Raw genomic sequence first — 55645 nt, forward strand, 5'->3', positions numbered from 1 at the left:
TGCCGCGCCTGGGGGATGAGGTCAAGTCGACACGCTTTTCGTCGACTTGACCTCATCCCCCAGGTGTGGCTGCCTCCCGTGTGACTCGTGACGGGGACCCCACCGCCAACGCAACCACCTACGCAACGCGCAGCCGCCCAATGCAACAGGCGTGCCATCAACCCGCGACCGGCGCGGACCCCCAGATCAGATTGTCAGGGGGTCTGGGGGACGGAGTCCCCCAGGGGAAGCACGCAACCGGAACCCGCCATCGCAACCGGACCACCTACGCAACCGGAGCGCACAGCAAAAGGGGCGCCTCCGCCCACAGAGACGCCCCACAACCAAGCCTCAAAACCTACGGAGCAACCCTCTCGAGCTGCCACCCATCCCGCCCCAACCGGAACCGCATCCGATCATGCATCCGATCCCGCCGCCCCTGCCAGAACTCAACCTCTTCAGGCCGAATCCGCCACCCACCCCAATGAGGCGGAACAGGAATCTTCTCGGTATCAGCAAACTGCCGCTCAATCTTGTGCAGAGCAGAATCCAAAGTGGACCGCCCAGTCACAACTCGAGACTGAGGCGAAGCCCAAGCCCCGATCTGCGACCCCCGAGGCCGGGAGTTCCAGTACTCGGCAGTCTCAACGGGCCCGACCTTCTCCACAGTCCCGCGAACATGAGCCTGACGCTGCATCGCAAACCACGGGAAGGTGGCCGAGGCATACCGAGTAGCCATCAAATCGTGCGACTTGTTAGAGGTGTAGTTGGTGTAGAACACCACCCCACGGGCGTCGAGGCCCTTTGCCAGCACCGTCCGCGAAGAGGGACGGCCTTTCGTGTCCGTCGTGGCCAGCACCATCGCGTTCGGTTCCGGAAGGCCGGCACCGGAGGCCTGGTCGAGCCACAACTGGAGCTGTTCGTGCCAGGTGGCGGCAAGCTCCGACTCGCTCAGCGAGCCCTGCTCGTACGACACGCGCATCGCCGGTAGTGCGATGTTCGTGGTCTCCGTCATCGGCGAACCTCCAAGCGGCGGCAGAACTCGTGGTCCCTGGACCCGCGACCATACGCACGGCGAACGGATCCCGAAACCGCCTGCGCGGTGATGACCACCACCTGAACGGTGACTGTCCGTACAAAGAACAGTTCTGGATCGAGAACGGGATCGAGTCAGATGGCATCGAGCACACGTGTGACCGTGACCACGTCATCACCCAGTGCGGTGGCCAGGGTTCCGCCCGCTGCCAAGGGAACGACGTTCCACCACTCCCCGCCATCGGCAGCCCTCGGCACCGCGTCCAGCACCAGCTCCGTGCCGATGACCCGCTTCCCGGCCAGTCCCGCCGGAGACGAGTCGACCGGAGGCGAGCCGACGACCAGCTGTTGATGCAACAACGGCTTGCCGCAACGGGTTGCACGTACCGAGGTGGACAGTGCGCCGGCCGCCTCGCCGGTGCGGCCGAGGACCAGCACCTCTCGGGTCCGCAACTCAGCGTGACTGTCCAATTCGGCCTCCACCACTGCCGTGTGGTGCGCGCGGCCCGTCACAACGGTCGGTTCTGGCAGGTAACGGACGGAACCTTCGACCAGGAACCGGACCACGGAGGACGATTCCGCGCCGGACGAGCCGGGCAACAGCAGGGTCGCCGCAACACCTCGCAGCTCAAGTGAGGCTCCAGGACCGACTTCGACGGTCAGGCACAACGAATCGCCGCCCAGCGGCGCGGTGACCGAGCTGACGAGGCGCACCAGCGCCACCGGGCCCACCCGCCGGTGCGGCACGAGGGTCAGCGGCGACTGGGAGCGCAGGACCCGCACGACGCTGTTGCCGTGCGAGTCCAACGAGACGACCAAGCGCGCTGCAGCTTTCACAGCTGGGCCAGCACCCACTTGGCGACCTCGGGCGCGTCCGGCGTCTCGACCAGCGACTGGGCGATGACCGGCAGCTCACCGCGCATCCGGTGCGCGTCGGAGATCATCACGTCCATGTCGGCGCCGACGAACGGCGCCAGGTCGGTCTTGTTGATCACCAGCAGGTCCGCGGTCGTGACGCCGGGGCCGCCCTTGCGCGGCACCTTGTCGCCGCCGGCCACGTCGACGACGAAGATCTGCCGGTCGACCAGGCCGCGGGAGAACACCGCGGTCAGGTTGTCGCCGCCGCTCTCGATGATCACCAGGTCCAGGCCGGAGAACCGGTGCTCCAGCCTCTCCACCGCGTCGAGGTTCGCGGTGATGTCGTCGCGGATCGCGGTGTGCGGGCAGCACCCGGTCTGCACGGCCTCGATGCGCGACGGGTCCAGCACGCCCGCGCGACGCAGGAAGTCGGCGTCCTCGGTCGTGTAGATGTCGTTGGTGACCACCGCGAGCTCCAGCTGCGCGCCCAGGGCCCGGCAGAGAGCGGCCGTCAGCGCGGTCTTGCCGCTGCCGACCGGGCCGCCGATGCCGATGCGCGGCGCGGCCCCGTGGTGGTGATCATGCGGGTCGGGCCCGTGGTTAGCTCCCAAAGAGACGCACCCCTTCACGTCGAACATGTGCCTCGGCCAGCAAATCCAAGGCAGGTGAACCCAGCGCGGGCAGTTCCTTACAAGCCCGCGCAGCAACTTCCTCGACACCGAGAGAAGCCACGATCGCGTTGACCCCGAACGGGTCGAGTCCGAGCAACCTGACCGCCGCCGACGCCGGTCCGCTCACGGCAAGATATGCGCAGGTCAGCGCGGCTTCGTACGGCTCACCGATCAGCACCCCGATCACCAATGGCTGGTGCGGGTTTCGAGATAGCGCATCGAGCCGCGCGGACGGCCACGCCCGGCGCGCCGCTCGCAACATGCCGCGTCCCTGCGCCCGCGAGGCTTCCCGTTGCGCGGGTGACGGCGTGCGGGCGTCAAGTTCAAGATCCAGCACCGCAAGGTCCTCGCCGCGCGCCGCCGCGGCCGCGAAACCTGCCGCCAGCAACCCGGCGGTGGCCAGACGACCGTGCAGGAACGACTCCAGCGACGGCTCGTCGGTGACCAACTTGCGCGCGGCGGCCTCCTCCAGGCCGCCGGAGTGCACGTGGCCGCCGCCGGGGAACCGGGAGTCGGCGAGGATCAGCGCGGTCAGCATCAGAACAGGAAATATCGTTGGGCCATCGGTAGTTCGGCGACCGGCGCGGGCTCCACCAGTGCGCCGTCGACGTGCACGGCGAAGCTGTCCGGATCGACCCGCACGTCCGGCATCGCGTCGTTGAGCACCATGTCCGCCTTGGTGACCGACCGCGTGTTGGTCACCGGCAGCACCCGCCGCGCGTACCGATCGGCGATCCCGGCCTCGATGGCTTGGGGCGCAACGAAGAAGACCGAAGAGGCCGCACCGGCCGTGGCACCGAACATCGGCCGCGCCCACACCGGCTGCGGCGTCGGGATCGAGGCGTTCGCGTCACCCATCGCACCCCACGCGATGAACCCGCCCTTCAGCACCACCGAAGGCCGGACGCCGAAGAACTTGGGCTCCCACAACACCAGATCGGCGAGCTTGCCGACCTCGACCGAACCGACCTCGCCATCGATCCCGTGCGCGATCGCCGGGTTGATCGTGTACTTCGCGACGTACCGCCGCGCCCGCAGATTTGAGTCCATCGACCGACGGGACTGCATGACGTGCGCGGTCTGCCAGGTCCGGATGATCACTTCGCCGACCCGGCCCATCGCCTGGGAATCAGAGCTGATCATCGAGATCGCGCCCAGGTCGTGCAGGAGGTCCTCGGCCGCGATCGTGGTCGGCCGGATGCGCGACTCCGCGAACGCCAGGTCCTCCGGCACGGACGGGTTGAGGTGGTGGCACACCATCAGCATGTCGAGGTGTTCCTCGAGCGTGTTGACGGTGTGCGGGCGCGTCGGGTTCGTCGACGACGGCAGCACGTTCGGCAGCGAGACGACCCGGATGATGTCCGGCGCGTGCCCGCCGCCGGCGCCCTCCGAGTGGTAGGCGTTGATCGACCTGCCGCCGATGGCGTCCACAGTGGACTCCAGGAAGCCGGCCTCGTTCAACGTGTCCGTGTGGATCGCGACCTGCACGCCGGACTCGTCCGCCACCCGCAGGCAGGCGTCGATCGCGGCGGGTGTGGTGCCCCAGTCCTCGTGCAGCTTGAAGCCACCGGCGCCACCGGTCAGCTGCTCGTGCAGACCTTCGACGGAGACCGTGTTCCCCTTGCCCAGCAACAGGACGTTGATCGGCATGTGGTCCATCGACGTCAGCATGCGGTCGAGGTACCAGGCGCCGGGCGTGACGGTGGTGGCCTTCGTGCCCTCCGCCGGACCGGTGCCACCGCCGACCAGCGTGGTCAGCCCGGACACCAGCGCCTCGTCCACGATCTGCGGGCAGATGAAGTGCACGTGGCAGTCGATGCCGCCGGCGGTCAGGATCTTTCCGTTGCCGGACAGGATCTCCGTGGACGGGCCGATGACGAGCGAGGGGTGGACGCCGTCCATCGTGTCCGGGTTGCCGGCCTTGCCGATCGCGACGATCCGCCCGTCCCGCACGCCGACGTCGGCCTTGACGACACCCCAGTGGTCGAGGATCACCGCACCCGTGATGACCAGGTCCGGCGCACCTTCGGCACGGGTCGCGACGCCCTGTCCCATCGACTCGCGGATGACCTTGCCGCCACCGAAGATCACCTCGTCACCGGAACCGGTGCCGCGGGCGAGATCCTCGGTGACCTCGATGAACAGGTCGGTGTCAGCGAGCCGGATGCGGTCGCCCACGGTCGGCCCGAGCAGCTCGGCGTAACGCTCGCGGTCGATCATCGCTGCAACCCCCGGACGATCCTCAACCCTGCCAGCGGAACCAGCGTGACCTCGCGCTCGACCCCCGGCTCGAACCGCACCGCGGTGCCCGCCGGGATGTCGAGCCGGTAGCCGAACGCCTGGGTGCGGTCGAACTCCAGGCCCGTGTTGACCGACGCGAAGTGGAAGTGCGACCCGACCTGAACAGGCCGGTCAGCGACGTTGACCACGGTCATCGTGACGCGCGGCCGGCCGGGGTTCAGCTCGACGGGTTCTGATCCGACGATCACCTCACCCGGCGCGGGACCGGCGGACGGCGCGATCGGGTGGTGCACCGTGACGAGCTTGGTGCCGTCCGGGAACGTCCCCTCGACCTGCACCGAGTCGATCATCTCCGGCACCCCGCGCATGACCTGCTCCGGCGCCAGCACCGTGCGCCCGCTCTCCATCAGCTCGCTGACCGTGCGGCCGTCCCGCGCGCCCTCCAGCACGTGGTCGGTGATCAACGCGACGGCCTCGGGGTAGTTGAGCAACACCCCGCGTTCGAGCCGGCGGCGAGCCACGTCGGCAGCGACGTGCACGAGGAGCTTGTCGCGTTCATGCGGCGTCAGATGCACCCGGTTGTTCTAACACGCGAAAGCTCCCTATCGCGGAGTGGAAACACGGCCGAAACACGGTCGCGTGTCCACCGACCGGTTGACAGCCGGGGTCGGTCGCGCGGTCGTCCCTCCAGGCACCCCCGAAACCGCAGGATTTACCCCATGAACGCGATTCGGGTGAGGGGCCTGAAGAAGGCCTACAAGGACCACCAGGCGGTGGACGGGGTGGACCTCGACGTCGCACGGGGCGAGGTGTTCGCCGTGCTCGGGCCGAACGGCGCGGGCAAGACCACGACCGTCGAGATCCTGGAAGCACACCGCAGCCGCGACAGCGGCGAGGTGAGCGTGCTCGGCGTCGACCCGGCCAAGGCCGACCGGGTGTGGCGCGCACGGCTCGGCATCGTGCTGCAGAGCGCGAGCGACGCCGCGAACCTCACGGTCACCGAGTCGGTGCGGCACTACGCCAAGTACTACGGCGACCCGCGCGACCCGGACGAGGTGATCGAACTCGTCGGGCTGAAGGAGAAGGCCAAGGCCCGCGCCGGCACGTTGTCCGGTGGCCAGCGACGCAGGCTGGACGTGGCGCTCGGCATCATCGGCCGCCCCGAGCTGCTGTTCCTGGACGAACCGACCACGGGCTTCGACCCGGAGGCGCGCCGGCAGTTCTGGAGCCTGATCAAGGACCTGGCCGCCGAGGGCACCACGATCCTGCTGACCACGCACTACCTGGACGAGGCCGAGGCGCTCGCCGACCGCGTGGCCGTGCTCGCGGGCGGCCGGATCGTCGCCGAGGGCACGCCGCAGACGCTGGGCGGCCGTGCGCACGCCGACGCGACCGTGCGCTGGCTGTCCACCCGCGGCTACCAGGAAATCCGCACTTCCGAACCCACCAAGGCGATCGCCGAGCTGTCCAGGCACGGCGAACTGGCCGAACTCACCGTCACCCGCCCGTCGCTGGAAGACGTCTACCTGGAGCTGATCGCATGACCACCGCCGTACTGCCCGGAACGCTCGAGCTGGGTCTCGCGAGGGGTGCGACCGAGCTGCGGGAGTTCTTCCGGCAGAAGGAAAACCTCATCTTCACGGTGTCGCTGCCCGCGATCCTGATGCTCCTGCTCGGCACGGTCTACGTGACGGAAGCCGCGCACGGGCAGATGTTCGCGGCCAGCATGATCGGTGCCGGCATCATTTCGACGTCGTTCGTCGGACTCGGCATGAGCGTGGTGGCCGACCGCGAGGACGGCACATTGAAGCGCCTGCACGGCATGCCGATGCCGTTCACGTCCTACTTCATCGGCAAGATCGTCCTGGTCTTCGTGTCGAGCCTCTTCGAGGCGGTGCTGCTGCTCGCGGTGGCGATGATCCGGTTCGACGTCGAGCTGCCGACGTCCGCGGCGAAGTGGCTGACGTTCGGCTGGGTGTTCGTGCTCGGCGTGATCTCCTGCTCGCTGATCGGTGTCGCGGTCAGCTCGATCGCCTCGTCCACCCGCAGCGCGGCCGGAGTGCTGAACCTGCCGTACATCGTGCTGCAGTTCCTGTCGGGTGTGTTCATCATGCAGACGGCGCTGCCGGACTCGCTGCGCACCGTGGGGTCGATCTTCCCGCTGAAGTGGGTGTGTCAGGGTTTCCGGTCGGTGTTCGCGCTGGACGACGGCTACGCGGTCATGGAGGCGGCGGGATCATGGGAGCTGGGCAGGATCGCGCTGGTGCTGGGGGCGTGGACGATCGTCGGTCTGCTGCTCGTGAGCAGGACCTTCAGGTGGAGCAACGCCAGCCGCTGACGACCTGGTACGTCCTCTTCGCCCTGACCCAGACCACCGCGTTCGTGATCATCCTGCTGGACCGCAACCCCCTCGCCGACCGCCTGTCGGCGGCGGGGCTGCTGGTCCTGAACGCGCTGTGGTTCCTGGCGTACGGCAGGAAGCTGTGCGAGCTGGGCCGCGACGACTGGCGCGGCTTCATCTACGCGGCGGGGTCGCTGGCCACCTTCGCACCGGCGGTGTGGTTCAGCGGCAACGCCACGTTCGCGTTGTTCGGCCTGGTACCGCAGCTCTACATGGTGCTGCCGACGTTCTGGGCGTTCTTCCCGATGGTGGTCTTCGTGTTCACCCCGCAGATCCTGACCTGGGTCGCGGGCGCCGAATCCGCGCTGCCCTGGCCGGCGGCGCTGCTGATCATCGGCTTCTCCCAGGCGTTCGGGTGGTCGGTGAACCGGATCGCACGGCAGAACGAGCAGCGCGGCGAACTGCTGCAACGCATCGAGGCGCTGACGATCGAGGCCGAACGGGCCAGGTGGTCGGCGGACATCCACGACACGCTGGCGCAGGGCTTCACATCGATCATCACGTTGCTGCAGGGCGCGCAGCCGAACGTGGAGCTGGCGCTGCAGACCGCGCGGGAGAACCTCCGCGAGGCACGGGCCCTGGTCGCCTCCAACGCACCGTCTCCTTTGGACGGTTCCTCACTGGAGGACGCGTTGCGGCGACTGGTCTCCGGGGTGGCGATGCCGTCGTCGTTCCGGGTGATCGGAGATCCGGTCGGGCTGCCGACCTCCACCGAGGTGGTGCTGCTGCGAGCCGCGCAGGAGGCGCTCAACAACGTGGCCCGGCACTCCGAGGCCTCGCGGGTCGACGTGGTGCTCCGGTTCGACTCCGAGGACGTCTCGCTGGAGGTGCGCGACGACGGGCGTGGGTTCGGTGAGACTCCGGAGGGCTTCGGCCTGCGGGGCATGCGCGCACGGCTGGAACAAGTGGGTGGGACGCTTTCCCTGTTCTCCGACGAGGGGGCGTCAGTGCTGGTGGAGGTGCCGCTGTGATCAGGATTCTGCTGGTGGACGACCATCCCGTGGTCCGTCAGGGCCTGCGCGGCATGCTCGTGGCCGATGATCTCGAGGTCGTCGGTGACGCGGGGTCCGGGCAGGAGGCCATCTCGCAGGCTGCCTTGTTGAAGCCCGACGTCGTGCTGATGGACCTGCGGATGCCCGAGATGGACGGCGTCGCGGCGACCGCGAAGATCGTCGGGACCGGGCCGCGCGTGCTCGTGCTCACGACCTACGAGACCGATTCGGACATTCTTCGCGCGGTCGAGGCCGGGGCGTCCGGGTACCTGCTGAAGGACTCGACGACCGAGGACCTGATCGCGGCCATCCGGGCGGCATCGCGCGGGGAGACCGTGCTGGCTCCGTCGATGGTCGCGAAGGTGGTCGGGCAGGTTCGCACGCCGCCGTTGTCCGCGCGGGAGGCCGAGGTGTTGCGGCTGGTGGCGAAGGGGATGTCCAACGTCGAGATCGGACGGACGCTGTTCATCTCGGAGGCGACCGTGAAAACTCACCTCCTGAGGGTGTTCAACAAGCTGGGCGTGTCCGATCGCACTGCAGCTGTCACTACGGCGATGGATCGAGGCATGTTGCAGTGACCCGCGACACCCGGCTGACACCGTCCGGCTACCTGCCTGCAACACTGTGAGCTCCGGCAACGGCGCCGGTCAGGTCCACTTCAAGTCCGATCGCCCCGGAGGCGTGACCACATGACCCAGACCGCCGATCCGACCTCGTTGGTGCTTCCCGCCGAGCTCAAGCCGTCCGACGGCCGCTTCGGCTGCGGACCGTCCAAGGTGCGCCCCGAGGCCGTTGCGGCCCTCGCGTCCGAGGGTGCGGCACTGCTCGGCACGTCGCACCGGCAGAAGCCCGTCAAGAACCTCGTCGGCCGCGTCCGTTCCGGACTGCGCGAGCTCTTCCAGCTGCCGGACGGCTACGAGGTCGTGCTCGGCAACGGCGGCACGACGGCGTTCTGGGACGCGGCCAGCTTCGGGCTCGTGCGCGAGACCGCGCAGCACTTCACCAACGGTGAGTTCTCCGCCAAGTTCGCCAAGGTCACCCAGACCGCGCCGTTCCTCAAGGACTCGCTGGTCACCAAGGCCGAGCCGGGCACCACGCCCGAGCTCTTCTACGCCGAGGGCGCCGACCTGGTCGGCTGGGCGCAGAACGAGACCTCGACCGGCGTGGCGATGCCCGTCACCAGGATCGAGGGCTCCGGCGACGCGCTCATCGCGATCGACGCGACGTCCGCCGCCGGTGGTCTGCCGGTCAAGGCCGAGGACTTCGACGTCTACTACTTCGCGCCGCAGAAGTCGTTCGCGAGTGACGGCGGCCTGTGGCTCGCGCTGATGTCGCCCAAGGCGCTGGAGCGCGTCGAGGAGCTCAAGGACCGCTGGGTGCCGGAGTTCCTGTCGCTGCCGACCGCGCTCGACAACTCCACCAAGGACCAGACGTACAACACGCCGTCGGTCGCCACGCTCTTCCTGCTGGCGCACCAGATCGACTGGATCAACGGCAACGGCGGTCTCGACTGGTCGGTCGCGCGCACCAAGGACTCGAGCGACCGCCTGTACGGCTGGGCCGAGAAGACCGCGTACACCACGCCGTACGTGGTGACGGCCGAAGACCGTTCGCAGGTCGTCGGCACGATCAACTTCACCGACGACGTGGACGCGGCGACCGTGGCGAAGGTGTTGCGCGCCAACGGCATCGTGGACGTCGAGCCGTACCGCAAGCTCGGCAAGAACCAGCTGCGGGTCGCGATGTTCCCGGCCATCGAGCCGAACGACGTCACGATCCTCACGCAGGCCATCGACTGGGTCGTCGGCCAGCTCTGACGTAAAGACAACGGAAACGGGGGTGCGCCTAGGAACCGGCGCACCCCCTCTCTCCGAAAAGCTCCTCAGGCGAGTGCCTCCGTCGGCGACTGCCGTGCCGCGCGCACCGCCGGGTAGAGGCCGGAGATCGCCCCGATCAGCATCGCCACCCCCACACCTCCCAGCAGTGCCGGCCACGGCAGCGCCGCCGGCCACTTCTGACTGATCGAGTACCCCGCGGTGACCGCCACTCCGACGATCACCCCGACCAGCCCGCCGAGGCCGGACAGCAGCACCGACTCGGTGAGGAACTGCCACCTGATCTGCCGCCGGGTCGCCCCGAGCGCCCGCCGCAGACCGATTTCCCGCCGGCGTTCCAGCACCGAGATCACCATGGTGTTCGCGACGCCGACACCGCCCACCAGCAACGCGACTCCGCCCAATCCCAGGAACAACGCGTTGTAGGAACTTTCCGCGAGCTTCTGCGCCTCCAGTGCGTCCGACGGCCTGGAGACCTTCACCTCGTTGGCCTGCTTGGGGTTCAGCGTCGGGCCGAGCAGCTTGCGGACGTTGTCCACCTGCTCCTTGTCGGACCGCACGTAGACGGTGCTCGGGTGGCCGTCGAAGCCGAACGCCTCCTTCGCCGCCTCCCAGCCGACGAGCGCGGCGCGGTCGACCTCCGGTGAGAGCTGCAGCGGCGCGAGGATTCCGACGACGGTGAACCACTGGCCGTCGATCCACAGCTGCACGCCGGTCCGCTCGACGCCCAGACGGGAGGCCGCGGTCGCGCCGAGCACGACGGTCTTCTCGCCGGGCTGCAACCACCGGCCCTTGTCCACCTTGCCGTCGAGGACCTTCAGCAGTTCCTGCTCGGCCGCGGAGACCTTGAGCCCCAGCGTGTCGCTGGCCGGCACCATGTCCGACTTGCGCACGTTCGCCGAGATGTTGCCGGTGGCGCTCGCCGCGGTCACCGCGCCGATCCGGCGGGCCATCGGCACCGAGGTGTCGGGCAGTTTGGCGTCCTGGCCGAAGAAGTTCTCGCCCGGTCCCGCGGTCAGGAGGTTCGTGCCGAGCGTGGCGAGCTTGTCCCGCAACGCCTGCGCGCTCGACGCCGGGATGGCGATCACCGCGACCAGCGCCGCGACACCGATCGCGATGCCGAGTGCGGACAGCACCGCGCGCAACGGCCGGGTGCGCATGCCGAAGAAACCCAGGCGCAACAGGTCCATCAGACGATCACCCCGTCGCGCACCTCGACGCGGCGCGGTGCCCGTGCCGCGACGTCGCGGTCGTGCGTGATCAGCACGACCGTGGTGCCGTCGGCGTTCAGGCCCTCCAGCAGCTCCAGCACGCCGGCGCCGGTGCGGGTGTCCAGGTTTCCGGTCGGCTCGTCGGCCAGCAGGATTCCCGGCGTGTTCACCACCGCGCGGGCGATGGCGACGCGCTGCCGTTCGCCACCGGACAGCTCGTGCGGCTTGTGCAGCGCCCGGTTGATCAGCCCGACTCTGTCCAAAGCGGACATCGCCAGCGCGCGGCGCTTGTGCCGGGGCACGCCCGCGTACACCAGTCCCGCGGCGACGTTCTCGATCGCCGACAGTCCGTCGGTGAGGAAGAACTGCTGGAACACGAATCCGATCGTGCGTGCCCGCAACGCGGACAAAGCGTTGTCGGACAAGGAGGACACGTCATGCCCGTCGATCTCGACCGTACCGGTGGTGGGCTTGTCGAGCGTGCCCATGAGGTGCAGCAGCGTCGACTTGCCGGAGCCGGACGGCCCGACGATCGCGAGCATCTCGCCGCCCCCGACGGACAGCGACACGTCCCGCAACGCCTGCACCCCACCGGGATAGGTCCGGCTCGCGTGGTCGATGGTGATCACTCGGTCGTCACCACCTTCATGCCCTCGCGCAGGCCCTCACCGCTGACCTCGACCTGGCCCTTGGCGAACAGGCCGACGGTGACCTTGATGATCTTGCGGTCCTCGGTCTCCACGCCGTAGCCGCCCTCGGCCAGCGCGAGCAGCGCGCCGATCGGCACCGCGAGCACGCCCTGCTTCTTGCCCACGGTGAAGACCGCCGAGACCGTGGCCGAGTCGACGCCTTCCGCCGCGGCCGGGTCGTCGACGGCGATCGTCAGCCGGATCTTCGGCTTGTTGTCCATGCCGCCGCTGCCGTCGGTCTTGGTGAACGACGTGATCGTGCCCGTGGTGGGCTTGCCGCCGGGGATGGAGAGCTCGACCTTCTCGCCCACCTTCGCGAGGCGCTGCTTGTTGGTGTCGACCTCCACGGTGACCGCGCGCTCGGTGCCGGTGACCTTCATCAGGTCACCACCCGAGGGCGCGCCCAGCTGGACGTTCAGCGACGCCACCCGCACCGCGCCTGCCTGCACGACGACGTCGCCCATGCCGAGCTTGCCGTTCTGCTCCAGGCCGTTGGCCTTCTGCCACTTCTTCAGCGCCGACGCGGTGTAGGAGGTGAACTTCTCGTCGGGGGCACCGAAGTCCTTGAACCCCAGTGCGGCGAGATTTTCCTCGACAACTTTGACGTCGGGCCCGTTCGACATACCCGCTTCCAGGTCGCGGTAGAGCGGCACCGCGCCGTAGAACAACGGCACAGGCTTCGCGTCGGACCAGTACACGGGTTTGCCCTGCTCGATGACTGCACCCTGATTCGGCAGCCCGGTGATGGTGCCACTTTTTCTACCTGCCAACGCCCGCTCCGCACCGTAGCCGAGCTGGCCGGACACCGACTGCTGGTCCGCGAGATTCGCCTTCTTGACCTGCGCCGTCTTCACCGGGTCGGACTTCGGCGTCTCCGCGTTGGCCTGGTTCGACGCGATGCGCGTGAGCACCACGACCGAACCCGTGCCGAGCACCACGGCGGTGACGATGGCGGTGATCAGGATCTTCCTACTTACCTTCGGCACTGCTCGACACCTCCATCTGGAAGCCGCAGTCCTTCATGTCCTTCTCGACCTTCTCGTCACCGAGCTCGACCGTCATGCCCTCGCCATCGCCGCCGCTGCCGTCGAAGGTCGGGTCGGGCCAGTTGTGTCCCTTGTCCCGCATGCACTTCGCCTGCTGGCGCATCTTGTCCTGCTCTTCTGGCGACGGCGGCTTGAACTCGCCACCGTTGGGCAGGTGCTGCTTGCACGCGTTGTGGGCGGCGTCCATCTTCTCGGTGTCGCCATCGGCGGGCATGGCCTCCATGCGGACGCCGCCTCCGTCGCCCTCCGGGTCCGGCATGTCGATGCCGTTCTCCCGCATGCACTGGGCGAACTTGACCATGTCGCCAGTGCTGTCCTTGTTGCCGTCCGACTTCTGTTCCTTGGCGCCGCAGGCGGTGAGTGCCATGAGCACTGCCAGCAGCACTGCGATGGTGGGTTTCACGAGGCCATGTCTACGTAGGACGTCATTCGACGGCGTTAAGCGAAAGCCTTTATCCGGCGCTTATGCCCGGTTCGCGGAAAATAGGTGTCATGCGTGTGCTGGTGGTCGAGGACGAGAAGCTGCTCGCGGACACGATCGCCGAGGGGCTGCGCCGGTACTCGATGGCGGTCGACGTCTGCTACGACGGTGAAGCGGCGTTGGAACGGATCGGTGTGCACGCGTACGACGTCGTGGTGCTCGACCGCGATCTACCGCTGGTGCACGGCGACGACGTGTGCAAGGCGGTGCACGCGGGCGGTGGCGAGGCACGCGTGCTGATGCTGACGGCAGCGGCCCAAGTGGACGACCGGGTGGCGGGCCTCGGGCTCGGTGCCGACGACTACCTGACCAAGCCGTTCGCGTTCGCCGAGCTGGTGGCGCGGGTGCAGGCCCTGGGCCGCCGGGCGCGGCCCGCGTTGCCACCGGTGCTCGAACGCGCGGGTGTCACGCTGGACCTGCCCCGGCACCAGGCGTCGCGGAACGGCAGGTTCCTGCCGCTCTCGCCCAAGGAGTTCGCCGTGCTGGAGGTGCTGATGCGAGCGGAAGGCAACGTGGTGAGCCCGGAGGAGCTGTTGGAGAAGGCCTGGGACGAGCACGCCGACCCGTTCACCAACGCCGTGCGGGTGGCGGTGATGACACTGCGCCGCAAGCTGGGCACACCACAGGTCATCGAGACCGTGCCCGGCGCCGGCTACCGGTTCGGCTCGTGAAGCTGCGGACCAGGCTGACGGCCTGGTACGCCGGGGTGTTCCTGATCGCGGGCATCGCCCTCGTCGGGCTCAACTACCTGCTGCTCGCCGAGTGGTTCGGCCCGCTCGACGGCGTTGCCGTGGCGCGGGCGGTCCCGGATCTCCCGTACGAGACGGCGGAGATGCTGACGGTCACGGACTTCCCCGCCGGGACCGAGGCGGTCTCGGCCCAGCAGGTCCAGGCGGACGTCCTGGGCAGGTTGCTCTGGCAGTCGGTCATCGCGCTGCTGATCGCGGCGGTGCTCGCCGTGTGGCTCGGCTGGGTGGTGGCCGGCCGGGTGCTCGCGCCGTTGCACGAGATCACCACGACCGCGCACCGGCTCGAGGCGGAGCGGCTGGACCAGCGGATCGAGCTGGAGGGACCGCCGGACGAGCTGAAGGAGCTCGCGGACACGTTCGACGGGATGCTCGACCGGCTCGCGACGACGTTCGACAGTCAGAAGCGGTTCGTCGCGAACGCCTCGCACGAACTGCGCACGCCGCTCGCGGTGCAGCGGACGTTGATCGAGGTGGCGCTGGCCGATCCGGACGTCACCACCGACATGCGCAAACTCGGAGCGCACCTGCTCGACACGAACGAGCGAAGCGAGAAGCTGATCGACGGGCTGCTGCTGCTCGCGCGCAGTGATCGCGGGCTGACCGCGCGGGAGCTCGTGTGGCTGGACGAGGTGATCGAGGACGAGGTGGAGTCGTGCGCCACACTGGCCGCGGAGAAGGAGGTCACCTTCACCGTGTCCGTGCGGAAGTACCTGGTCGAGGGCGATCCGGTGTTGCTGGCGCAGCTCGTCGGCAACCTGCTGCGCAACGCCGTGCTCTACAACAAACCTGGCGGGACCGTGACAGTCCGGCTTGATCGGGAACTGGTCGTGTCGAACACCGGCCCGACGGTGCCGGCGGAGGCCGTGCCGGGGCTCTTCGAACCGTTCCGGCGGCTGCGCGACCGCACCGGAACCGCTGGATCTGGCCTCGGTCTGTCACTCGTGCAGTCCGTGACGAAGGCTCATCAGGGGGTGGTGAAGGCTCGTCCGAACGGGGGAGGAGGCCTGGTGGTCCAGGTGAACCTTCCGGAAACGGGAGTGCGACAGCCCTCGTGAACTGGCAAGATCACGTAGAGATATCGGCGAGTCTCCCACTTTTCGGAGGCTCGTTGTCCTAACGTTCTTCGCTGGCGAGGTGCAATTTCCGGGAGGCCATGATGCGTGCGCTGCGAGTCATCGGGCTCGACGAGGACGGCAAGTCCGTCATCCTCGAGGACCCCGAGAACCGCGGCGAGCGCTTCACGCTCCCCGCGGACGAGCGACTGCGCGCGGCACTGCGCGGTGACCTGGCGCGGCTCGGTCAGATGCAGATCGAGTCGGGCGAGGCCCTGATGCGGCCGCGTGAGATCCAGGCCCGCATCCGCGCCGGTGAGTCGATCGACCAGGTCGCGGCTGCCGCGGGCATGCCGACGCACCGCATCGAGCGCTTCGCCTACCCCGTGCTCCTGGAGCGGTCGCGCACGGCCGATCTGGCCCAGCGCGCACACCCGGTCCGTGAGGACGGCCCGGACGTGCAGACGCTCGGCGAGGTCGTCGCGCATTCGTTCGGCCAGCGCGGCCACGACCTGCACGAGTCCTCGTGGGACGCGTGGCGTGGTGACGACGGCCGTTGGATCGTGCAGCTGCACTGGAAGACCGGGCGCTCGGACAACCGCGCGCACTGGGCGTTCCACCCCGGTGCGCAGGGCGGCACGGTGACGGCGCTGGACGACGTCGCCGTCGACCTGATGGACCCGAACCCGAACCGGACGCTCCGCACGGTGCGCCCGGTGACGCAGCTGGCGCGGCAGGCGCTGGAGGCGACCCCGGTCGCCGCAACTCCCGCACCCGCTCCCGCACCTGTCGTGGAGGAGCCGGCACCCGTGCCGGTGCAGGCACCCGCTCCGGCTCCGGTCGTGGCGGAGAAGCCGGTTCAGGAGAAGCTGCCTGAGCCGGAGCCCACGCCTGCCCCTCCGCCTGCACCGCCGGTGCAGGAGCCGGAGCCCGCTGCGGAGAAGCCGGTGCGCAAGGACCCTCCTCCCAAGCGGGGGAAGAAGAACCACCCCATCGTCCCGTCGTGGGAAGACGTTTTACTCGGCGTGCGGTCGAACCGCTGATTGAGGCGCCGACGCCGTGGGACGTCGTGTCGCGCTGGCTGCCGGAGTGGGTGCACTCCTCGGGCTGGCCTGGTGGGGAGTGTTCGAGCTCATCTCCTCGGGCGCTGTCTGCACGTTCGAAGACTGGGGCTGCCTCGGGACCCTCGTGATGACCGTGCCGGTCTTCGCGGTGGTCGGGGCGGTTCTGGGTTGGTTCGCTCTACGTTCTCTGAAGGTGTCGCGGGCAGGGCTGGTGGCCGTGCCCGCGACCCTCATGGCGGTGCTGGCGATGGTGTTTCTCGCCCTGGGCCTGCCCTATCTCGCGTTCGCGGTGTTCGCGGCGCTGTACGCGTTGATCGCCGTGCTCACCAAGTGAAGGTGCTGTGGAGGGTTGGTGCAGATCAGCCTGATCGCTTCGAAGATCAGGTAGCTCTTGGCGCATGTTGTCGCGCACGGTTGTGGGGGCATGCGCTGGAGCCCTCGTCGGCGCTGGATTCGCGCTGACCCTCGACGGACTCAGGCAGTACTGCTATCTCAGACCAGGCCGCACCGGATGCGGTGACTCGAGCCTGCTGCTTCTCCCGCCGATCTTCGCGTTGTGGATGCTCGTCGCCGGCGCGCTGATCTACGCCGGGTTCCGGGCAGCGCGCGTTGATCGCGGGTGGTCGGCGACCGGGATCGGCAGCGGGCTGTGGGTCGTGCTGATCGTGGCGGTTGTCTGGTTCAAGACCCTCTTCCTCGACATGTACCAGGAGGACGGCCACCGCTTCCTGATGACGGCCTCGGTGATCGTTCCGTGCATCGCCTATGCGATCGCCGCGTTGTGCACCGGCCGGTCGCGTAGTTCTGCGCATGGCGAGGCGGCTCGGAAGTCGCCATGATCGACCGCATGAGGGCGGCGACTGCGGCGTTGGTGGGGGCGTTGTGCGGGGCCGGGTGGTTCGCGTCGCTCGAACCCAGCGCCGGGCTCCTGTGCCGCGATACCGGGCTGGAGTGCGTCGTCGGGCTGATCCTGCTGCTCGTGCCGGTGCTGGTGATCGTCTGGGGCGTCGTGGGGTGGGGCCTGCTGCGGCTCGCGCGGTTCTCACCCGCCTGGCCGACCGCCGTCGTGGGGACGGCGGGGGCGGTGGTGTTGCTGCTGATCAGCTCGTTCGGCCCGAGGTTCGCGCAGCTCCAGTTGCCGCAGGACGGCGGGATCTTCGTGGTCGCGATCGCGGCAGCCGGTGGCTATGCCTTGGCTGCTGTGGTGACCGGTGGTTACGGTGTGCCGCGTGACCGAACAGAGCACAGCGGGCAAGACGGGTAGGACGGGACGCCGGCTGCTGCTGCGCGTCGTTCTGTCGATGGCCGTCGGGGCCGGGCTGGTGCTCGGGTGGACCTGGGCGTACGAGTCCGGCTTCCTCAAGACGTGGCTCGACAACACCTCGATGTCGCAGTTCCTGCTGCTCGTGCTGATCGGGCTGCCGCTCGCGCTGGTGTCGTCACTGGTGCTGGCCGGCCCGGTGCTGTGGATCTTCGGGGTGCGGCCGGTGTGGCCGATCATCCTGCTCGGGCCGGTGCTGCTGGGCGTCGGGCTGTACTTCAAGGTGCACGAGCCCGTGCTCGGGTGGTTCACGAACCGGCACCACGCCGAGGCCTTGCTCGCGGCCGTCGCCTACGGGCTCGTGGGGCTGTTCACCTTCAAGAGGTGATCGGTACCTCGTCGAGCAGGTGCAGGTCCCAGCCCTCGCGTTCGCACCAGTCCTCGGCCTCCTCGCGGGAGACGAACATGGCGTGCCGCGGGTGCTGACCGGGCAGGTGGTCCCAGCCGTCCGGGGCCAGCACGTAGACCGCTCCGTCGCGTGAGGCGATGAGCCGTCCGTGTGGAAACGCCATCGTCTGCTCGGTTCGCAGAAACCGCGTCATGGTGGTCATCGTGCCCTTGACCTCGACCTAAGTCGAGCCAGCAGGCTCCGGTAGCGAGAAAAACCGGATGCTGACCGTCGGTCGTCCTCCGTACCGTCGAGACGACCTGGAGGGGGCTCATCGCGTGAGCGATCAACGAAACTCGACATTCCGGACCTTGCGAAGGTTGTGGCCGTACGTGCGGCCGCACCGCGCACGGATGGCTGTCGTGCTGTCGGCGACGATGATCGCGATGCTGTGCGGCCTCGGCATTCCGCTGCTCACCCAGCGCATCGTCGACGGGCCGATCCAGAACCGCGAGACCGCCGTGCTGCCGTGGCTGATCCTGGGCGTGCTGGCGCTCGGCCTCGGCGAGGCCGCCCTGTTCTACGTGCGGCGCAAGATCGTCGCGCGGCCCGCCGCCGAGGTCGAGGCACGCATGCGGGCCGACCTGTACCAGCACCTGCAGCGGCTGCCGATGTCGTTCCACGACCGGTGGCAGTCCGGTCAGCTGCTGTCCCGCGCGACCAACGACCTCACGACCGTGCGGCGGTTCGTGGCCTTCGCGGCGGTCTTCCTGATGGTGAACAGCGTGGTCGTGCTGATCGGGCTGGGCATCATCGCCGCGCTGTCGCCGTGGCTGCTGATCGTGTCGCTGTGCGGTGCCCTGCCGCTGATCGTCATCTCGTACTTCTTCGAGGCGAAGTTCAAGGTCGTGGCGCGCCAAGCGCAGGACCAGGCGGGCGATCTGACCACGATCGTCGAGGAGTCGGTGCTCGGCATCCGGGTGCTCAAGGCGTTCGGGCGCGGGCCCGAGCTGACGAAGCGGTTCCTGGCTCAGGCGCGTGATCTGCGGGCCACCGAGCTGAACAAGATCTCGATCCTGGCCTCGCTCTGGTCGGTGCTGATCGTGCTTCCAGAGCTCGCGATCGCGGGCATGCTCGGGGTCGGCGCGATCGGCATCGTGAACGGCTCGATGACCGTCGGCACGCTGGTCGCGGCCATCGCGGTCAGCGCGTACCTGCGGTGGCCGATCGACTCGATCGGCTGGCTGCTGGCGGAGACGAACCAGTCCGCGTCCGCGCTGGAGCGGTACTGGGAGGTCATCGACTCCAGCGTGACGATCACCAGCCCCGCCTCGCCCGTGCCGCTGCCGGCCCCGCTGCGCGGGCACGTTCGTTTCGAGGGCGCGCGGTTCGCGTTCGAGGACGGTCGCGAGGTGCTCTCCGGCGTCGATCTCGACCTGCGGCCCGGCGAGACCGTGGCGCTGGTCGGCGCGACCGGCTCCGGCAAGACGACGCTGACCGCGCTGGTGCCGCGGCTGGCCGACGTGACCGGCGGCCGGATCACGATCGACGGCGTCGACGTGCGTGATCTGTCGCTGGAAGACCTGCGGCGAGTGGTCGGCACGGCGTTCGAGGAACCCGTGCTGTTCTCCGCGTCGGTCACCGAGAACGTGGCGCTGGGCGTGCCGGACGTCGACGAGGCGCGGGTGCGCGAGGCGTTGAAGGTGGCCAAGGCCGAGGAGTTCGCGGACGCCCTGCCGTGGGGTCTCGCGACCCGCATCGGCGAGCAGGGCCTGTCGCTGTCCGGTGGTCAGCGGCAACGGCTGGCGCTGGCGCGCGCGGTCGTCGGCAGGCCCGCGGTGCTGGTGCTGGACGACCCGCTGTCCGCGCTGGACGTGCACACCGAGGCGGAGGTGGAAGCCGCGCTGCGCCGGGTGTTGCGCGACGTCACGGCGTTGGTCGTGGCGCACCGTCCGTCGACGGTGCAGCTCGCCGACCGGGTCGCGATGCTGGTCGACGGCAAGATCGCCGCGATCGGCTCGCACCGGAAGTTGCTGGAGAACAACGAGGAATACCGACGTCTTCTGTCCAACATGGACGAAGAGAGGCTGGAAGAGGAGGTGGCGTCGTGAGTGAGGTGAACACAGTTCCCGTTGAGCGGGAAGAGGAATGGCGCGGCGTCGCCGCCGAGGAGATCGAGGAGCTCTCGGTGTCGACGGGCCTGCGCCTGCAGGCCCGGTCGCGCAAGCTGCTGGGTTCGTTGCTGCGCCCGCACATCGGCCGTGCGTCGCTCGCCGGCGCCGCGGTGATCGGCGGCAACCTCGCGAACCTCGCGGGCCCGTTGCTGATCGCCGCCGCGATCGACCAGGGCATCCCGGCCGCGATGGACGGCGGCGCGTCGATCCTGGTCTGGTGCGTGCTCGGCTACGCGGGCTGCGCGGTGCTGACGACGTTCCTGCGCTGGGCGTTCCTGCGCGTCTCCGGCCGGGTCGGCCAGGACCTGCTGCTCGACCTGCGCGGCCGGATCTTCCGGCACTCGCAGCGCCTGTCCGTCGGCTTCCACGAGTCCTACACCTCCGGCAAGGTCATCGCCCGCCTGACGAGCGACGTCGACGCGTTGCAGGACCTGCTGGAGGAGGGCCTCGACAGCCTGTTCAACGCCGCCCTGTCGGTGGCGGGCATCGCGGTCGTCCTGATCTGGCTCGACGCACCGCTGGCCATGGTCGTGGTCGCCGGCTTCCTGCCCGCCTACTTCATCTGGCGCTGGTTCCGCCGCCGCTCGATGGAGGCCTACCGGGGCACGCGCGGCGCCATCGCCAAGATCATCGTCCAGTTCGTCGAGTCCATGAACGGCATCCGCGCGGTGCAGGCGTTCCGCCGCCAGCCCCGCAACGAGCAGATCATGAAGGGCTTCAACGCCCAGTTCCGCGACGCGAACACCGACGCGCTGGGCGTCATGGCCACCTTCACCGCGACGATCCGCGTGATCGGCAACATCTCGCTGGCCGTCGTCCTCGCCTGGGGCGCCTTCCGGGTCGCCGGAGGTCAGGTGGAACTGGGCGTGCTGGCGGCGTTCACGCTGTACCTGCGCCGCTTCTACGACCCGTTCGACGAGCTGGCGATGTTCGCGAACTCCTACTCCTCCGCCACCGCCGCGCTGGAGAAGATCTCCGGTGTCCTGGAGGAGAAGCCGTCGGTGCCGGAACCCGCGTCACCGGTGGCGCTGCCGCACGCCCGCGGCGCCGTGCGCTTCGCCGACGTGTCGTTCCAGTACCCCGGAACGCCGCGCATGGTGCTGCCGCGCTTCTCGCTGGACGTCCCGGCGGGCCAGACCGTGGCCCTGGTCGGCGCGACCGGTGCCGGCAAGACCACCCTGGCCAAGCTCGTCGCCCGGTTCTACGACACGACCTCGGGCGCGGTGCAGCTGGACGGCACCGACCTGCGGTCGATCGCGGACACGGACCTGCGGCGCGCGGTGGTGATGGTGACCCAGGAGAACTTCCTGTTCTCCGGTTCGGTCGCGGACAACATCGCCCTGGGCCGCCCGTCCGCGTCGCGCGCCGAGATCGAGGCCGCGGCCGCCGAGGTGGGCGCACACGAGTTCATCGCGGCCCTGCCGGACGGCTACGACACGGACGTCCGCAAGCGCGGCGGCCGGCTTTCCGCAGGTCAGCGACAGATGGTGGCGTTCGCGCGGGCGTTCTTGGCCGACCCGGCGGTGCTGGTGCTCGACGAGGCGACCTCGTCGCTCGACGTGCCCACGGAACGGGCGGTCCAGGCGGCGTTGGAGACCGTCCTGGCCGACCGGACGGCGTTCATCATCGCCCACCGGCTGTCCACAGTCCTCATCGCAGACCGCGTCCTGGTGCTGGATGGTGGCATTGTGGTGGAAGACGGCTCCCCCGAGGAGCTGATCGGTGAGCGGGGCCGGTTCGCGGCCCTGCACACGGCCTGGCGCGACTCGCTCGCCTAGGTCTGGGTCGCGTTCGCGCCATTGGGGATCTGGCGCGAACGCGACCTCACGACTCCCCGCTGTTCTGAGTGCACGCGGGGAGCTTTCGTGCGCTCTGACCGCACGCGGGGGCCCCGCGTGCGGTCAGGCTCGCGCAATGGGGGCGCTGAGGGGCTGGGGCGTCCGATAGGTTCACCGCGAACAGACCGTAGGAGGGTTCGTGGAGTTGCGAGTCCGGGACGGCCGCGCCGTGCTCGCCGGGGAGGACGAGTCCGGCGAGCGTGAGGTCGACCCGCACAGCCTGCCCCTCGGCGCCGACCTGGCCGAGGCGTTGCACGAGTGGGCGAAGGTGGCCGACGCCGTCGTGCGCACCGAGACCCCCTCGGACGGCGTGGCGAGCGCGCTGGTCAGACGGCGTGGCAAGCAGCTCGCGGGCAGAATCGCGGCGGTCATGAACGCCTCGGTCAGCTACACCGACCCGGTGAGCGGCGAACTGGTCAGCGTCGACGCCCCGGAGGCACCGGCGAAGCCCGATCAGCCGGCACCGGTGGTGGTCGATGAGGAGCCGGAGCCGACCCCGTGGGGTACCGGCCTCACGGTCAGCTTCATCACCGCGGCGATCGTGACGGTGACGGTCGTGTCGCTCTCGCTGGGCCTAGGTGAGACCAGCCACTGGCTCGCGCTCATCGCGAACGTCCTGGTGGTCGGCGGTCTCGCGCCGAGCGTGTGGCTCGGCCGCAAGGTGCCGGTCTGGCGCTGGGTCTCCTACGGCGTGGTCACCGGTGTGCTCGTGGCCTGGTTCGTGCTGATCCTCACGTTGCTCTAGGGGCCTAGAGCAACGCGTAGAACGCCACCGCACCCGCGGTGGCGACGTTGAGCGAGTCCACGCCGGTGGACATCGGGATCCGCACCGCCACGTCGGCCGCCTCGATCGCCTCGTCGGTGAGCCCCGGACCTTCCGAGCCGAGCAGCACCGCCACGCGCCGGCCGCGCAGACCGGCGTCCGCGAGATGCTGGGCGGACGCGCGCGGCGTCAGAGCGGCAACTGTGAACCCCTTGTGCCGCAACATGTTCAGCGCCGCGGGCCACTGATCCGTGGTAGCGAACGGCACGCGCAGGACGTGCCCCATCGAGACCCGCACACTGCGTCGATACAGCGGATCGCTGCAGCCGGGCCCCAGCACGACCCCGTCCACGCCCAGCGCGGCGGCGTTGCGGAAGATCGAGCCCAGGTTCTCGTGGTCGCCCACGCCTTCCAGCACGGCGAGCCGCCGTGCGCTCGAGGCCAGCTCCTCCAGGTCCCGCACGGGAGCGCGGTCGGCGGCGGCCAGTACACCCCGGTTCAAGTGGAATCCGACAACCGACGCCATAACCTCAGCTGACGTCACGTAAGCGGGAACGTCCAGGTCAGAAAGGTCCAGCGCCTCGATCCGCCGCCGCACCCCGAGCAGCCCGCGCACCGGGTACGGCGAAGCCAGCAGACGTTCCACCACGACGACGCCCTCGGCGATCACGAGACCGCGGCCTCCCGGCCGGTCAGGCCTGCGGTCGGCCGTCGACAGGTCCCGGAAGTCGTCCAGCCGCTCATCGGCCGGATCGTTGATCTCGATCACGCTTGCCACGCCGGAAGTTTCGCACCCGGCGCGAGGTGGAACAGGCGGGGTAGTCCGGAGGGCGGAAACCACACACGCCCGAGCAGCGGATGATCGCTGGTTGTTACCTCGACGTGACAGAGAGCACCGTTTTGGGCGATGTATAGGAGGTTTCCGCTGTGTCACGTTTGGCGTTCCGCCTGGCCCGCGCCCACCGGCGCCGAGCGAAGGGGTAGCGGCATGGGAAGCGACGTGTCCAGCCGCACGTTCACCAGAGATGATCGCCAGCGGTATCGCGAGAAGATGCAGCGCAGCCTGGACGCCTTGGCGACAATGCTGGCAGAAGACACATTTTCCTTTCCCCGCAGGCAGATGGGGCTCGAGATCGAGTTGAACCTCGTCGACGACGCCATGCGGCCGGCGATGGCGAACTCGGAAGTGCTGGAGAAGATCGACGATCCCTCCTACACCCTCGAGCTGGGCCAGCAGAACCTGGAGATCAACGTCCCGCCCCGCGAGCTGGCGGGAGGCGAGATGCTTGGCCTGGAAGAAGAACTGCGCGCGTCGCTCGACAGCGCGGACTCGAAGGCCAACGACGTCGGCGCCAACCTGGCCATGATCGGATTGCTGCCCACGCTGCGGGAACGGCACTTCGACAAGAAGTGGCTCTCCGACAACCCGCGGTACGTGCTGCTGAACGACACCATCTTCGCCGCGCGCGGCGAGGAGATGGTGCTGAACATGGAAGGCCCGGCGATGCCGGGCAAGGGCACGGAGAAGCTGTTCAGCTACGCGGAGTCGATCCTGCCCGAGGCCGCGTGCACGTCGGTGCAGCTGCACCTGCAGGTCGAGCCGATGCACTTCGCCTCGCACTGGAACGCGGCCCAGTGCCTGGCCGGTGTTCAGGTGGCGATCGCCGCGAACTCGGCTTTCCTGCTGGGCAAAGCGCTCTGGCACGAGACCCGCATCCCGCTCTTCCAGCAGGCCACCGACACCCGTCCGGACGAGCTGAAGAACCAGGGCGTGCGTCCGCGCGTGTGGTTCGGTGAACGGTGGATCACGTCGATCTTCGACCTGTTCGAGGAGAACGTGCGCTACTTCCCCAGCCTGCTGCCGGAAACCGACGACGAGGACCCGATCGAGACCCTCGAAGCCGGTGGCGCGCCTCGTCTTTCCGAGCTGCGGCTGCACAACGGCACGATCTGGCGCTGGAACCGCCCGGTCTACGACGTCGTCGACGGCGTACCGCACCTGCGCGTGGAGAACCGCGTCCTGCCCGCGGGCCCCACGGTGCTCGACACCATGGCCAACGCCGCCTTCTTCTACGGCACTCAGCGCGCCCTCACCGCCCAGGAACGTCCACTGTGGACGCAGATGTCATTCCAGGCGGCCGAGGAGAACCTGTACGCCGGCGCCCGGCACGGCATGAACGCCCAGCTGTACTGGCCCGGCATCGGCTGGATCCCGCCGGACGAGCTGGTGCTGCGCCGGCTCCTGCCGATGGCACACGAAGGCCTGCGCGACTGCGGGGTCTCCGACGAGGCCCGTGAGCGCTACCTGGGCGTGATCGAGCAGCGCTGCCTCGCGCGGCGCACCGGGTCGTCGTGGCAGCGGGAAACCGTTGCGCTGCTGGAGGATCGCGGGCTGTCGCGGGACGGGGCGTTGTCCGGGATGCTCAAGCGGTACATGGAACTCATGCACGCGGGCGAACCCGTGCACACGTGGCACGTGGGCTGACTTCTCAGCCTGCCAGCGAGGCCAGGAACTCCTGCCACACCACTCTGGGCAGGTCGGCGTCGTCGATCGCGGCGCCGGCCTCGTCCACGAACACCGCGACCGCGAGTTGCGGGGTGTAGCCGACAGTCCACGGGAACGCGCCGGGAACGCAGGCCGCCCCGTTGCAACCGGGCTTCTCCTTGAGCACAGCGGTCATCCGGTCCGCGACGGCCTGATCGAACGCCGGCTTGCCGGTGTCGACCGCCTTGAACAGCAACGCACCGTCCGCACTGGTCACGGTGGCGACGAAATGCGGATCACGCCGGACACCTCCAGCGGCCACGGTCGCGTACGCGGCGGTCACGTCCAACGGTGACATCTGCGCCCGGCCCAGGCCCACCTCGGCGAGCGGCCGGGCGATCTCCGGTCCCAGGTCCCGAGGCTCGTCGCCCGCCAGATTGTTGAGCCGGCTGAGCGCCAGGTACACCTGCACTCCACCCGACGCCGGATCGATCGCGGTCACCGACGCGCCGAGATCTCTCCGCTTCGGGGAGACCAACCGGCCGACGACGGCGGCGGCCGTGGTCTGCGCCTTCGCGTCGATCGTCGTGCGGACCACGGCACCGCTGCGCTGAAGCCGGTCGAACGGCAACCCCGCTTGGTCGAGCTCCGAGAGCACCCTGCGCACGACGTACGAGGTCCAGCCGGAGTGGCCGTCGTGACTGCTCCACAGCTCGGAGCCGTCCGCGTACTGCAGAACGACTTCCTTCAGCGGCGTGGGCGCCGGTGGCGGAGGATCAGGCCTCAGCCACACCACAGCACCAACGAGCGCCGCGACCAGGACCAGCGCGCCGAAGGTCGGCAGAAAACGTTTCACAGCTCCCCCAGAACACTCCCCAGGGGATTGAATCTAGCGGCGTCGTCCAGCCTTCAAAGGAGCGACGTCCGCGCCGTCGTGCGAGATCCGGCACTCGTCCGGCGTCACGGCCTCGACCGCGAGCGTCAGCTCGCCCTTCACGCCCGTGTAGATCGACTCACCGCGTGACGCCAGCGAGGCGTGCACGCGGTTCGAGTCGGTGAAGTCGCGCTCGTCCTTCACGCGCTTCTTGCCGGTCTCCTCCGGCCGGGTGGCGCTGCGCAGGTTCACCTCGAGCCAGGCAGCGACCTCGGCAGGTGAGGCGAGCACCTCTTCAGGGGTGCGTTCAAGCCGCGCTTGGCGAGGAGAGGCGTGGTCGAGCGATGTGTGCTCCACATAGGCGTGCCAGTGGGTGTTGCGCATCGACCAGGTCTGTTCGACCGGCCAGTCCTCCTCGGTGCTCATGCCCCATATCTTCCACCCTTTACAGGAGGAAACGTGAGGAGGTCGCGAACGTTGATCTCGTGATCCACCCGCACGGCCGATGCGAGCCGCCGATCGTGTGTGACCAGCAACAACGTTCCCTCGTAAATCTCCAACGCCTGTTCCAGTTGTTCGATAGCCGGCAAATCGAGATGGTTCGTCGGTTCGTCCAGCACGAGGCACGTGGTGCCACGAGCTTGCAACAAGGCCAAGCCCGCGCGGGTGCGTTCGCCCGGCGACAGCTCCCGCGCCGGCCGCAGCACTGCGTCCGCGCCGACCCGGAACTTCGCGAGCAACGTGCGCACCTCGACGTCCGGCAACCCGGTCGCGTCGGCCACGATCCGCAACGCCGAGGCGGTCGACGCGAACTCGGTCCTGAGCTGGTCGACCTCGCCGACCACGACGCCGGGCCCGATCGAGCGATCTCCCGAGTCGAGCGGGATGCGGCCGAGCAGTGCGCCCAGCAACGTGGACTTGCCTGAGCCGTTCGGGCCGGTGATCCGCCACCGCTCCCCCGCGCCGATCGTGAGGTCGATCGGCCCGAGCGTCACGTCGCCGCGGCTGACCACGGCCTGGCGCAACGTGAAAGCCACCGAGCTGCCCCGTCCTGCCGACGGCAGGGTGAGCCGGAGCTCCCACGCCTCGCGCGGCTCCTCGACCTCGTCCATCCGCTCCAGCTGACGTTCCACAACGGACGCTTTCGCGGTCAGGTTCTCCGCGCCGCGTTTGCGGGCCGCCCTGGCGTTGCGATCAGGCTCGTCGTTGAGCGCCTTGGCACTCGTCGCGCGGCGCACGCCCTTGCGCGACCACTCCTTCACCTGCCTGCTGCGCTGCACCAACGAGTCGCGCCTGGCCTCGTACGCCTCGTACTCCTCCTGGGCGCGCCTGCCCGCGTTCGCCTTCTCCTCGACGTAGGCCTCCCATCCGCCACCGAACACGGTGATCTTGTGGGTGAACTCGTCGAGCTCGGCGATCGCGGTCGTCGTGCGCGCCAGGAACTCCCGGTCGTGGCTCACCAGCACGATCGCGCCCGGATACCCGCTGACGTGGGTCTCCAGCAGATCGAGCCCGGCGGCGTCGAGGTCGTTCGTCGGCTCGTCGAGCAACAGCACGTCCGCCCGCGTCAACAGCACCGCCGCGAGCCTGAGCCGTGCCTGCTGCCCGCCCGACAGCGCGTCGGGCGCCCGCCCGTCGAGCAGATCAGCTTCGAGGCCAAGGCGTTCGCAGACGGCGTCGGCACGTTCGGCGAAGTCACCGGCACCGATCGCGGTCCAGTGGTCGAGCGCGTCCGGATAGTCCGCGCCACCGCCCTCACCAAGCGCCTCGGCCGCGCGTTGCAGCCAGTCGTCGGCCTTCGCGACTCCGGTTCTGCGGGCGAGGTGCTCCCTGAGCGACTCTCCAGCAACGTGGAGGGTCTCCTGCGTCAGGTGCGCGACCGTTCCGGTGCTTGAGACAGATCCGGTTTCGGGTCGCAGCTCACCGGCGAGCAGGCGCAGCAAGGTGGACTTGCCGACACCGTTGGGGGCGCTCAGACCTACGCGGTCACCAGGCGAAACATCGAAATCAACCTCCGAGATCACGGTCCTCGGACCGAACGACAGCGAAATGTTCCTGGCTGTCAGCACGGACACGCTTCCGACGCTACGTGCCCCCGCAACTGGTTAACCCGACCTTGTTGCGAGTAAGTTGCAACTACCAAGAGATTGCAAATGGGGAGATGTCATGGCCCAGTACGTGCTTCCGGATCTCGACTACGACTACGGCGATCTCGAGCCGGCGATCATCGGCGAGATCAACGAGCTGCACCACGGCAAGCACCACGCGGCGTACGTCAAGGGCGCGAACGACACGCTGGAGCAGATCGACGAAGCCCGTGACAAGGAGAACTTCGGCGGGATCGTCGGCCTGGAGACCACGCTGGCGTTCCACCTCGCCGGCCACGCCCTGCACCAGGTGTGGTGGAAGAACCTGAGCCCGAACGGCGGCGACAAACCGGTCGGCGAGCTCGCGGCGGCCATCGACGAGCACTTCGGCTCGTTCGACAAGTTCCGCGGCCAGCTCAACGCTGCCGCGTCGTCGATCCAGGGTTCCGGCTGGGGCATCCTCGCGTGGGAGCCGATCGGCCAGAAGCTGGTCACGCTGCAGCTCAAGGACCACCACTCGAACCTGTCGATCGCGACCACGCCGCTGCTCGCGTTCGACATCTGGGAGCACGCGTACTACCTGCAGTACCGCAACCTGAAGGCCGACTACATCTCGGCGCTGTGGAACGTCGTCAACTGGGACGACGTCTCCGCCCGCTTCGAGGCGGCTCGCGCCGGCCAGAACGGCCTGCAGCTCTGAGGACTTCGGCAGTGGATGCTCCGACAAGCTCCCGCTGCTGGACACGACGAGGCCCCCGCTCAGCCCAGAGCGGGGGCCTCGTCCGTTCAGTGCTGTGGCGCGGGCGTCGTCGTCAGGCCGGGAGGCAGGCGCAACCAGGCGGTGGACTCGGCGTCCCACCCGGTCAGCATCGCGGTGCCGTGCGGCGCGGCGACCGGGACGTGTTGCGCGGTGAGGAGACCGGAGACGGTCAGGTGCACCGCGTCGAAGTGCTCGGCCACCTGCGTCCAGTGCACCTGCGTGTGGTCGTCCGTCGCGCGCGGATACCGGTTGACCAGGCGCTCGTAGTCGGCGGGCGATCCGATGGTGCACACCCGGAGGTCGGCCGGGTCGAAGGTGAGGGCGAACAGTCGCCGGTCACGGCCGAACTCCGCCCACTCGCCCCACTGCCACATGCTGGTGCCGTCGGGCAGGAAGGACGAGGTCCACAGTGCTCCGACCGGTTTGTCGTCCGCAGCAGGCTGATCGACGATCGTGACCGAGGCAGGCGTCGCGTCTTGCGAGAACCGCGACTGGGGCGATCGTGGCGCTGTGGCGGCCAGCGGTCCGGTGGACAGACGCCTCATCACGGCGGCGGCGATGGGATCGAGTTCGGGAACGCGCCGCGCGGTGAACTCGCGACCGGAGTGCCGCTGGGACGCGGCGAAGGCGATGTGCCGGTAGAGGTCCTCGTCGGGCAGCCGGTCGATGGGGTCCGCTTCACCGAAGAACCCGCGCAGGAGCAGACACAGTTCGATGAGCACCGGGCTGCTGACCCCGTCGTAAACGTGATCGGTCACGAACTGGCCTCGCAGTGCCTCAACGAGTGGTGACCTCGACCGTAGTGCCCGCGCGTTCTACCCCAGGACATACGACGAGGCCCCCGCTCTGCCCAGAGCAGGGGCCTCGTCCGTTCCCGAACTGACTGCCGCTCCCACCACGAAGCGACGAGACTTAGGTTAGCCTAACTTCGCTTCCTTGGGAAGCCCCGCAGATCAGACGTCGTCCAGGCCCTGCTGAGCGGTCCGTGACCCTCGCCTCGCGGCCCGGCGTTGCCAGTAGAAGACTCCGTACCCGATGATCCCGAGCAGACCGCCGGACAGGGTCGTCCAGAGCAGGGTGCTGTTCGAGCGGTCGACGACCAGGACCACCAGAAACCCGAGGAACCACAGCGCGGTGCCGCCGAGCACGACCGGCACCGGGTCGGCCAGCCGATGCGGCAGCGGAGGTGGGCTGGGGGCTACGTCGCGTTCGGACACGTCGTTAGGAGAGCAGATGCTGGACGGGTTCTTCAAGATTTCCGAGCGCGGGTCGACCGTGGCGCGCGAAGTGCGCGGCGGAGTCGTGACGTTCTTCACGATGGCCTACATCGTGGTGCTGAACCCGCTGATCATCGGCAGCTTCGCGCCGAGCGGGCCGGGATCGCACCCGGACGTGCTCGGCAACATCCTGCCCGTCACTCAGGTCGCGGCCGTGACGGCGCTGGTCGCCGGCGTCATGACCATCCTCTTCGGACTGATCGCCAACTACCCGTTCGCGCTGGCCACGGGGCTGGGCATCAACTCGTTCGTGGCAGTCAGCGTGGCCGCCAAGGTCACCTGGCCGGAGGCGATGGGGCTGGTGCTGGTCAACGGCCTGGTCGTGCTCCTGCTCGTGGTCACGGGCGTGCGGACCGCGGTGTTCAACGCCGTGCCGAACGAGCTCAAGGCCGCGATCGCGGTGGGCATCGGTCTCTTCATCTGCTTCATCGGGTTCGTCGACGCCGGGTTCGTGCGCCGGGTGCCGGACGTGGCCGGGACGACGGTGCCGGTCGGGCTCGGCATCGGCGGGTACATCGCGAGCTGGCCGACGCTCGTGTTCGTGGTCGGGCTGGTGGTCACCGGCGTGCTGTTCGCGCGCAAGGTCAAGGGCGCGATCCTGATCGGCATCGTCTCCACGGCGATCTTCGCGATCGTGCTGGAGGCGATCGTCAAGGCAGGGCCGTCGCAGGGCACCAACCCCAAGGGCTGGAACCTCGGCTACCCCGCGCTGCCGGACCACGTCTTCGGCGTCCCCGACCTGAGCCTGCTCGGTGACGTGTCGTTCGGCGCGTGGACGCGGCTGCCCGCCCTCACCGCCGCGCTGATCGTCTTCACACTGGTCCTGACGGACTTCTTCGACACGGTCGGCACGATGACCGGCCTGGGCAAGGAAGCGGGCCTCATCGAGAAGGACGGGCAGCTGCCGAACGTCAGCAAGGCGCTGTTCGTCGACGGTCTCGGCGCGGTGGCCGGCGGTGCCGCCTCCAGCTCGTCCAACACGGTCTACATCGAGTCGGCGTCCGGCATCGCCGAGGGCGCGCGGACCGGTCTCGCGAACGTCGTGACCGGCGTGCTGTTCCTGCTGGCGATGTTCTTCACACCGCTCTACGAGGTGGTGCCGATCGAGGCGGCCGCGCCCGCACTGGTGATCGTCGGCGCGCTGATGATCATGCAGATCCGCGAGATCGACTTCAGCGACTTCACGGTGGCGCTGCCGGCGTTCCTCACGATCGTGGTCATGCCGTTCACCTACTCGATCGCGAACGGCATCGGCGCCGGTTTCGTGAGCTACGTGCTGCTCAAAGCCCTGACCGGCAAGGCGAAGAGCATCCACCCGCTGATGTGGATCGTGGCCGCCGCGTTCGTCGTCTACTTCGCTCTCGGCCCCATCCAGGGCCTGCTCAACTGACCATTCGGCGAGAAACTATTTCGTGAGGTATGCTAACTACGTGGCGATCGAACAGCACGGACTGGCGAGCAGGCTGAGACTTGCCGTCGTCCGCCTCAATCGTCGTCTGCGGGCCCAGCGCACCAACTCGTCGGTGTCGCTGACGCAGGTGTCCGCCCTGTCCACACTGCACAAGTGCGGACCGCTCACGCCAGGTGAACTGGCGGCCAAGGAAGGCGTGCAGCCGCCGTCGATGACGCGCGTGATCGCCGCCCTGGAGGAGTACGGCCTCGCCACGCGCAGCCCGCACCCCACCGACGGCCGTCAAGCCATCGTCGAGCTCACGAGCGAAGGCTTGACCTACCTCGAAGACGAGATCACCGCGCGCGAGGCGTGGCTGGACAAGCGGCTGGCCGAACTGGAACCCGACGACCGGGAGCTCCTGTCGAGGGCCGCGGAGATCATCGACAGGATGGCGGGGCAGTAAGGACGTGGCCGGGTACGCGGGTGGTGGAGCAGACACTTCACTACCTCGTCGTACCGGAATGTTCGGTTCGCTTCGCATACACAACTATCGGCTCTACGCCTCCGGCCAGATCATCTCGCTGGTCGGCGTGTGGATGCAGCGCATCGCCCAGGACTGGCTGGTTCTAGAGCTCTCCAACGGCTCTCCCGTCGCTTTGGGCTTCGCCGCGGCGCTGCAGTTCTTACCCGTCCTGGTGCTTTCCATGTGGGGCGGCGTGCTCGCCGACCGCATGGACAAGCGCAAGCTGTTGCTGTGGCTGGAGTCCGCGCTCGGCATCTGTGCACTGGCGCTGGGCCTGCTGGACGTCCTGGGCATCGTGCAGCTGTGGCACGTGTACCTGCTTTGCCTGCTGCTGGGCGCTTTCTCCGCCGTCGAGACGCCGGTGCGGCAGTCGTTCGTCGTCGAGATGGTCGGCCGCGAGTCGCTCACCAACGCCGTCGCGCTGAACTCGATGATGTTCAACCTGGCCCGGATCATCGGCCCGGCCATCGCGGGCGTCGCGATCGTGGCGATCGGCACGGGCTGGGTGTTCCTGGCCAACGCCATCAGCTTCGTCGGCGTGGTGCTCGGCGTCTGGCTGATGCGCACGCGCGAGCTCATGCCATCCGAACCCGTGCCACGCGAGAAGGGCCAGCTGCTGTCGGGCCTTCGCTACGTGCGAGGGCGACCGGACCTGCTGACCGTGATGCTGCTGGTCTTCTTCATCGCGACGTTCGGCATGAACTTCTACATGACGCTCGCGATCATGGCCCGCAACGTCTTCGGTGGCGACGCCGACGCGTACGGCCTGCTGTCGACGTTGATCGCGGTCGGCACGCTGGCGGGCGCGACGTGGGCGGCCCGGCGCAAGACACCCCGGATGTCGGTGTTCATCGGCTCCGGCGTGGTGTTCGGGTTGCTGGAGATCGTGTCCGGGTTCATGCCGACGATGCTGCTGACCGGGCTGATGATGATCCCGGTCGGCATCGCGATGATGACCTTCAACACCACCGCCAACGCGACCATCCAGCTCGCGGTCGAGCCGGAGATGCGCGGGCGGGTCATGGGGATCTACATGCTGGTGTTCCTCGGCGGCAACCCCGTCGGCGGACCGTTGATGGGGTGGATCGGGGAGATCAACGGGCGGGCGCCCATCATCATCGGCGGACTGGTGTCGGTGCTGGTGACGGTGACCGCGTGGATCATCCTGGTGCGGCGCGGCGACATCGGGAAGCCGCGCCTGCGCAGGCAGAAGGTCGTGGAAGTCAGCCCGGCGGAATTGCAGCCGGCGGATCGGTGATCAGAGCGGCTAGCCGGCCTCCGGATCCCAGCCGTGCTTTCCCATCTCCGCGTGGATCTCGTCCACCCGCGCCCGCCGGCGCTTGACGGTCTCCTCCGCGGCGCACACGTGGACGCCGTACGCGATGTGCCGGTCCACCCCGGTCAGGACCTCGACGACCAGCGCGAAGTTCCGGTTGCTGCAGCCCTCGTACAACGCCGCGAGCACCACGTCGAGATCCTCGTCGGGGATGCCACCGGGATAGGTCGCCCGCACCTGGGCGACGACCTCCAGCAGCCACGGCTGGTCCAGCGGCTCCTCGATCATCCCAGCAGGGTCGCGGCCGTCGGATCGGTGATCAGGGCGGCGAACGTGTGCCGGTCCTCCCACCGCTCCGTGACCCAGGCAAGAGCCCGCGACAGCCCTTCAGGTGTGTCCGCGGCGTGCGGAACACCGTCCGCCATCCACCACTCCACCCGCTGACCGTCGACGAGAAGTTCCTCGTGCACGACGACAACGCCGTCGGGCAGCGCGACCTCCAGCAGCTCGCACGCCATCCGCACCGCGCCCAGGTCGTGCCACTGCACGACCTCGCCGACGTGGTCGGGTGAGCCGTCGAACTCCTCGGAGGCGAGCGCCAGGTCCAGCAGGTCCGCGAGGTCCTCGGAACCGTCCGCGAGCAGCACGCGGGACGCCGGCACGAGACCGAGCAGCCACGGGTGGTCCAGCACGACGACGTCTTCCGCCGGAACCACCTGGCCGCTCAGCACCCTGACTCGGGCGGGCGGCGCGAAGTCGCTGTCCGGCAGGGCGGCGTGCGCACGCAGCACCACGGCGTCCGCGATGGCGCGGTCCTGGTCGCCCAGGCGGTCCAGGACGAACTCGGCATCGTCGTCGTCCCAGATCTCCAGCCGCGACCTGACCCCGGCGGCCCGCAGCACGTGCTCGGGCAGTTCCAGGTCCGGCACCGCGTCGAAGAGGCCGTCCAGCAGCGTGGCCTCGGGCAGGCGGTACTCGCGCGGTGCCTTGCCGGACAACGAGGCGTGCCGGGCGATCCACCAGCCCGTGTAGCCGTCGGGTTCGGTCACCGCGCGCCACGTCACCGGGTCCGACGCCAGCAACCGCAGCGCCGCGGGCCAGTCGGCCACCAGGTCGAGGTCGCGCACGGCCACCACACGGGCGGGTTCCTCCGGCATCGAGGACCACCACGCGCCCTCGTCCGGCAGGTCGTGGTCCGCGCCCGACGGCTCGTCGTCGACCACCACGGAGAACGTGTCGACCACGCCCACCGCGACCAGCGCGGCCCGCGGGTACGTCTCGGCGATCTCCTTGGACAGCAACGGGAACGCGTCCGCCTCGACCACGCCGACCAGCGGCGAGTCCGGCAGCAGCAGTTCGTCGGCGCGGTGCCACTCACCGGACGCGTCCGGCAACGCCAGCGCGCCCAGCCAGGGCTCTTCACCCGCACGCACGGCCGCGCGGTCCACCAGGCGCAGCACGGTCTCGACCAGGTCTTCGCCCTCCAGGCCGGCCTCGGCGTCCTCGACCGAGCGGGCGACGTTCTCCCGCAGCGAAGGATCGGCCAGCAGCTCGGCGGCACCGGCTTCGACCGCACCCAGCCGGACCAGCAGCGGGTGCACGGCGTCCGGGTGCACGACCCGCAGGCCGGGCAACGGTTCGTCGGCGATCAGGGTCGTGCGCGGGCCAGTGACCGTGCGGCCGTCGGCCAGCGGGACGGGCAGTGACTGCAACGCCTCGCGGACGTCCGGGTCGACCTCGGCCAGCGGCGCGAAGGCGGCGTAGACCTCGCGCCACCACCCGGGATCACCGTCGACACCGGCCAGCGCGGCGACCACCTCGGCGGTCGAGACGCGCGGAACCTCCAGTGCGGCAAGGGCTTTCGCGTGCACCGGCGCGGAGAGCTCGGCGTCCAGCAGGCCGGGCAACGCGTCCTCGACCAGGTCGACGAGTTCCTCGGAACCCACGTCCAGCACCCGAGCCCGCGCGGGCGCGATCCACTCGCCGCTCGCCAGCGGCAGCCATTCCGCGACCCGCAACGACTTCACCACGGCCGTGCGCAGCCGATCGTCCACTTCGGACAGCGGGAAGCCGGGCAACGGCACCAGCGCGGTCCGCTCGATCGCGGGCACCCGCGCCACCAGCGCCGGGTACAGGGCGGCGGCCTCGTCCAGCACCGACCACGCGGCCGCACCTGGCAGGATCCGGCGGCGCGACGGTTCGACCGGGAGGGTCGCGATCAGCCGGGCCGGGAGCGACAGGCGTTCGTCGGTCGGGGTCGGCGCGTGCAGCACGTCCTCGCCGAGCTCCTCGTCCAGCGGGAACGCCCACGAGATCGTCCACTGAGGACGGTGCTCGACGCCCTGCACCAGCTCGCTGGGCAGCTCACCGGTCGCGCGTTCCACCAGCCAGCGCACCGAGCCGACGGTGACCACACCGTCGTCGCTGACGGAGCGTTCCCACGACTGGGTGCCGATCTCGATGCGCCGCAAACCCGGCAGCGCGAGCAGCAGATCAGGGACTTCCGCGGCGAGATCGTCCAGCGAGAGGTCGACCTTCAGCGGCAACCGGACCTCGGTGGTGAAGCCCTCCGGTGCGTCCTCGACGCAGGGCCACACCAGGCGCAGCACCGGCACGTCGCCACCGCGGCCGGAGGCCAGCTCCGGCACCTCGGCCCGCGTGCGGGCAGCGGAGAACTCCACGCCACCGGACGTCGAGATCACCCGCGGTGCGTCGCTGACGGCCAGCACGGCCGCGAAGCCGACACCGAACTGCCCGACCCCGGACTCCTTGGACGAAGCGCGCAACGAGGCCAGCGCGGCCACGCCGGCAGCGGTCAACGGCGCACCGGTGTTCGCGGCACGAAGCTCGCCGTCCACCAGAGTGATCCGCAACACACCGGGCTCGGCACCGGACGCGTCGGCCGCGTTCTGGGCCAGCTCGACCAGCAACCTGTCCCGGTAGCCACCGAGACGAAGATCTTCTTCAGCGTTCGCGTCTTCGCGGAAACGGGTGGGCGAACCGCGCCACGCGGCGAGGACCGAGGTGCGCAGGGCCTCGGTCCCGAACGGATCTGTCACTCCGAGACGTCCAGAACGTCCAGCTGCGCGTCGTCGTAGACCAGGTCGGCGACCGGGACCATCGGGCTCATGTCGACCTCGACCTGCGAGTGCGCTCCGCAGCCGTACTCGACGTGCACGACGTGGCCGTCCGCGGGCGCGATCTCGTTCGCGCACACGCCGAACGCGGCACCGAACGCTCCTGCCACGCGGGTGTAGAAGCCGCACGTGCCGCAGTGCGCGGGGGCGCTGCGGGCCATGTCGGACTTCGGCCCGAAGTCGGAGACTGCCCAGCGGTCGGCGGCGTCGAGGCGGCCCTCGCGGGACAGCACGCGGGTCCGGCCGAGGCCGATCTCCAGCGCCACCTCCTCGATCGCGGGGTCGTCGGACTGCACGTAGGCCTCGATGAGCCGCGGGTCGTCCTCACGCGGTGGCATCAGGTCGCCGACGCCGAGGTCGCCGGCACGGACCCGCTCGCTCCACGGCACCCACTCGGGCGCGACGAGCGCGTCCTGGCCGGGCAGCAGCACGACCTCGCTGACCGAGACCGGGGAACCCTCGCCCGCGTAGGCGACGGTCACCGCCCAGGTCCAGCCGCGGTAGCCCGCGTGCTCGGCGTCGAACAGGTGCGTGACGGAGTACTCGTCTTCGCCGTGCACGCCGACATGAGCGCCGACGCTGTCCACACCCGCCTCTTCCTGCGCGGCGGCGCGGGCGAGATCTACGGCGTCGAGGAGCATCTCAGTCGCGGTCACGAGATGAATTGTGCCGCAGGTCTTCGCCGGGACGAAAACTCGTGCCACCCTCCGTGGGGTGCGCTCACCCGTCTGGCTTGTCCTAGCGGTGGCTTTGGCCGCCTGCACGGCACCGAACGAATCAAAACCGCAGGTAGAAGTCCTGCAGAAGATCCCGCACGACACGTCGGCGTTCACCCAGGGGTTGGAACTGGTCGACGGCGTCCTCTACGAGGGCACGGGACTCGAGGGTCAGTCGACGATGCGCGCGCTCGATCCGTCGAGCGGCGACGTGCAGAAAAAAGTCGATCTTCCTCAGGACTTCTTCGGCGAGGGCATCACGGTCCTCGGCGAGACCATCTGGCAGATCACGTGGCGCAACGGCGTCGCCATCGAACGCGACCGCAAGACGCTCGACGAGATCCGCCGCGTGAGCTATCAGGGCGAGGGCTGGGGCATCTGCGACGACGGGCAGAAGCTCGTCATGAGCGATGGCACCGCGAAGCTGACCTTCCGCGACCCGAAGACGTTCGGCGAGACCGGCAGCGTGCAGGTCACCCGCGACGGCAAGCCGCTCGAGCAGCTCAACGAACTGGAGTGCGTCGGCGGCAAGGTGTGGGCGAACGTGTGGAAGTCGGACGAGATCGTCCGGATCGACCCCGCCAACGGTCAGGTGACCAACGCCTACGACCTGTCGTCGCTGAAGCCCTCCGGCGGGAACGCGGACGTCCTCAACGGCATCGCGCACATCCCCGGCACCAACGAGTTCCTGGTCACAGGCAAGAACTGGCCGACCATCTTCCGAGTGAGGTTCAACGGGATGGGGCAGGATTGAGGGTGTGACGGGCGACCGCGGGTGGAGTGACGAACCGACTCCGAAGCGCTACCCGTGGCAGGACGACGAGTACCGGCCGCGGCAGCGTCCCGAACCCGCGTCCGAACACGGTTTCCAGGCCCCGCCGCGCCGTCCCCACAACACCCGCCCGCTGCCGAACTCCGATCAGCAGACCACCCCGACGCCCAAGCCGCCGAAGAAGCTCACGGTCACCCGCGTCGCGTGGTTCCGCAGCAAGCAGCTCTCGCAGCAAGCCGTCGCGGCGTTCCGGCGCGCGGCCCACGCGGACGGTGCCAAGAAGTCCGGCATGTCCTCGGTCACCTACGCGGTGATGATGAACTACGCCGCCGACGCGGCGATGGCCGTGGCGCTGGCGAACACCCTGTTCTTCTCGGCGGCGTCGGCGGAGTCCAAGACCAAGGTCGCGCTGTACCTGCTGATCACCGTCGCGCCGTTCGCGTTGATCGCGCCGGTGATCGGCCCGCTGCTGGACAGGATCCAGCGCGGCCGCCGGCTGGCGCTGGCCGCGTCGTGCGTGCTGCGGATCGTGCTGTCGATCGTGATGGCGCTGAACTTCGACAACTGGCTGCTGTACCCGGCCGCACTCGGCAGCATGGTCCTCAGCAAGTCGTTCACGGTGCTCAAGTCCGCGATCACCCCGCGTGTGCTGCCGCCGGACATCACGCTGTCCAAGACGAACGCCAGGATGACCATCTTCGGTCTCGCGGCGGGCGCGGTGTTCGGTGCGTTCGCCGCCGGGTTCGCGAACCTGTTCGGCTCACCGGGCGCGCTGTGGTTCACCGCGGTGCTGTGCCTGGTGAACGCGGTCGTGTGCATGCGCATCCCGTCCTGGGTCGAGGTGACCGAGGGCGAGGTCCCGGCAACGCTGACCCAGCGCCCCGCCAAGCGGCGCATGTCCCGGCACATCGTGGTCGCGTTGTGGGGCAACGGTTCCATCCGCATGCTGACCGGGTTCCTGACCCTGTTCGCGGCCTTCGTGGTCCGCGCGCAGACCGAGGGTGACGCGGTCCAGCAGCTGCTGCTGCTCGGCGTGATCGCGGCCGCGGCCGGTGTCGGCAGCTTCCTCGGCAACGCGATCGGCGCGCGCCAGCACTTCGGCAAGCCGGACGAGGTGATCCTCGGCTGCGTCGGCACGGCGCTGGCCGCCACGATCGTCGCCGCCGCGCTGCCCGGTCTCGCCACCGCGGCGATCGTCGGCCTGCTCGGTGCCACGGCGTCGGCTCTGGCCAAGATCAGCCTGGACGCGGTGATCCAGGACGACCTGCCGGAGGAGTCGCGGGCGTCGGCGTTCGGCCGCTCCGAGACGATCCTGCAGCTCGCGTGGGTCTTCGGTGGTGCGCTGGGCGTGCTGCTGCCCGCGACGTTCTGGGTGGGCTTCCTGGTGCTGGCCGTGCTGCTCGCGCTCGGCCTCACGCAGACGTGGATGTACCGCAACGGCACGTCGTTGCACAGGCTCGTCCGCAGGCCGGCTCCGGTCACCCCGTAGGCTGCCTGACGTGCGTCGACTTGCTTCCGTAATGGCCGCCAGCGTTCTCGTTCTGACGGGATGTGCGCTTCCGCGCTACTACCCCGAGGTCACGTTCTACGCGAACGGCAAGACCATCCGGGTCGAGCCCGCGGTCTACTGCGACCTCGAAGGCGCGAACTGCGTCGAGCGGAACGTGCCGAGCACGCTGAAGGTGCCGGCGGGCAAGGTCGTGCAGATCTCGGTGGACGGGCAGATCGCGGACGGGCTTTGGGAGGCCGTGTTCCTCTACCGCAACGCGGAGGGCAAAGAGGTCACCACGGGCACTGGCCTGCTGGGCAAGGGCGAGAACTACACCTACACCCTCGCCCTGCCGAACCGGACCGACCAGTTGGTGGGGATCGAGGTGCACGAGGCGGCCGCCGCGGTCCTCGAGACCGGTCAGCCGCTGCTGCGCGGTTTCTGGGCGGTCGAGGTCACGGGCTAGCGTTTTCCGAACGCTTCCCACCACTCGCTCGGCACGATCCGGAGCGCGGAGTCCATCAACGCCTTGCCGGTGTCGGTGACCACGGACGCCTGCATGGTCTGGATGAAGCGCTCCATCTTCGTGATGCCGGCGGCCTGGTACTCCCGCGCCTGCAACAGCAGTTCGAGCTTGTCCGCGTCACGCGAGCAGCGCGCCTCCGGCGTGTAGTCCTCGCCCTTGGCCGACTCGTGCTCGGCGACCAGCGCCTCGATGTGCGCGGCCAGCGGTGCCGGCAGGTGCTGGACCTGATCGGCGGCGACCTTCTCGGGCGGCATCTTCACGTCGACGTACAGCTTGCCGACGTACGGGATGTCGCCGATCCGCGTCTCGGGCACGTCGTGGAAGAGGCCGAGCGTCGCCGCCCGGTCCGGGTCCGCGCCCTCCTGGACGGCGATCGCGTACGCCAGAACGCCCACCCGGAACGAGTGGGCGGCCACCGACTCGGGGTTCTGCACCCCGGTGAACAGCCACCCCGCCCTGGGCAGGCGCTTGAGCTGGCCGACTTCGTAGAGGAACTCGACGATCCTGTCAGCGTCGGACTTCTGGTCAGACATGACGCTGATCCTTTTACGGATCGAGGTCCCGCGCCACCGCCCGGACGACCTCGGCGACGAGCTTCATCGTCTTCTTGTCGGACGGGTAGCGGCCGCGGCGCAGGTCGGGCTGCACCTTGTTCTCCAGCAGCTTGATCATGTCCTCGATCAGGCCGTGCAGCTCTTCCGCAGGACGGCGGCGCGCCTCGGCGACGGACGGAGCCGGATCGACCAGGCGCACGGACAGCGCCTGCGGGCCACGCCGGCCCTCCGCCATGCCGAACTCGATCCGCTGGCCGGCTTTCAGGCCTTCGACACCGGGGGGCAACGCGGATTTGCGGACGTAGACGTCCTCGCCACCGTCCTGCGTGACGAATCCGAAGCCCTTCTCCGTGTCGTACCACTTGACCTTGCCGGTCGGCACCGCGCTCACCATTCCCTTACTTCTGCACAACGAACGCGCCCCAGGCGTACCCAGGACGCGTCTCACCAGACTAGCCAGAAGACCTTGAGTAAGGCACCTCCGTTAGCGCGACTACCCTGCTCGTATGACCGCTCCGAAGCTGCTACCGCTCGCCATCGGCCTGTTCGCCGCGGGCGTGCTGGCGATCATCGCGGTCTTCGTGCTCTTCGCCACCGGCCACGGGGATCTGCCCGTGTGGCTGAACGTCGCCGCGACCTACCTGCCCGCCATCGGGCTGGGGCTCGGGATCTTCGCGGTGATCAGGAAAGCACGCCAGAAGAAGTCCTGAGCCACTCCGGGAACTCGCGCAGGTCCTCCAGCACGACCGCGGCGCCCGCCTCTGCCAGCTCCGCACGGGAACAGGGCCCGGTCACGACGCCGACGCCCAGCGCACCGGCCGCCGCCGCTCCGCGCATGTCACCGACGTGGTCGCCCACGTAGACGGACGCGCCGTGCAGCTTGAGCGACTCGGCCTTGCCGGCGGCCCACAGCTCGCCGTAGAGGTGGTCGACCTCCCAGCCCATGGCGTCCAGGTGCAGCGCGGCGTTCTTGCGGTACTTGCCGGTCACGACCATGGTCTGCCCGCCCAGCTCACGCACGCAGGCCAGTGCCTGCGCGGCGCCCGGCAGCGCGACCGTCGAGGGGATCACGACGTCCGGGTACAGCGCGCGGAAGAGCGAGACCGCGTCCGGGATCTCCTCGTCGGGCATGCCCATCTCGCGGTAGATCATGTCGAGGGGCGGGCCGAGGTTGGCCGCGAAGTGCTCGCCGTCCAGCCGGTGGCCGGTGCGGGCACCCACCTCGTTCATCACGGCGGCCATGCCCGGTCTCGGGTCGATGAGCGTCATGTCCAGGTCAAAGCCCACGGTGAAAGGCACAGAACCCAACTCTACGTCTTTACAAAACCCATAACTGTGTAAAAGTGAGCGCGTGAGCGACATCACTGAGCTCTTACTGGACGCGGCCGCGGACCTGCTGGCGGCGCACGGGTTCCACGGGTTGCGCATGATCGAGGTCGCCAGCCGCGCCGGGGTGAGCAGGCAGACGGTCTACAACGAGTTCGGCAACAAGGAGCGACTCGTCCAGGCCGTCGCGGCGCACCGGACGGAGGAGTACCTCGCCGGCATCGCGACGAGACTCAAGCAGGACCCCGATCCGTGGCGGGCGATGCGGGCGGCGTTCCGCTTCACCTTCGAGCAGACCGAGAAGGACCGGCTGGTGTCCGCCGTGCTGACCGGGCAGGACGCCGAAGACCTGCTGCCGTTCCTCACCATTCGCGGCCACCCCGTGCTGTTCCAGGCGACCGAGGTCGTCGAACGGCACCTCAGCGAACACTTCCCCGGCAGGCACGTGCGGCTCGCCGCCGAAACGACCGTGCGGCTCGCACTGAGCCACCTGCTGATGCCCAGCGGCGATCTCGACAGCGCGATGGACGCCGTCGTCGGGGTCGCCAGAGCCACGCTCGAAGCCTGAGGTGCCCTAGGACACATTCGACTAGTACCGCCTTGTTGCAATAGCCTGGCAACAAGGGGGTGTCCGGTGGTCGCTGTTTCCACGCGTCTGCGCGCGGGCGCGGCGTTGCTCGGTCCCGCGTTCGTCGCCGCGATCGCGTACGTCGATCCCGGCAACGTGGCCACCAACACCGCGGCGGGCGCTCGCTACGGCTATCTGCTGGTCTGGGTGCTCGTCGTCGCGAACGTCATGGCAGGGCTCGTGCAGTACCTGTCCGCGAAGCTCGGCCTGGTCACCGGGCAGTCGCTGCCGGAGGCGGTGCGCGATCACCTGCCCCGTCCGGTGCGGCTCGCGTACTGGGGCCAGGCAGAGGTCGTCGCGATGGCGACGGATCTGGCCGAGGTGCTCGGCGGCGCCATCGCGTTGAACCTGCTGTTCGATCTTCCGTTGCTGCTCGGTGGCGTGATCACCGGCGTGGTGTCGACGGTTCTGTTGCTGGTGCAGGACAAGCGCGGGCAGAAGCCGTTCGAGCGCGTGATCACGACCATGCTGATCGTCATCGCGGTCGGGTTCATGGCCGGGCTCTTCGTGTCGCCGCCGTCGGTTCCTTCGGCTGTTGGCGGTCTGGTGCCGCGGTTCGACGGTGCGGACAGCGTGTTGCTCGCGGCAGGCATGCTGGGTGCGACCGTGATGCCGCATGCGGTCTACCTGCACTCCGCGCTGGCCCGCGACCGGCACGGCAAGAACCCGTCGATGCTCGGCGCCACCAAGGTCGACGTCGTGGTCGCGATGGTGCTGGCCGGTGCGGTGAACATGGCGATGCTGCTGCTCGCGGCTTCTGCTTTGCAGGGTCGCGAAGGCGTGGACACGCTCGAAGGAGCGCACGCGGCGGTCGGCACCACGCTGGGTGGCGGGATCGCGCTGCTGTTCGCTCTTGGTTTGCTGGCTTCGGGTTTCGCGTCCACCGCGGTCGGGTGCTACGCCGGTGCGGTGGTGATGGACGGGCTGCTGCGGGTGCGGATTCCGTTGCTGGCACGGCGATTGATCACCCTCGTGCCCGCACTGGCGATCCTGGCGTTCGGGGTCGATCCGACGTTCGCCCTGGTGCTGTCGCAGGTCGTGCTGTCGTTCGGCATCCCGTTCGCACTGGTGCCGCTGGTGTGGCTGACCGCGCGCCGATCCGTGATGGGTACTTACACGAACCGGCGCTCGGTCACCGTGGCCGCTTCCGTCGTGGCGTTCGCGATCGTCGTGCTGAACGTCGTGTTGATCTACTTGACGGTGTCCGCGTAGTTCACGCCGATTTGGCGCAGAGCTTCTTCGAGCGTGCGCATGACCTCCAGCGTGTCTTCCCACGAGACGTCGGGGTGCTCGACGAAACCCATGGCGATGTAGTCCTCTACCGCCTGGATCTGGTGGGTGTAGCCACCGTCTTCGACCGCGTGCTCGATGCCGTTGATCACGACAGCGGTCGGGTTGAACATCGGGTCGACGATCTCGATGCGGCCCAGGGTGCCGACGATCTCCGCACGGGCACCGGTGCTCGCGACGAGCGAGCAGCTGAGGAGGGCGTGCGCACCGTTGCCGTAGGCCAGGAAGATGCCCGCGTCAGCGTCCACTTCGGTCGGTGCGATGCTGCCGTGGGCGTGGACGTGCGTTGGTACACCTAGAAGTTGGTGCGTGAGGGCGACCGGGTAGACGCCGAGGTCGAGGGTCGCGCCGCCGCCTGCCCCCTTGGCCCACAGGCGGTCGCCGTCATCGAAAGCGTGGCGGAAACCGAAGTCCGCGCGGATCATCCGGATCTCGCCGATCTCACCGTTGTCGACGGCCTCCTGGACCTTGCGGATCAACGGGTTGAAGCGCGTCCACATCGCTTCCATGAGGAACTGGAACTTCTTGGATCTCGCCTTTTCAATCATCTCCTCGGCCTGCGCGACCGTGAGTGCGAAGGCCTTCTCGCACAGCACGTGCTTGCCGGCGTCGAGGGCGGCGAGCGTGACCTCGTGGTGCTGACCGTGCGGCGTCGCGACGTAGACGACATCGACCTCGGGATCGGCGAGGAGGTCGCGGTAGTCGCCGTACGCGCGCTCGATGCCGAAGCGTTCGGCAAACGCTTGCGCCTTGCTCTTGTCGCGCGAGGACACCGCGAGAACGGTGACGCCGTCGACTTTCAGCATGTCGGCGGTCACGGCCTGCGCGATTCCGCCTGTAGCGATCACACCCCACTTCATGAGGTGAGCGTAGTGCCGTGACCGCCGACCTCCGCCGCGTCTTCCGGCGCTCAGCAGGGCGCCTCGCGGCACCGGCCCCGCGCCCCCGTACAACCAGTACGAGGACGCGGGGCCGGCACCACGATGCACCCGTCTGAACACCGAAATACGGGGCGAAGGCAGGCGGTCACGGCACTAGATTGGAGGCATGCGCCTCATCCTGAACGTGATCTGGCTCGTGCTCGCCGGGTTCTGGATGGCCGTCGGCTACGCGGTCGCCGGCCTCATCTGCTGCGTCCTGATCATCACGATCCCGTGGGGCATCGCGTCGTTCCGCATCGCGAACTACGCCCTGTGGCCGTTCGGCCGGGAGGTCGTGGACAAGCCGGGCGCGGGCACCGGATCGTTGCTGGGCAACATCATCTGGATCATCGTGGCCGGCTTCTGGCTCGCCATCGGCCACATCCTCACCGGCATCGCGCTGTGCGTCACGATCATCGGCATCCCGCTCGGCCTCGCCAACTTCAAGCTGGTCAAGGTCTCGCTGGTGCCGCTGGGCAAGGAGATCGTCGAGGTGCCGTGAGGGTCTCCCGCGGTCATCGGGGGCGTCCGCGGGAGACCTCAGTGGCACGAGCTGTCAGGCTTCGTCGCCGGTCAGCTCGTGCAGGCACAGGATGTTGCCCTCGGTGTCGGTGAACCACGCCGCGCGCTCGGTGCCCATGACCGCGATGTGGTTGACCGTCTTGAGGTCGGGCAGGTCGTAGTCCTCGAAGTGGACACCCTTGTCCTCGAGCTCACGGATCTCCGACTCCAGGTCGGGCACCTCCCAGCTGAGAACCGTGTGCGCCGTCTGCGCACCCTTCTCCGCTGGCATCAGTCCCAGCGCATCGCCCTGGCCGAGCGCGAAGATCCGCGTGCCGTCCGGGGCGGTGGTCACGGGCTTGAGTCCGAGCTTGTCCGCGTAGAAGTGCCCGGCCCGCTCCGGGTCTTCCACGGGCAGCATCGTCGTGGTCCTGGTGGCGGTCAGCATGCGCGCCTCCTTGCGACGGAATCCTCCGATGTTGCGCGCGTCACACCGTCCACGCAAGAGCCTTTGCACCCTTCGTGACCTGTAGTTATGCGGACACGATGCGTGTTGTTCGCCCTAGGCGTGCGTGGTGCTGTCGTCCAGCCCGAGCAGTTCCACGGACTTGGCCCGCATCTCCACCTTGCGAACCTTGCCCGTCACGGTCATCGGGAACTCCTCCACCACGTGCACGTAGCGCGGCACCTTGTAGTGGGCGAGCTTCCCGGCGCAGAACGCCTTCACCGCCTCGGCGGTCAGCGGTTCGGCGCCTTCGCGCAGGCGCACCCACGCCATGAGCTCCTCGCCGTACTTGGCGTCCGGCACGCCGACCACCTGGGCGTCCAGCACGTCGGGGTGCGTGTAGAGGAACTCCTCGATCTCGCGCGGGTAGATGTTCTCGCCGCCGCGGATGACCATGTCCTTGATGCGGCCGGTGATGTTCACGTAGTCGTCATCGTCCATCACGGCCAGATCGCCCGTGTGCATCCAGCCGGACCCGTCCACCGCCTCGGCCGTCTTCTCCGGCTCGTCCCAGTAGCCGAGCATGACCGAGTAGCCGCGCGTGCACAGCTCCCCAGGTTCCCCGCGCGCGACCGTGTGGCCCGTGTCCGGGTCGACGATCTTGACCTCGAGGTGGGGGCCGACCCGCCCGACCGTGCCGACGCGGCGGTCCAGTGAGTCGTCGACGCGCGTTTGCGTTGACACCGGGGAGGTTTCGGTCATGCCGTAGCAGATCGACACCTCGCGCATGCCCATGCGTTCCACGACCTGCTTCATCACCTCGACCGGGCACGGCGAGCCCGCCATGATGCCGGTGCGCAGGCTGCTCAGGTCGTAGTCGTCGATCAGGTCGAGCATCGCGATGAACATCGTCGGCACGCCGTAGAGCGAGGTGCAGCGCTCTTCCTGCACTGCCGCAAGGGTTTTCGCCGGGTCGAACGCCGGGGCCGGGATCACGACGCAGGCACCGTGGCTGGTCGCGGCGAGGTTGCCCATGACCATGCCGAAGCAGTGGTAGAACGGCGGCACCACGCAGATCCGGTCGTTCTCGGTGTAGCTCAGCAACTCCCCGACGAAGTAGCCGTTGTTGAGGATGTTGTGGTGCGAAAGCGTTGCGCCCTTGGGAAAACCGGTCGTGCCGGAGGTGTACTGGATGTTGATCGGGTCGTCGCGGTCGAGCTCCACGTCCGGCAGCTCACCGGGAGTCCACTGTGGATCGTCGACGTAGACGACCTGCCGCAACGCGGGGCAGCGCGGCCGGACCTCGTCGATCATCCCGGCGTAGTCAGAGGTCTTGAACGCCCTGGCGGCCACCAGCGTGTGGATGCCGGCCTGGTTCAGCACGTACTCCAGCTCGTGCACCCGGTACGCCGGGTTGACGTTGACCAGGATCGCGCCGAGCCGGGCCGTCGCGTACTGCACGAACACCCACTCCGCGCAGTTCGGCGCCCAGATCCCGACCCGGTCGCCCTTGCCCACGCCCAGCGCCGCCAGCCCGGCGGCCGCTTTGTCGACTTCGCGCGCCAGCTCCGCGTACGTCCACCGGCGATCTGTGGCCTTGTCGACAAGTGCCTCACGATCACCGAAGCGCGCGACGGTGGCGGCGAAGTTCGCGTGGATCGTGTCGCCCAGCAGCGGCGCGGCGGAGGTGCCCGAGGAGTAGCTGGTCATTCACCCGACCGTAGTCAGGCTTCGACGTATGGCAAGGGCACGACGAGGCACGGCCCGCCGCTGTAGAGCCCCGCGTCGATCGCCAGGACCTTGTCGTCGGCGTACACCAGGGGCCCGTCGATCTGGTCCGGCGGCACCCCGAGCTGGTCGGCGATCACGCTGTGGCCGTGCACGATCGTGCTGCCGCCGAGGGTCGCGAGCAGCTCATCCGCGATTTCCGGGCCCTGCGGCCCGCGGAACGCGTACCGGGTCGTCATCTTGCGCCAGCACTCCCACCAGTCGACCAGGTCGTCGCCCTTGAGCACCTGGCGGACGGCCTCGTTGACCTCTTCGATCGAGGCCCCCCATTCGAGGTAGGCCACGGTGTCGGAGTGCATCAGCAGGTGGTCGTCGCGCAGCTTCAGCACGGGCCGCGTCGTCAGCCATTCGACGTGCGCGTCCGTCAGCCGGTCCTGGTCGCTGCGCAGCCCGCCGTTGAGCAGCCAGCTCCGCGCGAACGACCGCGGGCCCGCGCTGTCGGGCACCTGCTCGTCGCCGAACCGGTACATGCCGAGCAGCAGCACCTCGTGGTTGCCGATCAACGAGTTGACCGACCCGCCCTCCAGCGCCGCCTCCTCGGCCAGGCGCATGACCAGGTCGATCACGCCGACCCCGTCCGGCCCGCGGTCCACGAAGTCGCCGAGGAACCACAGCTCGGCGTTCCCGCCCGCCCAGTGCCCGTCCTCGTCGCACAGTTCGGCGACGTGCAGGGCTCTGATCAGCTCAGCGAGGTGCCCGTGCACGTCACCCACGACGTGCATCGGGCGTCGATCCGTGTCCACGTCCGCGACACTAAGCGATGAACCCTCGCGCGTCAGTGTCCAGTCCAGTCGCCGAACGGGTCCTCTGAGTGACCGACGAGCTCGGCGATCGACTTCAGCACGCGCGTCGGCCGGTACGGGTACATCTCGGCGTGCTCGGCGGTGAAGATCCCGGACAGCACGAGGATCGTCGACAGGCCCGCTTCCAGGCCCGATCGCACGTCGGTGTCCATCCGGTCGCCGATCATGAGCGCGTTCTCCGAGTGCGAGCCGAGGGCGCGCAGGGCGGACCGCATCATCAACGGGTTGGGCTTGCCCACGTAATAGGGCTCACGGCCGGTGGCGCGCTCGATCAACGCCGCCACGGCGCCGGTCGCGGGCAGCGAGCCTTCGCGCGACGGGCCGGTCGCGTCCGGGTTGGTCGCGATGAACTTCGCGCCTTCCTCGACCAGGCGGATGGCCTTGGTGATCGCGGTGAAGCTGTAGGTGCGGGTCTCGCCGAGCACCACGTAGTCCGGGTCGCGGTCGGTCAGCACGTAGCCGATCTCGTGCAACGCGGTCGTGAGGCCGGCCTCGCCGATGACGAACGCCGAGCCGTTGGGACGCTGCGAGTCGAGGAACTTGGCGGTGGCCAGCGCGGAGGTCCAGATCGACTTCTCCGGGATGTCCAGGCCGGTGCGCTGCAGACGCGCGCGCAGGTCGCGTGGCGTGTAGATGGAGTTGTTCGTGAGCACGAGGAACGGGGTCTCGGAAGCGCGCAGCTCCGCGACGAACTCGTCCGCTCCGGGGATCAGGTGCTCCTCGTGCACGAGGACGCCGTCCATGTCCATCAAGTAGTGCCACATGGGTCTAAGTATCGATCACGCGCGCCCGGAACGTCGCGATCTGGAGCTGGAGATAACGCTCGATAACCTGCTGTTCACCGGTGTCGAACTGGTCGAGCACCTCGATCATGCTGTCCCTGGCCTGCTCGAAGAGGTGCGCGAACCTGCCCAGATCGCCGGGTGTGACCTCGACCAGGACCTTGCGGCGATCGTGCGGGTCTCTCACCCGCCGGACGAACCCGGAGCGTTCGAGGCGGTCGATGACGCCCGTGACGGCACCGGTGGAGAGACCGGATAGTTCGGCGATGCGACCGGCCGTGAGCGGCCCTTCCGCCCTCATCGCGAGGTCGAGGCACTTCTCGTCGGTCGCGGACAGGCCCATCTGCTCGGCGACCTTCGTGTGGAACATGACGGTGAGCGCGCTCTGCTCCCGCATGTACCAGGTGAACCTCTCCAGGACCTCAGGTTCCATGTTGAACATCTTAGCCAGTAAGACAATTCCTTGTGAGGGTGCTCCAAACGGGCGGAAGGTGAGAAACCCTATTTGTAGCGTCATCCACAAGAGGATGTTGATTACCCTGGTAGGGGTGACAGCAGTGGACTTGGGACTACCCATCGTGCGCGGTACGCCTGACACCTCCGCGCGCCCGGACAGCCCACTGCTGGTGGACAGGTTCGGCCGGGTCGCGAAGGACCTCCGGGTATCGCTGACCGACCGGTGCAACCTGCGTTGCACGTACTGCATGCCGGCCGAGGGCCTCGACTGGCTGCAGAAGGACGAGCTGCTCACCGACGCCGAGCTGATCCGCCTGATGCGGATCGCAGTCGTCGACCTGGGCGTCACGGACATCCGCTTCACCGGCGGCGAGCCGTTGCTGCGCCGCGGCCTGGAGCAGATCATCGCCGCGACGGCCGAGCTCGCACCCCGCCCGCGCATGTCGATGACCTCGAACGGCATCGGCCTGGCGCGCCGGGCGCAGTCGTTGAAGGACGCCGGCCTGAACCGGATCAACGTCTCGCTGGACACCCTCGACCCGGACCGCTTCGCCACGCTGACCAGGCGCGATCGCATCACGGACGTGCTGGACGGCCTCGACGCCGCCCGCGCGGCCGGCCTGGAGCCGGTGAAGGTGAACTCCGTGCTGCTGCGCGGCGTGAACGAGGACGAGGCCGTCCCGCTGCTGCGGTTCTGCGTCGAGAACGGCTACCAGCTGCGGTTCATCGAGCAGATGCCGCTCGACCCCCAGCACGGCTGGACGCGCACGAACATGGTCACCGCCGACGAGATCCTCACGATGCTGTCGAGCGCCTACACGCTGACCCCGGAGGAAGTCCCGCGCGGCGGTGCCCCCGCCGAGCGCTGGCTGGTCGACGGCGGCCCGTCCGTGGTCGGCGTGATCGCCTCCGTGACCCGGCCGTTCTGCGCCGCCTGTGACCGCACCCGGCTCACCTCCGACGGCCAGATCCGCAACTGCCTGTTCAGCCAGTCCGAGACCGACCTGCGCACGCTGCTGCGCGACGGCTCACCCGACGCGGCGATCGCCGATGCCTGGCGTGCCACGATGTGGGCCAAGGCGGCCGGTCACGGCATCAACGACGCGGGCTTCCACCAGCCCGACCGTCCCATGAGCGCTATCGGAGGATGACCGTGTCTACCCATGGGACCGTGCCAGGGACCGCCGTGAAGGTCCGCTACTTCGCTGGCGCTCGGGCTGCTGCCGGGGTGTCTGACGAGGACCTGTTGCTGGACGCCTCCGAGCCGACTGTGGCCCTTGTGGTCAGCACCATCGGGGAACGGCACGGCGACAAGCTGGGGAAGGTGCTTGCCGCGTCCAGCTTCCTGCTGGATGGCGTTGCGGTTCGCGACACTTCGGTGCGGGTGCCGGCTGGGGCTCAGCTGGACGTGCTGCCGCCGTTCGCGGGCGGCTGATTTCTCCGGATTCGGGCTGTCCGCCGCGGTTGCTGCGGGATTCTGATGGCGTGACCGACACGCCTGCGCCCGAGGATCCGATCTCGCACGTTCCGCCAGGCTTCTTCGAGCCCCAGGACGGCCGGAAGTGGGCGGAGAAGCACTGGCTGAACGTGCCTGGTCCCTTCTACACAGGTCAGACCGACAACTGCTGGACCGGCCGGCTGTCCGCGCCACGCCACGTCCTCTACGGCGGCGAGTACTACAACGAGTTCGTCTACCGCCAGCCCAGGACCCGCGCGGAGGTCGAGTGCCTGCTGTCCGCTGCCGGGGACGACCCCTTCGACGGCTACGACTGCGACGGCGACTCACGGTGGACCCCGGACGCCGTCCGGGCGTGGTGGGCTGAGCGAGGCCAGGTCGAGAAACACGTCGCCGCGCTGGTCGTCGAGTGGACCGCCGAGGCCGGACCCCAGGAGTCTGAGGCCGCCGAAGGCGCGCGCGACTTCCTCTTGTACCTCGCAGGCGACCTCAGGACCGACCTTCAGGCCTACCTCTTCCGCCTGGAACACGGCCGCTACCCGGACGCCGGCGATCGACTCCCAGATCTCTGAACCCCGCTTGTCGAGGAGGCGTCTCGACAAGCGGCGTCCTGACCCCGCTACTCCCCGAGTTACTTCAGATGCCGGGCGAAAAACCGGTTCGCATCGTCCCCCTCAAAGTGCGGAACCCCGGTGTGCCCACCCATGTTGGCGTGCAACGTCTTCTCCTTGGCCCCAAAGGCATCGAACAGGTCCAGGGCCATCTGCCGGTCGTTCCCTTCGTCATCCCACTGCAGCAACACCAGCAACGGGATGGTGACCTGCCGAGCCTCCTCAACCACGGACCGAGGCACGAAACTCCCGGCGAACAGCACAGCGGCAGAGATACGCGGCTCGACCACAGCCAGCCGAACGCCGACAGAGATCACCCCTCCCGAGAACCCGACCGGCCCACCGATCTCGGGCAACAACAGAAGCGCGTCCAAAGCGGCCCGCCACTCCGGGACCGCCTGATCGACCAGCGGCAGGACAAGCCGGTCGACGACGTCGCCGGAGGGCTGCTCACCCGCCGCCAACGCCTGGCGCAGATCGGCGCGGGCCTGGTCAGCGGCTGCAGAACGGGGCCGGTCGCCGGCCCCAGGGAGCTCGATGGTGGCCACGGCGTAGCCCTCAGCCGCGGCGTGCCGGGCCCTGGCCGCTAGCCGGGCGTACATCATGTCCAGCCCGCCGGGGTGGCCGGCCAGGATCAGCGGGACCGGTGCGGACGGGGAGGCGGATCCGGGCGTCCAGAGGATGCCGGGGACCTCGCCGAGGATGAACCTGCGCTCGAGGACGTCGTCGTCGAAGCGCTGTTCGGAAGTGAATCGCATGGTCGTGCCTTTCGGGAGTGCTCGCGAACGGCGCTCCCGGACGACCTATCGCCCGACCGTGACCCCAGAGGGGAGCACCCATGATGTCGAAACGTTCACGGGTACCACCTCCTCGGTCTCTCGCACGGCCGCGGGAAACGTAGCAGTGGTCGGCTGTGGGCCGCGACGGGTTTTCGGGGCCCCGACGGCGTGTCTCGGATGGCCGACACGCGTGAGCCACGCCTCACTTTCCGTAATAGATCTCGACTGATCTCAGAATGGAAACGGACCGATAACGACACCTTTGACCTGCTGATTTGTAGTCCCAGCACAACGTGTCGGAACGTTACTGTGATGCGCGTCACAGCTCGAAACATTTGGTGAGCTCCCACCCGGTTACGTACGGTCGCCATCGGCTGGCCCCGACCAGCCACTGCACCAACCGGAGGACCGAGCACCGAACCCAGTCCGAGGGTTCTCCGGAACAAACCCCGAGCGAGAGCGACCGCCGGACTGGGACGCAGGAACGAACCGGGCCCCGAACCCGAGTTCCTGGCCGCAGGTGTGGTGGACGAGAAGCAAATGGCTTTCAACCGAGGCAAGCAGGGCAAGCAGGGTTTCACCGCTCGCACTATCGCCAAGGTCGCGGTCGCCGGCATCATCGCCGGTGCCCCTCTGGGCCTGGCCGTTGGCACCGCCAACGCCGCCCCTGGATTGGACTGGGACGCACTCGCGCAGTGCGAGGCCAGTGGCAACTGGGCCGCCAACACCGGTAACGGGTACTACGGCGGTCTGCAGTTCACTCAGCAGACGTGGAACGCGTACGGCGGTCAGGGCAACCCGGCCAACGCCTCCCGCGAGCAGCAGATCGCTGTCGCGGAGCGCGTGCTCGCCGGGCAGGGCAGGGGCGCTTGGCCCGCCTGCACCGCGAAGATGGGTGCCGGCCAGGTCCGCAAGACCGCCCCGGCCCCGCAGCAGCAGCGCAAGGTGCAGCCGCAGCAGCGCCAGGCCGCCGCTCCGGTGCAGCCGGTCGCCGTCGCCGGTTCGAAGTCGAACCCGGCCGGCAACTACGAGATCAAGGCGGGCGACACCCTGTCGAAGATCGCCGAGGCCAACAAGGTCACCGGCGGCTACCAGGCCATCGTGGAGAAGAACAAGGAATTCCTCACGAACCCCGACCTGATCTACCCGGGCCACAAGATCCTCATCTGAGGCTTGGCCGTGAGCCCGATGAAGGGCTGACACAGGACCAGGGATCTCACCGCGACCCCCCGGCGGTGAGGTCCCTGCCTGCGTTCAGGGGCAGTTGACCCACTCGTCGTCGCCGCCGGAGAAGACCTGGCGCTTCCACACCGGCAGCCGGGCCTTGACCTCGTCGACGAGGTCCGCGCACAACGCGAACGCCTCCTTGCGGTGTTCCGCCGCCACCGCACAGGCCAGCGCCACGTCGCCGATCTTCAACGGCCCGACGCGGTGCGAGACGGCGATCCCGTGGACGCCCTCGTACCGATCGGCCAGCGACTCGACGACCTCGGCCACGACATCGCCCGCGGACGGGTGGGAGTGGTACTCCAGCTCCAGCACGCCCCGTCCGCCGTCGTGGTCCCGCACGACGCCGGAGAACGTCACGACGGCACCGGCCCGGTCGGAGGCGACGAGCGCGGCGTGCTCCTCGACCGACAGGGGCTCCTCAGTCACGGCAGCCCGCAGCACCACGCTCATCTGTGGTCACCTCCACGCAGTTGGTCGAGGGCATGCTCTACGACCGATCCCAGCACGTCCAGCCCGTCCTTCACGCCGCCGGTGGACCCCGGCAGGTTCACGATCAACGTCCGCCCCGCCACACCGGCCACCCCGCGCGACAACACCGAGCCCGGCACGCGCGGCCACCCGGACATCCGGATGACGTCGGCCAGCCCCGGCACCTCGTAGTCGAGGACCGCGCGAGTGGCCTCCGGCGTCCGGTCGGTGGGGTTGATGCCGGTGCCACCGGTCGTGATCACCAGATCGGCCCCGGCGGACACCGACTCGGCCAGCGCGGCCTTGACGGGGTCGCCGTCCGGCACCACGACCGGATCCGAAACCGAGAAACCGCGCGACACGAGCCAGTCGACGATGATCGGCCCGCTGCGGTCCGCGTAGACGCCGGCGGCGGCGCGGTTGGAGGCCGTGATCACCACTGCCTTCACGGACGCTCCCACAGCCCCGACTTACCGCCTTCCTTGCGCTCGACCCGCACCGCGTTCAACGTCGCGGCGGGGTCGACCGACTTCACCATGTCGTGCAGGGTCAGGCCGGCGACCGAGACGGCGGTCAGCGCCTCCATCTCGACCCCGGTGCGATCCGTGGTCCGCACCGTGGCCGTGATGAGCACGGAGTCTTCCGCCAGGGCGAGGTCCACGACCACGGACGACAGGGCGATCGGGTGGCACAGCGGCACCAGTTCCCAGGTGCGCTTCGCGGCCATGATTCCCGCGATCCTGGCGGTGGCCATGGCGTCGCCCTTGGGCAGGCCGTCGGCGCCGAGCAGCGAAACCACCTCGGCGGTCGTCTGCAGCACGCCGGTGGCCACGGCCGTCCGGGTGGTCTGCTCCTTGCCCGAGACGTCGACCATGCGGGCCGCGCCTTGTGAGTCCAGGTGGGTGAACTGCTTGGTCATACCGCGATCGTATGCCTGGTCCCGGAGAAGGGCTGGGGCCCAAAGCCCTACGCCCTACGCCGTGGCTGCCTTCTTCACGGCTTCGGCCACGGCCGGGGCCACGGTGTTGTCGAAGACCGACGGCACGATGAACGACGCGTTCAGGCGGTCGCCGTCCACCACGTCGGCGATGGCCTTCGCAGCGGCCAGCAGCATCGCGTCGTTGATGGTCTTGGCGTGCGCGTCCAGCAGGCCGCGGAAGACGCCGGGGAACGCCAGCACGTTGTTGATCTGGTTCGGGAAGTCCGAGCGGCCGGTCGCCACGACGGCGGCGTGCTGCTGGGCCTCCATCGGGTCGATCTCCGGGTCCGGGTTGGCCAGCGCGAACACGATGGCGTCCTTGGCCATGGTCGCGACCTGCTCTGCGCCGAAGAGGTTCGGGGCCGAGACGCCGATGAAGACGTCGGAACCGACGAGCGCGTCGTGCAGGCGGCCGGCCTGGTTGCCCTTGTTCGTGGTCGCGGCGATGGACTTCAGGTTCGAGTCCAGGCCGGGGCGGTCGCGGTGCACGATGCCGTCCACGTCCACGGCGATGATGTCGCCGGGCTCCTGGACCTGCAGCAGGCGGATGATCGCGGAACCTGCGGCGCCGACGCCGCAGACCGTG

Annotated in this window: 63 protein-coding genes and 1 pseudogene (1 of these 64 cut by a window edge); 31 read left to right on the forward strand and 33 right to left on the reverse strand. The window is 68.7% G+C overall.

Going from position 1 to position 55645, the window contains the following annotated elements; genetic code table 11:
* Positions 1-337: 337 nt before the first annotated feature.
* The 6 genes from pdxH to ACIA8G_RS39880 form a co-directional block, all read right to left on the reverse strand.
* A complete protein-coding gene (gene pdxH / locus ACIA8G_RS39855) occupies positions 338-994 on the reverse strand; it encodes a pyridoxamine 5'-phosphate oxidase (RefSeq protein WP_396423979.1) in 657 nt (218 codons plus the stop codon).
* A 155-nt stretch (positions 995-1149) separates the two neighbouring features.
* A complete protein-coding gene (locus ACIA8G_RS39860; protein ID WP_396423980.1) occupies positions 1150-1833 on the reverse strand; it encodes an urease accessory protein UreD in 684 nt (227 codons plus the stop codon).
* A gap of 14 nt (positions 1834-1847) precedes the next feature.
* On the reverse strand, positions 1848-2483 hold the full coding sequence (ureG, locus tag ACIA8G_RS39865; RefSeq protein ID WP_396423981.1) for an urease accessory protein UreG: 636 nt from the start codon (positions 2481-2483) through the stop codon (positions 1848-1850).
* Positions 2473-3084, reverse strand: a complete 612-nt coding sequence (locus ACIA8G_RS39870; protein WP_396424229.1) for an urease accessory protein UreF — start codon at positions 3082-3084, stop codon at positions 2473-2475. The genes ureG and ACIA8G_RS39870 overlap by 11 nt, the downstream gene beginning before the upstream one ends.
* Positions 3081-4763 (reverse strand): urease subunit alpha, encoded by a 1683-nt coding sequence (locus tag ACIA8G_RS39875; RefSeq protein WP_396423982.1) that lies wholly within the window; start codon positions 4761-4763, stop codon positions 3081-3083. Before ACIA8G_RS39875 ends, ACIA8G_RS39870 begins: the two co-directional genes overlap by 4 nt.
* Positions 4760-5359, reverse strand: a complete 600-nt coding sequence (locus ACIA8G_RS39880; RefSeq protein WP_396423983.1) for an urease subunit gamma — start codon at positions 5357-5359, stop codon at positions 4760-4762. The genes ACIA8G_RS39875 and ACIA8G_RS39880 overlap by 4 nt, the downstream gene beginning before the upstream one ends.
* Positions 5360-5512: 153 nt before the next feature.
* On the opposite strand from ACIA8G_RS39880, the gene ACIA8G_RS39885 reads away from it, so the two are divergent.
* From ACIA8G_RS39885 to serC, 5 genes are all read left to right on the forward strand, one after another.
* Positions 5513-6328, forward strand: coding sequence for an ABC transporter ATP-binding protein (locus tag ACIA8G_RS39885; RefSeq protein ID WP_396424230.1), 816 nt, complete (start codon positions 5513-5515; stop codon positions 6326-6328).
* The gene (locus ACIA8G_RS39890; protein ID WP_396423984.1) at positions 6325-7122 is read left to right on the forward strand and encodes an ABC transporter permease; all 798 of its coding nucleotides are present in this window, start codon (positions 6325-6327) and stop codon (positions 7120-7122) included. The genes ACIA8G_RS39885 and ACIA8G_RS39890 overlap by 4 nt, the downstream gene beginning before the upstream one ends.
* Positions 7101-8156: a sensor histidine kinase gene (locus ACIA8G_RS39895; protein ID WP_396423985.1), complete on the forward strand. Its 1056-nt coding sequence runs from the start codon at positions 7101-7103 to the stop codon at positions 8154-8156. The genes ACIA8G_RS39890 and ACIA8G_RS39895 overlap by 22 nt, the downstream gene beginning before the upstream one ends.
* Complete coding sequence (locus tag ACIA8G_RS39900; protein ID WP_396423986.1) at positions 8153-8755, forward strand: response regulator; 603 nt, start codon at positions 8153-8155, stop codon at positions 8753-8755. Before ACIA8G_RS39895 ends, ACIA8G_RS39900 begins: the two co-directional genes overlap by 4 nt.
* A 111-nt stretch (positions 8756-8866) precedes the next feature.
* Positions 8867-9994, forward strand: a complete 1128-nt coding sequence (gene serC, locus ACIA8G_RS39905; RefSeq protein ID WP_396423987.1) for a phosphoserine transaminase — start codon at positions 8867-8869, stop codon at positions 9992-9994.
* Between the two features lie 65 nt (positions 9995-10059).
* Here the strand turns inward: serC and ACIA8G_RS39910 are convergent, their stop codons facing one another.
* From ACIA8G_RS39910 to ACIA8G_RS39925, 4 genes are read right to left on the reverse strand one after another with little or no spacing between them, the layout of a single operon-like run.
* Positions 10060-11202 (reverse strand): ABC transporter permease, encoded by a 1143-nt coding sequence (locus tag ACIA8G_RS39910; RefSeq protein WP_396423988.1) that lies wholly within the window; start codon positions 11200-11202, stop codon positions 10060-10062.
* Positions 11202-11852 carry an ABC transporter ATP-binding protein gene (locus ACIA8G_RS39915; RefSeq protein ID WP_396423989.1) on the reverse strand — a complete coding sequence of 217 codons (651 nt, stop codon included), beginning with the start codon at positions 11850-11852 and terminating at the stop codon, positions 11202-11204. The genes ACIA8G_RS39910 and ACIA8G_RS39915 overlap by 1 nt, the downstream gene beginning before the upstream one ends.
* A complete protein-coding gene (locus tag ACIA8G_RS39920; RefSeq protein ID WP_396423990.1) occupies positions 11849-12898 on the reverse strand; it encodes a peptidoglycan-binding protein in 1050 nt (349 codons plus the stop codon). Before ACIA8G_RS39920 ends, ACIA8G_RS39915 begins: the two co-directional genes overlap by 4 nt.
* Positions 12882-13361 (reverse strand): hypothetical protein, encoded by a 480-nt coding sequence (locus tag ACIA8G_RS39925; protein WP_396423991.1) that lies wholly within the window; start codon positions 13359-13361, stop codon positions 12882-12884. The genes ACIA8G_RS39920 and ACIA8G_RS39925 overlap by 17 nt, the downstream gene beginning before the upstream one ends.
* An 89-nt stretch (positions 13362-13450) precedes the next feature.
* Here ACIA8G_RS39925 and ACIA8G_RS39930 point away from each other — a divergent pair, with 89 nt between their 5' ends.
* The 7 genes from ACIA8G_RS39930 (at position 13451) to ACIA8G_RS39960 (ending at position 17953) form a co-directional block, all read left to right on the forward strand.
* The gene (locus ACIA8G_RS39930; protein ID WP_396423992.1) at positions 13451-14110 is read left to right on the forward strand and encodes a response regulator transcription factor; all 660 of its coding nucleotides are present in this window, start codon (positions 13451-13453) and stop codon (positions 14108-14110) included.
* Entirely contained in the window at positions 14107-15243 is a 1137-nt protein-coding gene (locus tag ACIA8G_RS39935; protein ID WP_396423993.1) for a sensor histidine kinase, read from the forward strand. Before ACIA8G_RS39930 ends, ACIA8G_RS39935 begins: the two co-directional genes overlap by 4 nt.
* Positions 15244-15344: 101 nt before the next feature.
* A complete protein-coding gene (gene sepH, locus ACIA8G_RS39940; protein ID WP_396423994.1) occupies positions 15345-16283 on the forward strand; it encodes a septation protein SepH in 939 nt (312 codons plus the stop codon).
* A gap of 16 nt (positions 16284-16299) precedes the next feature.
* Complete coding sequence (locus ACIA8G_RS39945) at positions 16300-16638, forward strand: hypothetical protein (RefSeq protein ID WP_396423995.1); 339 nt, start codon at positions 16300-16302, stop codon at positions 16636-16638.
* Positions 16639-16702: 64 nt separating this feature from the next.
* A complete protein-coding gene (locus tag ACIA8G_RS39950; protein WP_396423996.1) occupies positions 16703-17143 on the forward strand; it encodes a hypothetical protein in 441 nt (146 codons plus the stop codon).
* 8 nt (positions 17144-17151) lie between these two features.
* Positions 17152-17568: a hypothetical protein gene (locus ACIA8G_RS39955; protein ID WP_396423997.1), complete on the forward strand. Its 417-nt coding sequence runs from the start codon at positions 17152-17154 to the stop codon at positions 17566-17568.
* Positions 17534-17953: a hypothetical protein gene (locus tag ACIA8G_RS39960; RefSeq protein WP_396423998.1), complete on the forward strand. Its 420-nt coding sequence runs from the start codon at positions 17534-17536 to the stop codon at positions 17951-17953. The genes ACIA8G_RS39955 and ACIA8G_RS39960 overlap by 35 nt, the downstream gene beginning before the upstream one ends.
* Here the strand turns inward: ACIA8G_RS39960 and ACIA8G_RS39965 are convergent.
* Positions 17943-18167, reverse strand: coding sequence for a hypothetical protein (locus ACIA8G_RS39965; RefSeq protein WP_396423999.1), 225 nt, complete (start codon positions 18165-18167; stop codon positions 17943-17945). The genes ACIA8G_RS39960 and ACIA8G_RS39965 overlap by 11 nt on opposite strands.
* A 157-nt stretch (positions 18168-18324) precedes the next feature.
* Here ACIA8G_RS39965 and ACIA8G_RS39970 point away from each other — a divergent pair, with 157 nt between their 5' ends.
* The 3 genes from ACIA8G_RS39970 to ACIA8G_RS39980 all read left to right on the forward strand — a co-directional run bounded on the left by ACIA8G_RS39970 (position 18325) and on the right by ACIA8G_RS39980 (position 22710).
* Positions 18325-20064 carry an ABC transporter ATP-binding protein gene (locus ACIA8G_RS39970; protein ID WP_396424000.1) on the forward strand — a complete coding sequence of 580 codons (1740 nt, stop codon included), beginning with the start codon at positions 18325-18327 and terminating at the stop codon, positions 20062-20064.
* Positions 20061-21905, forward strand: a complete 1845-nt coding sequence (locus ACIA8G_RS39975; protein ID WP_396424001.1) for an ABC transporter ATP-binding protein — start codon at positions 20061-20063, stop codon at positions 21903-21905. Before ACIA8G_RS39970 ends, ACIA8G_RS39975 begins: the two co-directional genes overlap by 4 nt.
* 199 nt (positions 21906-22104) lie before the next feature.
* Positions 22105-22710 (forward strand): DUF2537 domain-containing protein, encoded by a 606-nt coding sequence (locus ACIA8G_RS39980; protein WP_396424002.1) that lies wholly within the window; start codon positions 22105-22107, stop codon positions 22708-22710.
* 4 nt (positions 22711-22714) lie between these two features.
* Here the strand turns inward: ACIA8G_RS39980 and ACIA8G_RS39985 are convergent, their stop codons facing one another.
* Entirely contained in the window at positions 22715-23506 is a 792-nt protein-coding gene (locus ACIA8G_RS39985) for a TrmH family RNA methyltransferase (protein WP_396424003.1), read from the reverse strand.
* A 210-nt stretch (positions 23507-23716) separates the two neighbouring features.
* Here ACIA8G_RS39985 and ACIA8G_RS39990 point away from each other — a divergent pair, with 210 nt between their 5' ends.
* A complete protein-coding gene (locus ACIA8G_RS39990; protein WP_396424004.1) occupies positions 23717-25213 on the forward strand; it encodes a glutamate--cysteine ligase in 1497 nt (498 codons plus the stop codon).
* A 4-nt stretch (positions 25214-25217) separates the two neighbouring features.
* On the opposite strand, the gene ACIA8G_RS39995 is transcribed toward ACIA8G_RS39990, so the two are convergent.
* Genes ACIA8G_RS39995 through ACIA8G_RS40005 form a run of 3 tightly spaced genes read right to left on the reverse strand, consistent with a single transcriptional unit; the run spans position 25218 to position 28162 of the window.
* Positions 25218-26069, reverse strand: coding sequence for a penicillin-binding transpeptidase domain-containing protein (locus tag ACIA8G_RS39995; RefSeq protein ID WP_396424005.1), 852 nt, complete (start codon positions 26067-26069; stop codon positions 25218-25220).
* Positions 26070-26102: 33 nt separating this feature from the next.
* Complete coding sequence (locus tag ACIA8G_RS40000; protein WP_396424006.1) at positions 26103-26513, reverse strand: hypothetical protein; 411 nt, start codon at positions 26511-26513, stop codon at positions 26103-26105.
* Complete coding sequence (locus tag ACIA8G_RS40005; RefSeq protein WP_396424007.1) at positions 26510-28162, reverse strand: ABC-F family ATP-binding cassette domain-containing protein; 1653 nt, start codon at positions 28160-28162, stop codon at positions 26510-26512. Before ACIA8G_RS40005 ends, ACIA8G_RS40000 begins: the two co-directional genes overlap by 4 nt.
* Before the next feature lie 91 nt (positions 28163-28253).
* Here ACIA8G_RS40005 and ACIA8G_RS40010 point away from each other — a divergent pair, with 91 nt between their 5' ends.
* Entirely contained in the window at positions 28254-28874 is a 621-nt protein-coding gene (locus ACIA8G_RS40010; RefSeq protein ID WP_396424008.1) for a superoxide dismutase, read from the forward strand.
* An 86-nt stretch (positions 28875-28960) separates the two neighbouring features.
* Here ACIA8G_RS40010 and ACIA8G_RS40015 read toward each other — a convergent pair whose 3' ends face one another.
* A complete protein-coding gene (locus tag ACIA8G_RS40015) occupies positions 28961-29692 on the reverse strand; it encodes a hypothetical protein (RefSeq protein ID WP_396424009.1) in 732 nt (243 codons plus the stop codon).
* 195 nt (positions 29693-29887) lie between these two features.
* Entirely contained in the window at positions 29888-30151 is a 264-nt protein-coding gene (locus tag ACIA8G_RS40020) for a DUF2530 domain-containing protein (protein ID WP_396424010.1), read from the reverse strand.
* A 16-nt stretch (positions 30152-30167) separates the two neighbouring features.
* On the opposite strand from ACIA8G_RS40020, the gene ACIA8G_RS40025 reads away from it, so the two are divergent.
* From ACIA8G_RS40025 to ACIA8G_RS40035, 3 genes are read left to right on the forward strand one after another with little or no spacing between them, the layout of a single operon-like run.
* Positions 30168-31601: an NCS2 family permease gene (locus ACIA8G_RS40025; protein ID WP_396424011.1), complete on the forward strand. Its 1434-nt coding sequence runs from the start codon at positions 30168-30170 to the stop codon at positions 31599-31601.
* Positions 31602-31641: 40 nt separating this feature from the next.
* The gene (locus ACIA8G_RS40030) at positions 31642-32067 is read left to right on the forward strand and encodes a MarR family winged helix-turn-helix transcriptional regulator (protein WP_396424012.1); all 426 of its coding nucleotides are present in this window, start codon (positions 31642-31644) and stop codon (positions 32065-32067) included.
* Between the two features lie 58 nt (positions 32068-32125).
* Positions 32126-33385, forward strand: coding sequence for an MFS transporter (locus tag ACIA8G_RS40035; protein ID WP_396424013.1), 1260 nt, complete (start codon positions 32126-32128; stop codon positions 33383-33385).
* Between the two features lie 9 nt (positions 33386-33394).
* On the opposite strand, the gene ACIA8G_RS40040 is transcribed toward ACIA8G_RS40035, so the two are convergent.
* From ACIA8G_RS40040 to ACIA8G_RS40050, 3 genes are read right to left on the reverse strand one after another with little or no spacing between them, the layout of a single operon-like run.
* Positions 33395-33691 carry a hypothetical protein gene (locus ACIA8G_RS40040; RefSeq protein WP_396424014.1) on the reverse strand — a complete coding sequence of 99 codons (297 nt, stop codon included), beginning with the start codon at positions 33689-33691 and terminating at the stop codon, positions 33395-33397.
* Positions 33688-36462, reverse strand: a complete 2775-nt coding sequence (locus tag ACIA8G_RS40045; RefSeq protein WP_396424015.1) for a sacsin N-terminal ATP-binding-like domain-containing protein — start codon at positions 36460-36462, stop codon at positions 33688-33690. Before ACIA8G_RS40045 ends, ACIA8G_RS40040 begins: the two co-directional genes overlap by 4 nt.
* On the reverse strand, positions 36459-37196 hold the full coding sequence (locus ACIA8G_RS40050) for a DUF3027 domain-containing protein (protein WP_396424016.1): 738 nt from the start codon (positions 37194-37196) through the stop codon (positions 36459-36461). The genes ACIA8G_RS40045 and ACIA8G_RS40050 overlap by 4 nt, the downstream gene beginning before the upstream one ends.
* Positions 37197-37254: 58 nt before the next feature.
* Between ACIA8G_RS40050 and ACIA8G_RS40055 the strand changes: the two genes are divergently transcribed.
* From ACIA8G_RS40055 to ACIA8G_RS40065, 3 genes are read left to right on the forward strand one after another with little or no spacing between them, the layout of a single operon-like run.
* Complete coding sequence (locus ACIA8G_RS40055; RefSeq protein WP_396424017.1) at positions 37255-38010, forward strand: glutaminyl-peptide cyclotransferase; 756 nt, start codon at positions 37255-37257, stop codon at positions 38008-38010.
* Between the two features lie 4 nt (positions 38011-38014).
* On the forward strand, positions 38015-39517 hold the full coding sequence (locus ACIA8G_RS40060; RefSeq protein ID WP_396424018.1) for an MFS transporter: 1503 nt from the start codon (positions 38015-38017) through the stop codon (positions 39515-39517).
* Between the two features lie 10 nt (positions 39518-39527).
* Entirely contained in the window at positions 39528-39983 is a 456-nt protein-coding gene (locus tag ACIA8G_RS40065; RefSeq protein ID WP_396424019.1) for a DUF2771 family protein, read from the forward strand.
* On the opposite strand, the gene ACIA8G_RS40070 is transcribed toward ACIA8G_RS40065, so the two are convergent.
* Both ACIA8G_RS40070 and ACIA8G_RS40075 read right to left on the reverse strand, forming a co-directional pair.
* Positions 39980-40576, reverse strand: a complete 597-nt coding sequence (locus ACIA8G_RS40070) for an HD family hydrolase (protein ID WP_396424020.1) — start codon at positions 40574-40576, stop codon at positions 39980-39982. The two genes, ACIA8G_RS40065 and ACIA8G_RS40070, sit on opposite strands and share 4 nt — an antisense overlap.
* Before the next feature lie 13 nt (positions 40577-40589).
* Positions 40590-40979, reverse strand: a complete 390-nt coding sequence (locus ACIA8G_RS40075) for a cold-shock protein (RefSeq protein WP_396424021.1) — start codon at positions 40977-40979, stop codon at positions 40590-40592.
* A 124-nt stretch (positions 40980-41103) separates the two neighbouring features.
* On the opposite strand from ACIA8G_RS40075, the gene ACIA8G_RS40080 reads away from it, so the two are divergent.
* Positions 41104-41307: a hypothetical protein gene (locus ACIA8G_RS40080; RefSeq protein WP_396424022.1), complete on the forward strand. Its 204-nt coding sequence runs from the start codon at positions 41104-41106 to the stop codon at positions 41305-41307.
* Here the strand turns inward: ACIA8G_RS40080 and ACIA8G_RS40085 are convergent.
* On the reverse strand, positions 41279-41896 hold the full coding sequence (locus tag ACIA8G_RS40085; RefSeq protein ID WP_396424023.1) for an HAD family hydrolase: 618 nt from the start codon (positions 41894-41896) through the stop codon (positions 41279-41281). The two genes, ACIA8G_RS40080 and ACIA8G_RS40085, sit on opposite strands and share 29 nt — an antisense overlap.
* Before the next feature lie 52 nt (positions 41897-41948).
* On the opposite strand from ACIA8G_RS40085, the gene ACIA8G_RS40090 reads away from it, so the two are divergent.
* Together ACIA8G_RS40090 and ACIA8G_RS40095 are read left to right on the forward strand one after the other, a co-directional pair.
* The gene (locus ACIA8G_RS40090) at positions 41949-42491 is read left to right on the forward strand and encodes a TetR/AcrR family transcriptional regulator (RefSeq protein ID WP_396424024.1); all 543 of its coding nucleotides are present in this window, start codon (positions 41949-41951) and stop codon (positions 42489-42491) included.
* A gap of 66 nt (positions 42492-42557) precedes the next feature.
* Positions 42558-43763 (forward strand): Nramp family divalent metal transporter, encoded by a 1206-nt coding sequence (locus ACIA8G_RS40095; RefSeq protein ID WP_396424025.1) that lies wholly within the window; start codon positions 42558-42560, stop codon positions 43761-43763.
* Here the strand turns inward: ACIA8G_RS40095 and ACIA8G_RS40100 are convergent.
* A complete protein-coding gene (locus ACIA8G_RS40100; RefSeq protein WP_396424026.1) occupies positions 43742-44701 on the reverse strand; it encodes a Gfo/Idh/MocA family protein in 960 nt (319 codons plus the stop codon). The genes ACIA8G_RS40095 and ACIA8G_RS40100 overlap by 22 nt on opposite strands.
* 187 nt (positions 44702-44888) lie before the next feature.
* On the opposite strand from ACIA8G_RS40100, the gene ACIA8G_RS40105 reads away from it, so the two are divergent.
* Positions 44889-45263, forward strand: a complete 375-nt coding sequence (locus tag ACIA8G_RS40105) for a YccF domain-containing protein (RefSeq protein WP_396424027.1) — start codon at positions 44889-44891, stop codon at positions 45261-45263.
* 54 nt (positions 45264-45317) lie between these two features.
* Here ACIA8G_RS40105 and ACIA8G_RS40110 read toward each other — a convergent pair whose 3' ends face one another.
* From ACIA8G_RS40110 to ACIA8G_RS40130, 5 genes are all read right to left on the reverse strand, one after another.
* Complete coding sequence (locus ACIA8G_RS40110) at positions 45318-45710, reverse strand: VOC family protein (protein ID WP_396424028.1); 393 nt, start codon at positions 45708-45710, stop codon at positions 45318-45320.
* A gap of 114 nt (positions 45711-45824) precedes the next feature.
* Positions 45825-47417, reverse strand: a complete 1593-nt coding sequence (locus ACIA8G_RS40115) for an AMP-binding protein (protein WP_396424029.1) — start codon at positions 47415-47417, stop codon at positions 45825-45827.
* A 14-nt stretch (positions 47418-47431) separates the two neighbouring features.
* Complete coding sequence (locus tag ACIA8G_RS40120) at positions 47432-48217, reverse strand: metallophosphoesterase (protein ID WP_396424231.1); 786 nt, start codon at positions 48215-48217, stop codon at positions 47432-47434.
* A gap of 53 nt (positions 48218-48270) precedes the next feature.
* A complete protein-coding gene (locus ACIA8G_RS40125) occupies positions 48271-49062 on the reverse strand; it encodes an HAD-IIA family hydrolase (protein WP_396424030.1) in 792 nt (263 codons plus the stop codon).
* 4 nt (positions 49063-49066) lie between these two features.
* Positions 49067-49513, reverse strand: coding sequence for a MarR family winged helix-turn-helix transcriptional regulator (locus ACIA8G_RS40130; RefSeq protein ID WP_396424031.1), 447 nt, complete (start codon positions 49511-49513; stop codon positions 49067-49069).
* Between the two features lie 115 nt (positions 49514-49628).
* On the opposite strand from ACIA8G_RS40130, the gene moaA reads away from it, so the two are divergent.
* From moaA to ACIA8G_RS40145, 3 genes are read left to right on the forward strand one after another with little or no spacing between them, the layout of a single operon-like run.
* Positions 49629-50687, forward strand: a complete 1059-nt coding sequence (gene moaA / locus ACIA8G_RS40135; RefSeq protein ID WP_396424032.1) for a GTP 3',8-cyclase MoaA — start codon at positions 49629-49631, stop codon at positions 50685-50687.
* Positions 50684-50971 (forward strand): MoaD/ThiS family protein, encoded by a 288-nt coding sequence (locus ACIA8G_RS40140; RefSeq protein ID WP_396424033.1) that lies wholly within the window; start codon positions 50684-50686, stop codon positions 50969-50971. The genes moaA and ACIA8G_RS40140 overlap by 4 nt, the downstream gene beginning before the upstream one ends.
* Positions 50972-51021: 50 nt before the next feature.
* Positions 51022-51564 carry a hypothetical protein gene (locus tag ACIA8G_RS40145; RefSeq protein ID WP_396424034.1) on the forward strand — a complete coding sequence of 181 codons (543 nt, stop codon included), beginning with the start codon at positions 51022-51024 and terminating at the stop codon, positions 51562-51564.
* Between the two features lie 59 nt (positions 51565-51623).
* On the opposite strand, the gene ACIA8G_RS40150 is transcribed toward ACIA8G_RS40145, so the two are convergent.
* On the reverse strand, positions 51624-52361 hold the full coding sequence (locus tag ACIA8G_RS40150) for an alpha/beta hydrolase (RefSeq protein ID WP_396424035.1): 738 nt from the start codon (positions 52359-52361) through the stop codon (positions 51624-51626).
* 561 nt (positions 52362-52922) lie between these two features.
* Here ACIA8G_RS40150 and ACIA8G_RS40155 point away from each other — a divergent pair.
* The gene (locus tag ACIA8G_RS40155; RefSeq protein WP_396424036.1) at positions 52923-53552 is read left to right on the forward strand and encodes a transglycosylase family protein; all 630 of its coding nucleotides are present in this window, start codon (positions 52923-52925) and stop codon (positions 53550-53552) included.
* A gap of 84 nt (positions 53553-53636) precedes the next feature.
* Here the strand turns inward: ACIA8G_RS40155 and ACIA8G_RS40160 are convergent.
* The 3 genes and pseudogenes from ACIA8G_RS40160 to ACIA8G_RS40170 form a co-directional block, all read right to left on the reverse strand.
* Positions 53637-54517 (reverse strand): annotated as a pseudogene (locus tag ACIA8G_RS40160) (molybdenum cofactor biosynthesis protein MoaE).
* Positions 54518-54525: 8 nt separating this feature from the next.
* Entirely contained in the window at positions 54526-54999 is a 474-nt protein-coding gene (gene moaC / locus ACIA8G_RS40165) for a cyclic pyranopterin monophosphate synthase MoaC (protein ID WP_396424037.1), read from the reverse strand.
* A 54-nt stretch (positions 55000-55053) separates the two neighbouring features.
* Positions 55054-55645: the 3' portion of an NAD-dependent malic enzyme gene (locus tag ACIA8G_RS40170; RefSeq protein WP_396424038.1), read on the reverse strand. 791 nt of this gene lie beyond the right edge of the window; 592 of the gene's 1383 nt are visible here — the last part of the coding sequence; the start codon falls outside the window, past its right edge; the stop codon is at positions 55054-55056.

Origin of the sequence: Lentzea sp. NPDC051213 (assembly GCF_044455585.1) — a bacterium.
Lineage (GTDB): Bacteria > Actinomycetota > Actinomycetes > Mycobacteriales > Pseudonocardiaceae > Lentzea.

Bases quoted from the DNA above. Each gene is read 5' to 3' on its own strand.
- pdxH (WP_396423979.1), bottom strand. From the start codon at position 994: ATGACGGAGACCACGAACATCGCACTACCGGCGATGCGCGTGTCGTAC.
- ACIA8G_RS39875 (WP_396423982.1), bottom strand. From the start codon at position 4,763: ATGATCGACCGCGAGCGTTACGCCGAGCTGCTCGGGCCGACCGTGGGC.
- ACIA8G_RS39890 (WP_396423984.1), top strand. From the start codon at position 6,325: ATGACCACCGCCGTACTGCCCGGAACGCTCGAGCTGGGTCTCGCGAGG.
- serC (WP_396423987.1), top strand. From the start codon at position 8,867: ATGACCCAGACCGCCGATCCGACCTCGTTGGTGCTTCCCGCCGAGCTC.
- ACIA8G_RS39910 (WP_396423988.1), bottom strand. From the start codon at position 11,202: ATGGACCTGTTGCGCCTGGGTTTCTTCGGCATGCGCACCCGGCCGTTG.
- ACIA8G_RS39930 (WP_396423992.1), top strand. From the start codon at position 13,451: ATGCGTGTGCTGGTGGTCGAGGACGAGAAGCTGCTCGCGGACACGATC.
- sepH (WP_396423994.1), top strand. From the start codon at position 15,345: ATGCGTGCGCTGCGAGTCATCGGGCTCGACGAGGACGGCAAGTCCGTC.
- ACIA8G_RS39950 (WP_396423996.1), top strand. From the start codon at position 16,703: ATGTTGTCGCGCACGGTTGTGGGGGCATGCGCTGGAGCCCTCGTCGGC.
- ACIA8G_RS39955 (WP_396423997.1), top strand. From the start codon at position 17,152: ATGAGGGCGGCGACTGCGGCGTTGGTGGGGGCGTTGTGCGGGGCCGGG.
- ACIA8G_RS39965 (WP_396423999.1), bottom strand. From the start codon at position 18,167: ATGACGCGGTTTCTGCGAACCGAGCAGACGATGGCGTTTCCACACGGA.
- ACIA8G_RS39990 (WP_396424004.1), top strand. From the start codon at position 23,717: ATGGGAAGCGACGTGTCCAGCCGCACGTTCACCAGAGATGATCGCCAG.
- ACIA8G_RS40000 (WP_396424006.1), bottom strand. From the start codon at position 26,513: ATGAGCACCGAGGAGGACTGGCCGGTCGAACAGACCTGGTCGATGCGC.
- ACIA8G_RS40010 (WP_396424008.1), top strand. From the start codon at position 28,254: ATGGCCCAGTACGTGCTTCCGGATCTCGACTACGACTACGGCGATCTC.
- ACIA8G_RS40025 (WP_396424011.1), top strand. From the start codon at position 30,168: ATGCTGGACGGGTTCTTCAAGATTTCCGAGCGCGGGTCGACCGTGGCG.
- ACIA8G_RS40035 (WP_396424013.1), top strand. From the start codon at position 32,126: ATGTTCGGTTCGCTTCGCATACACAACTATCGGCTCTACGCCTCCGGC.
- ACIA8G_RS40040 (WP_396424014.1), bottom strand. From the start codon at position 33,691: ATGATCGAGGAGCCGCTGGACCAGCCGTGGCTGCTGGAGGTCGTCGCC.
- ACIA8G_RS40070 (WP_396424020.1), bottom strand. From the start codon at position 40,576: ATGTCTGACCAGAAGTCCGACGCTGACAGGATCGTCGAGTTCCTCTAC.
- ACIA8G_RS40080 (WP_396424022.1), top strand. From the start codon at position 41,104: ATGACCGCTCCGAAGCTGCTACCGCTCGCCATCGGCCTGTTCGCCGCG.
- ACIA8G_RS40100 (WP_396424026.1), bottom strand. From the start codon at position 44,701: ATGAAGTGGGGTGTGATCGCTACAGGCGGAATCGCGCAGGCCGTGACC.
- ACIA8G_RS40105 (WP_396424027.1), top strand. From the start codon at position 44,889: ATGCGCCTCATCCTGAACGTGATCTGGCTCGTGCTCGCCGGGTTCTGG.
- ACIA8G_RS40110 (WP_396424028.1), bottom strand. From the start codon at position 45,710: ATGCTGACCGCCACCAGGACCACGACGATGCTGCCCGTGGAAGACCCG.
- ACIA8G_RS40115 (WP_396424029.1), bottom strand. From the start codon at position 47,417: ATGACCAGCTACTCCTCGGGCACCTCCGCCGCGCCGCTGCTGGGCGAC.
- ACIA8G_RS40120 (WP_396424231.1), bottom strand. From the start codon at position 48,217: ATGCACGTCGTGGGTGACGTGCACGGGCACCTCGCTGAGCTGATCAGA.
- ACIA8G_RS40125 (WP_396424030.1), bottom strand. From the start codon at position 49,062: ATGTGGCACTACTTGATGGACATGGACGGCGTCCTCGTGCACGAGGAG.
- ACIA8G_RS40130 (WP_396424031.1), bottom strand. From the start codon at position 49,513: ATGGAACCTGAGGTCCTGGAGAGGTTCACCTGGTACATGCGGGAGCAG.
- ACIA8G_RS40140 (WP_396424033.1), top strand. From the start codon at position 50,684: ATGACCGTGTCTACCCATGGGACCGTGCCAGGGACCGCCGTGAAGGTC.
- ACIA8G_RS40150 (WP_396424035.1), bottom strand. From the start codon at position 52,361: ATGCGATTCACTTCCGAACAGCGCTTCGACGACGACGTCCTCGAGCGC.
- ACIA8G_RS40155 (WP_396424036.1), top strand. From the start codon at position 52,923: ATGGCTTTCAACCGAGGCAAGCAGGGCAAGCAGGGTTTCACCGCTCGC.
- moaC (WP_396424037.1), bottom strand. From the start codon at position 54,999: ATGACCAAGCAGTTCACCCACCTGGACTCACAAGGCGCGGCCCGCATG.